The 57,671-nt window shown below is 56.1% G+C and carries 51 protein-coding genes (1 of these 51 running past the window's edge); 13 read left to right on the forward strand and 38 right to left on the reverse strand.

Annotation, left to right across the window (positions count from 1 at the left end):
• Positions 1–139 precede the first annotated feature (139 nt).
• The 28 genes from LDK53_RS16560 to LDK53_RS16695 form a co-directional block, all read right to left on the reverse strand.
• Positions 140–613, reverse strand: coding sequence for a hypothetical protein (locus LDK53_RS16560; RefSeq protein WP_225287609.1), 474 nt, complete (start codon positions 611–613; stop codon positions 140–142).
• Positions 614–642: 29 nt separating this feature from the next.
• The gene (locus LDK53_RS16565; protein WP_263643491.1) at positions 643–1,368 is read right to left on the reverse strand and encodes an ankyrin repeat domain-containing protein; all 726 of its coding nucleotides are present in this window, start codon (positions 1,366–1,368) and stop codon (positions 643–645) included.
• Between the two features lie 35 nt (positions 1,369–1,403).
• On the reverse strand, positions 1,404–2,822 hold the full coding sequence (locus LDK53_RS16570) for a phospholipase (RefSeq protein ID WP_225287611.1): 1,419 nt from the start codon (positions 2,820–2,822) through the stop codon (positions 1,404–1,406).
• A gap of 25 nt (positions 2,823–2,847) precedes the next feature.
• Positions 2,848–4,281, reverse strand: coding sequence for a serine/threonine protein kinase (locus LDK53_RS16575; protein WP_225287612.1), 1,434 nt, complete (start codon positions 4,279–4,281; stop codon positions 2,848–2,850).
• Between the two features lie 24 nt (positions 4,282–4,305).
• Positions 4,306–6,921, reverse strand: a complete 2,616-nt coding sequence (tssH, locus tag LDK53_RS16580; RefSeq protein WP_225287613.1) for a type VI secretion system ATPase TssH — start codon at positions 6,919–6,921, stop codon at positions 4,306–4,308.
• A 38-nt stretch (positions 6,922–6,959) separates the two neighbouring features.
• Complete coding sequence (tssG, locus tag LDK53_RS16585; RefSeq protein WP_225287614.1) at positions 6,960–8,003, reverse strand: type VI secretion system baseplate subunit TssG; 1,044 nt, start codon at positions 8,001–8,003, stop codon at positions 6,960–6,962.
• Positions 8,000–9,871, reverse strand: coding sequence for a type VI secretion system baseplate subunit TssF (tssF, locus tag LDK53_RS16590; protein WP_225287615.1), 1,872 nt, complete (start codon positions 9,869–9,871; stop codon positions 8,000–8,002). The genes tssG and tssF overlap by 4 nt, the downstream gene beginning before the upstream one ends.
• 2 nt (positions 9,872–9,873) lie before the next feature.
• On the reverse strand, positions 9,874–10,437 hold the full coding sequence (gene tssE, locus LDK53_RS16595; RefSeq protein WP_025760034.1) for a type VI secretion system baseplate subunit TssE: 564 nt from the start codon (positions 10,435–10,437) through the stop codon (positions 9,874–9,876).
• Positions 10,430–11,242: a type VI secretion system accessory protein TagJ gene (locus tag LDK53_RS16600; protein ID WP_225287616.1), complete on the reverse strand. Its 813-nt coding sequence runs from the start codon at positions 11,240–11,242 to the stop codon at positions 10,430–10,432. The genes tssE and LDK53_RS16600 overlap by 8 nt, the downstream gene beginning before the upstream one ends.
• Positions 11,243–11,251: 9 nt before the next feature.
• Complete coding sequence (locus tag LDK53_RS16605; protein WP_045285512.1) at positions 11,252–12,244, reverse strand: hypothetical protein; 993 nt, start codon at positions 12,242–12,244, stop codon at positions 11,252–11,254.
• A 16-nt stretch (positions 12,245–12,260) separates the two neighbouring features.
• Positions 12,261–13,058: a PP2C family protein-serine/threonine phosphatase gene (locus LDK53_RS16610; protein ID WP_025760036.1), complete on the reverse strand. Its 798-nt coding sequence runs from the start codon at positions 13,056–13,058 to the stop codon at positions 12,261–12,263.
• Positions 13,055–14,815, reverse strand: a complete 1,761-nt coding sequence (gene tagH / locus LDK53_RS16615; protein ID WP_225287617.1) for a type VI secretion system-associated FHA domain protein TagH — start codon at positions 14,813–14,815, stop codon at positions 13,055–13,057. Before tagH ends, LDK53_RS16610 begins: the two co-directional genes overlap by 4 nt.
• Before the next feature lie 592 nt (positions 14,816–15,407).
• Positions 15,408–15,806 (reverse strand): hypothetical protein, encoded by a 399-nt coding sequence (locus tag LDK53_RS16620; protein WP_225287618.1) that lies wholly within the window; start codon positions 15,804–15,806, stop codon positions 15,408–15,410.
• Between the two features lie 170 nt (positions 15,807–15,976).
• Positions 15,977–16,393, reverse strand: a complete 417-nt coding sequence (locus tag LDK53_RS16625; RefSeq protein ID WP_225287619.1) for a hypothetical protein — start codon at positions 16,391–16,393, stop codon at positions 15,977–15,979.
• 212 nt (positions 16,394–16,605) lie between these two features.
• Entirely contained in the window at positions 16,606–17,013 is a 408-nt protein-coding gene (locus LDK53_RS16630) for a putative T6SS immunity periplasmic lipoprotein (protein ID WP_412174829.1), read from the reverse strand.
• A 67-nt stretch (positions 17,014–17,080) separates the two neighbouring features.
• Complete coding sequence (locus LDK53_RS16635) at positions 17,081–17,563, reverse strand: Hcp family type VI secretion system effector (protein ID WP_008502640.1); 483 nt, start codon at positions 17,561–17,563, stop codon at positions 17,081–17,083.
• A 180-nt stretch (positions 17,564–17,743) separates the two neighbouring features.
• Complete coding sequence (locus tag LDK53_RS16640; protein ID WP_412174830.1) at positions 17,744–18,166, reverse strand: T6SS amidase immunity protein Tai4 family protein; 423 nt, start codon at positions 18,164–18,166, stop codon at positions 17,744–17,746.
• A 30-nt stretch (positions 18,167–18,196) separates the two neighbouring features.
• Positions 18,197–18,691, reverse strand: a complete 495-nt coding sequence (locus LDK53_RS16645) for a T6SS effector amidase Tae4 family protein (protein WP_025756842.1) — start codon at positions 18,689–18,691, stop codon at positions 18,197–18,199.
• A complete protein-coding gene (locus LDK53_RS16650) occupies positions 18,688–19,092 on the reverse strand; it encodes a Rap1a/Tai family immunity protein (RefSeq protein WP_225287622.1) in 405 nt (134 codons plus the stop codon). Before LDK53_RS16650 ends, LDK53_RS16645 begins: the two co-directional genes overlap by 4 nt.
• Positions 19,093–19,441: 349 nt before the next feature.
• On the reverse strand, positions 19,442–20,941 hold the full coding sequence (gene tssC, locus LDK53_RS16655; protein ID WP_013096181.1) for a type VI secretion system contractile sheath large subunit: 1,500 nt from the start codon (positions 20,939–20,941) through the stop codon (positions 19,442–19,444).
• 3 nt (positions 20,942–20,944) lie between these two features.
• Positions 20,945–21,469, reverse strand: a complete 525-nt coding sequence (tssB, locus tag LDK53_RS16660) for a type VI secretion system contractile sheath small subunit (RefSeq protein ID WP_008502644.1) — start codon at positions 21,467–21,469, stop codon at positions 20,945–20,947.
• A gap of 75 nt (positions 21,470–21,544) precedes the next feature.
• On the reverse strand, positions 21,545–22,561 hold the full coding sequence (gene tssA / locus LDK53_RS16665) for a type VI secretion system protein TssA (protein WP_094919229.1): 1,017 nt from the start codon (positions 22,559–22,561) through the stop codon (positions 21,545–21,547).
• Between the two features lie 11 nt (positions 22,562–22,572).
• Positions 22,573–23,289 (reverse strand): type VI secretion system-associated protein TagF, encoded by a 717-nt coding sequence (gene tagF, locus LDK53_RS16670; RefSeq protein WP_025756847.1) that lies wholly within the window; start codon positions 23,287–23,289, stop codon positions 22,573–22,575.
• Positions 23,290–23,305: 16 nt separating this feature from the next.
• Positions 23,306–26,926, reverse strand: coding sequence for a type VI secretion system membrane subunit TssM (gene tssM / locus LDK53_RS16675; protein ID WP_225287623.1), 3,621 nt, complete (start codon positions 26,924–26,926; stop codon positions 23,306–23,308).
• A gap of 2 nt (positions 26,927–26,928) precedes the next feature.
• Positions 26,929–28,167: a DotU family type VI secretion system protein gene (locus tag LDK53_RS16680; RefSeq protein WP_025756849.1), complete on the reverse strand. Its 1,239-nt coding sequence runs from the start codon at positions 28,165–28,167 to the stop codon at positions 26,929–26,931.
• Positions 28,168–28,184: 17 nt separating this feature from the next.
• A complete protein-coding gene (tssK, locus tag LDK53_RS16685) occupies positions 28,185–29,528 on the reverse strand; it encodes a type VI secretion system baseplate subunit TssK (protein ID WP_047958914.1) in 1,344 nt (447 codons plus the stop codon).
• Between the two features lie 28 nt (positions 29,529–29,556).
• A complete protein-coding gene (tssJ, locus tag LDK53_RS16690; protein ID WP_047958915.1) occupies positions 29,557–30,060 on the reverse strand; it encodes a type VI secretion system lipoprotein TssJ in 504 nt (167 codons plus the stop codon).
• A 21-nt stretch (positions 30,061–30,081) separates the two neighbouring features.
• Positions 30,082–30,576: a hypothetical protein gene (locus LDK53_RS16695; RefSeq protein ID WP_025756852.1), complete on the reverse strand. Its 495-nt coding sequence runs from the start codon at positions 30,574–30,576 to the stop codon at positions 30,082–30,084.
• Between the two features lie 1,000 nt (positions 30,577–31,576).
• On the opposite strand from LDK53_RS16695, the gene LDK53_RS16700 reads away from it, so the two are divergent.
• Complete coding sequence (locus LDK53_RS16700) at positions 31,577–33,865, forward strand: FdhF/YdeP family oxidoreductase (RefSeq protein WP_225287624.1); 2,289 nt, start codon at positions 31,577–31,579, stop codon at positions 33,863–33,865.
• A gap of 22 nt (positions 33,866–33,887) precedes the next feature.
• Positions 33,888–34,784 (forward strand): LysR family transcriptional regulator, encoded by an 897-nt coding sequence (locus LDK53_RS16705; protein WP_225287625.1) that lies wholly within the window; start codon positions 33,888–33,890, stop codon positions 34,782–34,784.
• On the opposite strand, the gene LDK53_RS16710 is transcribed toward LDK53_RS16705, so the two are convergent.
• The gene (locus LDK53_RS16710; RefSeq protein ID WP_225287626.1) at positions 34,763–35,521 is read right to left on the reverse strand and encodes a phosphate/phosphite/phosphonate ABC transporter substrate-binding protein; all 759 of its coding nucleotides are present in this window, start codon (positions 35,519–35,521) and stop codon (positions 34,763–34,765) included. The two genes, LDK53_RS16705 and LDK53_RS16710, sit on opposite strands and share 22 nt — an antisense overlap.
• Entirely contained in the window at positions 35,514–36,485 is a 972-nt protein-coding gene (locus LDK53_RS16715; RefSeq protein ID WP_225287644.1) for a fatty acid desaturase, read from the reverse strand. Before LDK53_RS16715 ends, LDK53_RS16710 begins: the two co-directional genes overlap by 8 nt.
• 148 nt (positions 36,486–36,633) lie before the next feature.
• Here LDK53_RS16715 and LDK53_RS16720 point away from each other — a divergent pair, with 148 nt between their 5' ends.
• The 5 genes from LDK53_RS16720 (at position 36,634) to LDK53_RS16740 (ending at position 40,389) form a co-directional block, all read left to right on the forward strand.
• Entirely contained in the window at positions 36,634–37,614 is a 981-nt protein-coding gene (locus tag LDK53_RS16720) for a GlxA family transcriptional regulator (protein WP_225287627.1), read from the forward strand.
• Between the two features lie 78 nt (positions 37,615–37,692).
• Positions 37,693–38,703, forward strand: a complete 1,011-nt coding sequence (gene gap, locus LDK53_RS16725) for a type I glyceraldehyde-3-phosphate dehydrogenase (RefSeq protein ID WP_225287628.1) — start codon at positions 37,693–37,695, stop codon at positions 38,701–38,703.
• A 280-nt stretch (positions 38,704–38,983) separates the two neighbouring features.
• Positions 38,984–39,688: a hypothetical protein gene (locus LDK53_RS16730; protein ID WP_059386823.1), complete on the forward strand. Its 705-nt coding sequence runs from the start codon at positions 38,984–38,986 to the stop codon at positions 39,686–39,688.
• Complete coding sequence (locus LDK53_RS16735; protein ID WP_225287629.1) at positions 39,688–39,909, forward strand: hypothetical protein; 222 nt, start codon at positions 39,688–39,690, stop codon at positions 39,907–39,909. Before LDK53_RS16730 ends, LDK53_RS16735 begins: the two co-directional genes overlap by 1 nt.
• Positions 39,910–40,389 carry an Hcp family type VI secretion system effector gene (locus tag LDK53_RS16740; protein ID WP_225287630.1) on the forward strand — a complete coding sequence of 160 codons (480 nt, stop codon included), beginning with the start codon at positions 39,910–39,912 and terminating at the stop codon, positions 40,387–40,389. It begins immediately after the preceding gene.
• Positions 40,390–40,436: 47 nt separating this feature from the next.
• On the opposite strand, the gene LDK53_RS16745 is transcribed toward LDK53_RS16740, so the two are convergent.
• Positions 40,437–41,624, reverse strand: a complete 1,188-nt coding sequence (locus LDK53_RS16745; RefSeq protein WP_025756859.1) for an MFS transporter — start codon at positions 41,622–41,624, stop codon at positions 40,437–40,439.
• 115 nt (positions 41,625–41,739) lie between these two features.
• On the opposite strand from LDK53_RS16745, the gene LDK53_RS16750 reads away from it, so the two are divergent.
• Positions 41,740–42,696 (forward strand): AraC family transcriptional regulator, encoded by a 957-nt coding sequence (locus LDK53_RS16750; RefSeq protein WP_025756860.1) that lies wholly within the window; start codon positions 41,740–41,742, stop codon positions 42,694–42,696.
• A gap of 13 nt (positions 42,697–42,709) precedes the next feature.
• On the opposite strand, the gene LDK53_RS16755 is transcribed toward LDK53_RS16750, so the two are convergent.
• Complete coding sequence (locus LDK53_RS16755; protein WP_225287631.1) at positions 42,710–44,089, reverse strand: carbohydrate porin; 1,380 nt, start codon at positions 44,087–44,089, stop codon at positions 42,710–42,712.
• 94 nt (positions 44,090–44,183) lie between these two features.
• Positions 44,184–45,542, reverse strand: a complete 1,359-nt coding sequence (locus LDK53_RS16760; RefSeq protein WP_047958925.1) for a glycoside-pentoside-hexuronide (GPH):cation symporter — start codon at positions 45,540–45,542, stop codon at positions 44,184–44,186.
• 366 nt (positions 45,543–45,908) lie between these two features.
• Here LDK53_RS16760 and LDK53_RS16765 point away from each other — a divergent pair, with 366 nt between their 5' ends.
• Entirely contained in the window at positions 45,909–47,594 is a 1,686-nt protein-coding gene (locus tag LDK53_RS16765) for an alpha,alpha-trehalase (RefSeq protein ID WP_225287632.1), read from the forward strand.
• A 61-nt stretch (positions 47,595–47,655) separates the two neighbouring features.
• On the opposite strand, the gene LDK53_RS16770 is transcribed toward LDK53_RS16765, so the two are convergent.
• Both LDK53_RS16770 and LDK53_RS16775 read right to left on the reverse strand, forming a co-directional pair.
• Complete coding sequence (locus LDK53_RS16770) at positions 47,656–49,758, reverse strand: TonB-dependent siderophore receptor (RefSeq protein ID WP_225287633.1); 2,103 nt, start codon at positions 49,756–49,758, stop codon at positions 47,656–47,658.
• Positions 49,759–49,871: 113 nt separating this feature from the next.
• Complete coding sequence (locus LDK53_RS16775; RefSeq protein ID WP_008502662.1) at positions 49,872–50,126, reverse strand: GlsB/YeaQ/YmgE family stress response membrane protein; 255 nt, start codon at positions 50,124–50,126, stop codon at positions 49,872–49,874.
• A gap of 206 nt (positions 50,127–50,332) precedes the next feature.
• Here LDK53_RS16775 and ycgR point away from each other — a divergent pair, with 206 nt between their 5' ends.
• Positions 50,333–51,064 carry a flagellar brake protein YcgR gene (gene ycgR / locus LDK53_RS16780; protein ID WP_025756866.1) on the forward strand — a complete coding sequence of 244 codons (732 nt, stop codon included), beginning with the start codon at positions 50,333–50,335 and terminating at the stop codon, positions 51,062–51,064.
• A gap of 38 nt (positions 51,065–51,102) precedes the next feature.
• Here ycgR and emtA read toward each other — a convergent pair whose 3' ends face one another.
• Complete coding sequence (emtA, locus tag LDK53_RS16785; RefSeq protein ID WP_225287634.1) at positions 51,103–51,714, reverse strand: membrane-bound lytic murein transglycosylase EmtA; 612 nt, start codon at positions 51,712–51,714, stop codon at positions 51,103–51,105.
• Between the two features lie 106 nt (positions 51,715–51,820).
• On the opposite strand from emtA, the gene ldcA reads away from it, so the two are divergent.
• Both ldcA and LDK53_RS16795 read left to right on the forward strand, forming a co-directional pair.
• Positions 51,821–52,735: a muramoyltetrapeptide carboxypeptidase gene (gene ldcA, locus LDK53_RS16790; protein WP_225287635.1), complete on the forward strand. Its 915-nt coding sequence runs from the start codon at positions 51,821–51,823 to the stop codon at positions 52,733–52,735.
• A 97-nt stretch (positions 52,736–52,832) separates the two neighbouring features.
• Positions 52,833–54,566 carry a potassium/proton antiporter gene (locus LDK53_RS16795; RefSeq protein ID WP_225287636.1) on the forward strand — a complete coding sequence of 578 codons (1,734 nt, stop codon included), beginning with the start codon at positions 52,833–52,835 and terminating at the stop codon, positions 54,564–54,566.
• 96 nt (positions 54,567–54,662) lie between these two features.
• Here LDK53_RS16795 and dadX read toward each other — a convergent pair whose 3' ends face one another.
• Both dadX and LDK53_RS16805 read right to left on the reverse strand, forming a co-directional pair.
• The gene (dadX, locus tag LDK53_RS16800) at positions 54,663–55,733 is read right to left on the reverse strand and encodes a catabolic alanine racemase DadX (protein WP_025756870.1); all 1,071 of its coding nucleotides are present in this window, start codon (positions 55,731–55,733) and stop codon (positions 54,663–54,665) included.
• 9 nt (positions 55,734–55,742) lie between these two features.
• The gene (locus LDK53_RS16805) at positions 55,743–57,041 is read right to left on the reverse strand and encodes a D-amino acid dehydrogenase (protein ID WP_025756871.1); all 1,299 of its coding nucleotides are present in this window, start codon (positions 57,039–57,041) and stop codon (positions 55,743–55,745) included.
• Between the two features lie 321 nt (positions 57,042–57,362).
• On the opposite strand from LDK53_RS16805, the gene LDK53_RS16810 reads away from it, so the two are divergent.
• Positions 57,363–57,671, forward strand: partial view of a SpoVR family protein gene (locus tag LDK53_RS16810; protein WP_225287637.1) — the 5' portion only. The gene runs 1,224 nt beyond the window's last position; only the first 309 of its 1,533 coding nucleotides appear in the window; the start codon lies at positions 57,363–57,365; its stop codon lies beyond the right edge, outside the window.

The following is a 57,671-nucleotide window of genomic DNA, read 5'->3' on the forward strand; positions in this document are numbered from 1 at the left end:
GCAGCCCCTCGACCGGGAGCTGGACGGTAATTCGGTTGAGCATAATCGATATTCCGTAATGTTTTATGCTAAATAAATGTATCAACAAAGACGAGATTTCTGACAAGACGTTTTGGGATATGCACAAGTCACCGTCTGCTTAATTTCGATACCGCTTTTGCCTTTTCAAAGATTCATTGTCTTGTTCATATTGATATATCCACAGGGAGTAGATCTTTAGAAACTCTGAGAATATAAACAAAACACTATTCAGCCAGACGTTCTGGGCCCCCATGAGGTTCAACAACAGCGGAAAAAGGGGCACCGAACACCGGAAAGAGATCAGGCGGAAAACTTCCTGGCAGAGCGCCAGTCTGCTCGCAAAAGGCTTCCCTGTCAGAAAGCACCATGCTGAGGCAAAAAGCGACAACAGCAACAGGAAATCGAGAATAAAGAACAGCAGCAGAACGCTATACCCACCACCAGAAGGCCCGTTTCCTGTCGCAATGAAGGAGAAGATATCGGATACAAAGGGGACTCTGTCATGGCGTACAGACTGCGCACAGTAGATCGCAACAGCCAGCGCATCCATCGTTCCCCAGAAAATGAAAACCTGCTTTTTAACAGTCATCATTGCTTAAGGAAGCTCACGGTTTAACGACATCACTGACTCACCGGCGCGGGAGGCCATTTACCACCATGCTGAATAAGCGCGTCCTTAATTTCAGTCAGTTTTTGATATTCGTCACTGCCCTCTTTCGCCCGGTTCAGATAACGCTGCAGCTGGTTGGCCATTGTCCAGCCATTATCCGCCTTGATCTCAGCGTTTGCGCCACGCTCCAGCAAAAGCAGGACATGGTCGTAAGAGTGAAAATCCAGCGCGGCGATCAGCAACGTATTACCCAGTGAGTTGGTGATATTGATATCCGCTCCGCCATCAAGCATCGCCTGGAGCGTATCGGTGTTTTTTGCTTCGAGGGTTTCGAAGATAATCGGTTCCCCAAACGTTTTGTCCTTCGCATCCGGCGGCAATCCGCCCTCCAGCATCGCCTTTATCCAGACGCCGCTGTCCGCTTTCAGGACAAATTCTGCAGGACTGCTCTCCCCCCGAGGTCGTGGCTGCAGTGGATCTGCCCCCGATTTGACCAGCGCGGTAATAATCTTTAATTGATCCGGTGTTTTCTTATCGTTAATTGAATTCATCACCGCCCAAAACAGCAGCGTCATGTCCTCTTTACCGGGCGTATTAAGGTCGGTTTGCGAAGCGAGCTTAACAACTTCATTCTCCTCACCGGCCTCAATGGCACGCGCTAAGGTGAGCTGCTGTCCGCTGAAGTAATTGTCTGGTTTCAAATCCATATTTTGCTTGCACCCCTGCACCATTAACATTAGACAAAGCGCTATCCAGCCAGTAATCAATGATTTCACGCGCGACTCCCGATAATTGCGATGTCTTCATCTTTCTGTTGCTCAATACAGTTAATCGCCTGATCGATGCCATGGCGATTGAGAGCGCCTCCCGTTCCTCCCGGAAGGTCGTGTGCAATTCCGGCAGCGTCAGGCATGACGGCAGAAAGCTCTTCTTTGGCTATCAATGCCGGCACGTGTCCTTTAACCGTTTTGAAATCTTCCCAAAGGTTAACTTCCTGAATTTTTGTCAGCAGTTCACCTTCAACCCGGTAAGCCTGAATATTTTCCGTACTGCCCAACAAACTTCCGCCGTATTTCTCTACGGTCCCAGGATGCAGTCCGGCCGCGTTGAAGGTCCATCCCGGCATACCGCTGGCCATCGAGGTCGCAGAGGCTAATCCGCCCCCCAGCGAGTGACCCGCGATGTCCACTTGTTGTCCGGATTTAGAGAGTTGTTCGCCTAGCCCCACCGCTCTTTTGTAATAATCTGACGCCATGCCAAGCCCTTGGGCACCGTTATTTTTCCAGTCAGCCATGTTTTTCATGGGGAAGAATTCAGGTTGCCGTGATCCTCTGAACACTAACGTTGGATTCATATCGCGACCAAACACCTCAGGATCGGGTTGATATACGCGGGCAAGAAAATCAGGCGAGGCTGTATTGTCAAAAAGGGCTTTGCGGTTTAGCCCAAGCTTCTTCAGCGCGGCGGCATCATTACTGATATCCTTCCACCCTTCCGGTACCCCCGGCGTGGTTTCCAGCGGGTTTACGGTTTTATAAACATTTTCCGCAAGCTTCGCCTTCTCCACCGCAATGTTATTCGCCGCTAACCGCTTAGCCGCGATCTGCGCATCCGGATAGAGACTGTTGCTGCCCTTCGCAATCAGGTCCTTACGGGCCTGCCAGCGTTCGGCTTTGGTCATATTCTGCAACTGAGAGGCATAGGTTTTACCGTCTTTGCCCGGCGTTGGCTGGTCAGGCACCTGCGCCGCTTTGGATTTCACCACCTGCGTCGGCAGCTCCGTTGGCGCAGGGCGGGAACCATAGGTGCGCACCATCGTTTCGTAACGATCGACAATATTGCTTACCGGGTACCAGCCCAGCCCGGTGAGCGAGGCGGCCTGAAGCCGCCCCTTTGCATTGATGTAAAAGATTTCCGTTACCGACGACCAACTGCGAAAACTCTCGTCAATCGCAACGATCCTGCCCATATCGAGATCCTGCGCAATCAGCTTGCGCGTATCGCGCCCGGACTGATAGGGATTTGCGCCAGTGATGGATCGCAGTAAATCGTAGCGCGTGAAGAGCGAGCGCAGCGAATGGTCTGGCACCGACATAATCCACTGCCCGGCGACGGACGGGCGGATAATTTTCGCAAAAAGCGCTGGCGCAACGTTCTCGCTGAACAGATAGACAAACTTAATGTTATACATTCGCTCCGTCCTGTACCGGCCTGACTTACGGATTCACCAGCCAGGTGCCCGGCTTAACGATATCCAGCGTCTGGCTACGCGTTCTTCCGTTGCCCTGCAGTTCAATCTTCGTCTCACCGGCCGGCAGTTTGAGCGACGCATAGCCGTTATTTGCCGGACGCAGCGCTTTAGGCTCGCCGTTCACCTTCAGCGTTTCGCCATCGAGAATACGGATATAGACCAACGCAACCGGGCTCGCAACAGGCGGTGGCGTTTGTTGCGCTGTCGCTGGCGCAGTGGCCTGCTCGCTCACCGTCGCCGTTTCTGGCTTCACCTCTGGCGCGTTTGCGGCGGTTTCAGCCGGACGCGTTTCTGTCGGTGCCTGCGCAGCCTGCTCGGGCACGTCATGGCCACTGCCGCTGAACAGCATCGCGCCGGCGACAACGCCCACCAGCACGCCCGCGGCAACCATGCCCGGGAGCTTGTAACGACGCCAGTCGAGTGCCGATGCCTGTTTTTCCTCTTCCACCGGGACCAGCATCGTGCCGGGCTTTTTCGCCGTCAGTACGTCGTTAATACCGGCAACCGGCATCTCAATCAGCGCGGCGAATTCGTCAATAGACTGAGGACGGTCCTCCATGTGCAGCGCCAGCGCGCGGTCAATGGCCTGCAGCAGCGGAATGGAGTAGCCCTGCGGCATGATTTCCACCAGCGGCTTACAGGTGTCCTGAATGGAGCGCACCACGCTGACCGGCGGCGGCGATCCCACGATCAGGGTACGCAGCACGGCGCCGAGGGCGTAAATGTCGGTCCACGGGCCCTGCTCGCTTTCGTTGTCGTCGGTGTACTGCTCAATTGGCGCAAAGCCCGGGCGCAGCATGGTTTCGGTTTCATCGGAGAGGTTACCGATGGTGCGACGCGCGGAGCCGAAATCGAGCAGCACCGGCAGGCCGTTATCCTGGATCTGGATATTATCCAGAGAGATGTCGCGATGCAGGTAACCTTCGTCGTGGATGGTCTTGATTGCGCCAAACAGCATCGGCAGCGTACGGCGGATCCAGGCTTCGTTAATCAGCTCCGGCTTTTCTTCACGCAGGCGCGACAGCGTGGTGCCGCTGTAAAACAGCGTCCCCATGTAGGCCGTGTCGTTTTGCACCCAGAAGCGCAGAACGTGCAGCAGGTTCGGGTGGTTAAAACGCGCCAGCAGACGCGCCTCCTGAATAAAGCTGTTCAGCCCGGCGGAAAAGGCTTTGCCAAAGCGCTCGCTGCGCAGCACCAGGGTCATGTCGTCGCCGCGCACGGCGAGCGAGGAAGGCATAAATTCTTTGATAGCGATAGTGCGTTCGAGCTGGTGATCCCACGCGCGATAAACGATGCCGAAACCGCCGCCGCCGATCACCTCTTTGATTTCAAACTCATTGAAGCGGTACCCGACCGGGAGCGCGTTTGGGACAGTCCGATTGTTATCATTATCCGTCATCTTTTACAGTTCTCTTGATGATTATTACGCGGCAAACTGACAGTGAAACTCGCCCTGCTCACAGGTGACATGCAGACGTCGGAACTGCTCGTCGCTGCGGCTGGCGGTAAGTAAAATCTGGCTCATCTGAGGCAACAAGGTATTGGTCAGGATCGCATCCACCATGCGGCCGCCGGACTCCACCTCGGTACAGCGCTGAACAATCTGTTCCACCACGCTGTCGTCAAACTCAGAAATGATGTTGTGATTCTCTTCCAGACGACGCTGGATGCGCCTGAGCTGCAGGCGAACAATCTGCCCCAGCATCTCGTCGCTGAGCGGGTAATACGGCACCACCAGCAGACGGCCCAGCAGCGCCGGCGGGAACACCTCCAGCAGCGGCTGGCGCAGCGCGCCGCTTAACGCCTCCGGCTCCGGCATCAGCTCCGGGTCGGCACACATGGCGCTGATCAGCTCGGTGCCCACGTTAGACGTCAGAATAATAATGGTGTTGCGGAAATCAATATGGCGCCCTTCGCCATCTTCCATCCAGCCTTTATCGAAAACCTGGAAGAAGATCTCATGCACGTCCGGGTGCGCTTTTTCAATTTCGTCCAGCAGCACCACGCTATACGGGCGGCGACGCACGGCCTCGGTTAACACACCGCCCTCACCATACCCTACGTATCCCGGCGGTGCACCTTTTAAGGTAGAGACGGTGTGTGCTTCCTGGAATTCACTCATATTGATGGTAATGACGTTCTGCTCGCCGCCGTACAGCGACTCCGCAAGCGCCAGCGCGGTTTCCGTTTTGCCGACGCCAGACGGGCCGCACAGCATAAAGACGCCCACCGGTTTGTTCGGGTCGTCCAGCTTCGCACGGGAGGTTTTCACCCGGCGGGCAATCAGATCCAGCCCGTGACGCTGGCCGATGACCCGCTGGTTCAGCGTGTCGGCAAGGTTCAGCACCGCATCGATCTCGTTTTTCACCATCCGGCCCAGCGGGATCCCGGTCCAGTCAGAAACCACTGCCGCAACCACGTTTTCATCCACCGCGGCGAACAACAGCGGTTCGTCACCCTGTAAGGTTTTCAGCGCCTGCTGCTGCTCCGCCAGCTGGTCGTGCAGCCCGGCGCTCTCTTCATCACCGGCCGCAAACAGCGCAGCACGCAGGCGGATAATCTCCTGCACCAGGCTGCGCTCTTCCTCCCAGCGCTGGGCCAGGGCGTCGCGTTTTGTCTCATACGCGTCACGCTCTGCGCGTAAGGCCGTTACGCGCAGAGCGTCACCAGCCCCCACCCGCGCTTCGCGTTCGGCAATCCCGATTTCTACGTCCAGCGCGGCGAGATGGCGCAGGCAGTCTTCAAGCTGCGCCGGCGGCGCGCTCTGGCTGACCGCGACGCGGGCACAGGCGGTATCGAGCAGCGCAACGGCTTTATCCGGTAGCTGACGCGCAGGAATATAGCGATGAGAGAGCTTCACCGCAGCGCTCACCGCTTCGTCGAGCAGCAGAACCTGGTGGTGCGTCTCCAGCGGCGATACGGTACTGCGCAGCATCAGAACGGCTTTCGCTTCGTCCGGCTCATGAACCTGCACCGTCTGGAAACGGCGGGTCAGCGCCGGATCTTTCTCGATGTATTTTTTGTATTCCGCCCAGGTGGTCGCCCCGATGGTGCGCAGTTGACCGCGCGCCAGGGCAGGCTTCAGCAGGTTGGCGGCGTCGCCGGTGCCCTGCTGGCCGCCTGCGCCAATCAGGGTGTGGATCTCATCGATAAACAGAATGATCGGCGTAGCGCTGGACTGCACTTCATTGATTAATGCCTGCAGACGGGCCTCAAATTCGCCCTTCATGCCCGCGCCTGCCTGCAGCATGCCGATATCCAGCAGCCACAGCTGTATATTTTGCAGCGGCTCCGGTACGTCGCCGTCAGCGATACGCAGCGCCAGCCCTTCCACCACCGCCGTTTTACCAACCCCGGCCTCCCCGGTCAGCAGCGGGTTGTTCTGGCGGCGACGCATCAGAATATCGACCATCTGGCGGATCTCTTCATCACGCCCGACAACCGGGTCAATCTTCCCTTCACGGGCGCGGGCGGTCAGATCCTGACCGTACTGGGCCAGCGTCCCCTGAGCGGCCGGAACCGCCCCCGCCGGTGCGTCAACCGCGGCAGCGGCCTGCTGCGTCTCTTTGCTGTTGGCGCAAATGGCGTCGAACTGCTCAATCAGCACCTCGACGTTAAGACGGGTAAACTGCGCCGAGATGCTTTTCAGCACGTTGGCCAGATTCCAGGTTTTCAGCAGGCCGATCAGCAAATGGCCGCCGCGAATACGGCTGACGCCAAACTTCAGCGACCCGTAGACCCAGGCGCGCTCCACGGCGCTGTCGATATGTTCGGAGAGATCGGAAACAGAGCTCGCTCCGCGCGGCAGGGCGTCCAGCGCGGCAACGATATCGCGCGTCAGCTGCTGTTCGTCGAGGGCAAAGTGGCGGATGACCTGCTGCAGATCGCCATCCTGCTGCTGCGTCAGCTGATGCAGCCAGTGCACCAGCTCCACATACGGGTTGCCGCGCAGCTTGCAGAAGGCGGTGGCGCTTTCCAGAGAGGTAAATAACAGCGTATCCAGTTTGCCGAAAAGCACGGCACGGCTAATTTCTGACATGTTAGTTTCCATTAACAATGATTCGGTATACGGAAGGATTACCGCTCTGCGCGATACACCAGATCGCCACGCGGGACAGGCTGAGGTTGATGACCCAGCCAGGTGTTATAGCCTAATCGCCCGGTACCACCGAGCGAGGTGCCCTGCACCGCGTCTTCGCGCAGGATCACCCGTGTATCCCATTCAAATTCCACCCCGGCATACTGGCGCACCCAGTCGCGCAGTTCGGTGACCCAGGCTTCGCCCGGCAGGAAGCGGTTGTACTCCTCCGCGCTCAGCGGGCCAATCTCGATGCGAAACTTATGCTGCACGTCGCGTACCGCAATGCCCAGAAAGGCGGATTCCCCCAGGCGCGGCATGCGCCGACCGGCTCCCAGTTGCGCCTGCTCGCGCGCAGAGAGCGGCATCCACTGCGGGACGTTGCTCACCAGTTTGACCGGTGCCTTAAAGTAATGACGCAGGATCTTTTCCAGACCCTCCGGATCCCGCCCGTGACGGGTCAGGTGCCCGGCGTGGGTAAAGCGGGCATGCGCGCTGAGGCTGCCTTTGTTCATCTGACCCGGCTGTCCCATCCCAATCAGCGACGCCAGATACCTCTCAAAGCGCCTGTTGTCGGCGCGATCAAGGGAGACGGCGGGCTGCGCATCCGCCCAGGCGCGATAAAACAGCAGCGTCAGGCGATGATGGAACAGATCGGCAAAGGCGCTCAGGCTGCTGTCCTGATGATGATGAATACGCTCGCGGGCGTACTCCGTCATGTGGACCGGCAGCGGGCCGTTCGGACCAAACAGGCCGAAGCTGAGGATAGACACCTCATGCAACCCGCTCCCTTCGCGCTGACGCACCTGCGCCACCGTGGAAGGCGCAAAGCTCATCGACGGCTGCTGGCCGATGCGTAATGGCTCAAATTTCGGCAGCGGCGCGCGACCCAGCGGATAGCGCTCGCCGCCCTGGGCATCAATGCGTCTTAACAGCTGGAACAGATCGTAGCGCCACGGCGTTTCGCGAACGCCGCGCCAGAAACTGTCCGGCAGCGGCGTGAGGCGGTGTACGCGCAGCGGTGTAGCCGCAACGTCACTCATAGCAGCGCCCTTTTACCCATCCGCGGTGCCCAGTAGCCGATCTCGCCGCGCTGCTGGCTCTTGAGGGTAAATTCCGTGAAGCTGTTAATGGACACCAGCCGGGCAAAGAGACGCTCCAGCACGCTGCCGAAAAGCCAGGGGCTGGCACCGGAGAACGCCCGCTCATCTACCGTCAGGGTAATGCCAATCCCGCGGGCGAAAACGACCGGGCCAGGCTCCGGCACGCGGCGGTGAACCGGCTCCAGCACGCAGTGTCGAACCCCTTCCACCTGACGCGCAACTGGCGTCTCAGCCAGGTTGGCATACAGCCCTAACAGCTGACGCAGCGCGGCTGCGCCGTCTTCGTTATCGCTGTCCATCAGGCTGAGGTAGTTCATCTGCAGCTGGCTGATGAGGCGCCAGGTGCTGAACCCTTCGGCCAGCGCCGGACGCGGCGGCGTCGGGCCTTTACGCAGGGTCAGGGATTTCACCGGCATGGAGTCAGCCATAATGAACTGCCCGAGCTCCTGCTGCAGCATCAGCGGCAGGTCACGGCTGGTGCAGAGCACCTCGGCAGAGATATAGCGCAGGTTCTCCTGCCACGGCGCGTGCTGTTCATCCACCAGCGACACAAACACCTCTGAACCGATATAGCCGGTACGGGTGCCGTAACGCAGGGCATGTTCAGAGAGCACGCGCTGTTCCCGGCGCAGTGAAAAATAGGCCCCGTAGTTGCCCGCGTCCCCGCTCCAGGTGCTCCAGAAAGGACGAAACGTCTGGTCGTCGCGCTGCCCGTCGGCGCTGCCGTAGATTTTATTCACCGCGTAAATTTCATAATCCAGCGGGCGAATGTTATCGACCACCAGATGATATTCATGCTGGCCTTCATTCAGCTTCTGCCGGGCCGCGACCTTCGGGAACAGGTTGATCACCGGCGTGCAGTGCAGGGCCAGATGGCTGGTGTCGACCACGCGCTCCAGCTGTTCATCCGACTTATCCAGCAGAATGAAGATATCGAACGCTTTTTCGCTGTCACAACGCTGAACAAGCGTGCTCAGCCCGCTGAGGCTGATAAAGCGGAAACAGGCCGGGTAGGCGAAATACTCCTGCAGCAGACGGTAACCGTCAAAGTTGCGCAGATCGTCCGGGAGCAGCGCCTGATCCGGCTCAAAACCCTCCTGGCGCATCGCATCCGACGGGAGCAACTGCCGCTGCGGATGCGGGCTAACCGTCTGGCAGACGATCCCGGCATGGTGCTCCATCACCAGCTCCAGCAGCTTCAGCGCTTCAATGTCCGGGCCGCTGAGAAAAAGCTCCAGCCGGTCGAAATCCAGATGACCAAGGTTTTGCGGGCCGTCGCAGGCAATACGGATGCGTAACGCGCTGTTGATACCGCGCTGGCTCAGACCCAGCTGCGCCAGCGGCAGATCCGCCGGAACGCCGCCCAGCTCAACCTTGTCGATTTTCAACGGCAGCAGATTGACCTCGTGCGCCGTGGTGTAGCTGCAGGTCACGCCGGTTTTCTTCAGCGCCAGGCTGTCCATCATGGTGCCGCGCGGCACAATGAAGCCGTTGCTCAGATCGCCACGGCTGCTGTCAGGTTCAATTTGTGCAATCGCTATCGAGGGGGTCGGCGCAAGGTAGTTCGGCGCAATCATCTCCAGCAGACGCTGGGAGAAACGCGGAAACTCCGCATCCATTTTCATCTGCACGCGGGAGGTCAGAAACGCGAACCCTTCCATCAGGCGTTCAGTATACGGATCCGCCACTTCGATGCCGCGCATGCCCAGCCTTCCGGCGACTTTCGGGTAGCGTTCGGCAAACTCGGCCCCCATTTCGCGCAGGTAAGCCAGCTCACGGTTGTAATAGTCGAGCAGTTTACTTTCCATGATTACCCCGCATCTTTCAGTTCAAAGTGGCCGTTTTCCAGATCGACATCGGTGCGAAACAGGAACTCCAGCGGGTACGGCACACACCACAAACGCCCTTTTATCTCGATGGAGAGCACGTTGTGCAGATCCAGTGAGGAGGTATCCGACACGCAGCGGACCTGCAGCCCCTGCGGCAAAATACGCGGTTCAAAATTGATGATGGCCTCGGTGAGTTTGCGCTGAATGTCATGCCATTCGATATCCGACATGCGCTTCCCGGCCAGCGGTGCAACGCCGAAGTTCACCACCGAGCGGCTCACGTGCGGCAAGGCGCTCAAATCGCCGGAGGCGTCATGGTTGATGGTGTTAAACAGCCACTGCAGATCCCGCAACACGTTGCGGCGCAGTGCGGCGTGGGTAATCAGGTTGCTGTTAGCCGGCTCGCGTTTTTTCTCCGGGTCGTTATCGGTGAGACGATCGAGCAGCGAGGGCTGCATTTTGTCGCGCGCCCCCACCTTCTCCTGCTTGCTGCGGGCTTGCCAGCCGCTGCGCAGCAGATCGCCTTCGCCAGCGGGATTACTCATCGGCTCCATCCGTTGCAAACGTCACGAGGCTTAACGACAGCAGCGGGCTTTCGCTTTGCTCGCTCAGCCAGGCCTTCTGCCCCATTCCTTCGTACAGGGTGCCGTCATCGTCGAGCGGGCGCCAGTCGGTGGTGCGCCCCAGCTTGACCGCATCGGAGGCATCGGCCGCAAACGGATAGCGCGCCGGGATCTGACACACCTGTTCCGTACCGTCGGTCAAACGCACCAGCGCATGACGCCAGACCAGGTCAGTTACGCTGGCCGGCGCCTGGAAACGGATCTCCGCGATAGCGTTAAACGGCAGCCAGAAATAGCGGCCGTTTACCAGGGTTTCGCAGACGGTGCCCAGACGGGCATCGCCATCCATCAGCCATTCGAACGCCTGCGTCTCTTCGTTTTCGAAGGTCAACTGACCGGCGTTCGCCTGTGCCTGTTCAAGGGCTTCCAGGCGCAGCGCGTGGGCGCGTTCGTCGCTTTCGTTAAGCGCTGCGGCAAGCGTCGCGAGCCACGGCCACTGGGTTTCAGGCATGGCAGGACGCAGCGCACCCGCCATCACCTGCGCGCGCTGCAGTTCGCCCTGAATGGCCTGCTCCAGCAGCGTGACGGTGGGCTTCGCCTGAGGCTTCAGCGCCAGCCAGCTCTTCAGCTGGGTCAGGGCCCGCGTCCAGTTGCCGCTGAGGGTTAAGAACTGCACGAACGCGGCGCGGAGATCGGCGTCTGCCGGACGGGCTTTGATTTCGGCTTCCAGACGCGCCAGCGCCTCGTTGAGGGACTCACCCGCCAGGTGTTGATAGAGCGTATTCATAGCCATTCCTTAATTCGCCGCGCGCCATGCGCCAACTGCCGGATCGCGCAGCTGCGGACGCAGGGTGTCAATCAGCACGATATTCAGCGGGGTGCCGGGCGCAACCCAGGCGCTCCACGTTTTTTTCACCGCGGCGATACGCGCCTGCAGTTTTGCATCGTCGCTGGCGACTTCGCGCGAAATTTCTACCGCCACCGTGCCGTTGCTCTTCCAGCTGTTCAGTGCGTCATCGTAAGGCAGGATCATCCAGCTCTGGTCGCTGTCAGAGGTGCTGAAGACCATGCGCTCTTTGTTGACGGAAGTGATCAGGGCGTTTTCCGGGTCGGCGTTTTGGTTCAACCCGGTCACCGGGAAGCCGTGAATGTAGGTCACGGCCATCTCTTTCTGCCCGCCGTTGCGGGACTGGGAGATCACGGTGTGTCCGCTCAGCCAGCTGCCGTTACCGCAGCGGGTGGTCTCAGAATCCGGAATAAAGAGCGCCGGTGCGGATGCACCACCTTCCCAGAAGGTGCGCAGATGGCAGCCGTCCTGAAGGGTAAACTCCTGCCACGGCGTGCGGTCGGCGGGCGCAGTCTGGGTAGCCACATTCTGGTCTGGCGGGAGTAATGCGCCGCTGGCAGCGGTTTCGGTCGCGGCAGTCGCAGCCTGCGCCTGTTTCACCACCAGCGCCCAATCCTGCGCTTTGCCTGCCGTGCCCTGTGCCAGCGTCGTGCCTGCCGGATCGTTGAGCGTCCAGCTGAGTTTATTGAGTTTGCTGCACTGGTGCTCCAGCAGCGAGCCAAGACGCGGGACAAAGTTTTCCAGCACAGAGACGTCTTTCTTGCCGTTCGCCACGATGCGCAGCGCCACCTCTGGTTTACACCAGCTTTGCGGGGTGTTGTCTTTGATGTTGTCGATCCAGATATCCAGCTTCTGCGCAGGAGACTGCACGATGCGGAAATTCTCAGCCTGAGCGGTGGAGGTCACCACCAGAAGTGCCAAACCCGATAGCCAAAGTTTCATAGCGTTCCTTGTGTGTCTAATCAGTTCCGCAGGGAAGAAATTGTGCTGCATCAGAGAGGGTGTGCAGCAATGTTGTATCCTGAGGGTTGCCCATCCATACCGCCAGGGCGGTATAGTTATCCTGAGCATTCCCCTCCTGTTCGCCATTCTTTTGAATGATTTGGTTCATTAAGGTCAGCCACTCCTGCGGTGTATTGACCATATGCAGCGACTGCTTCATTTGCTCTTCGCTGACGCCGTGCCAGAAGCCGTCGGTGCACAGTAAAAACGCATCGCCGTCTTCAACCTGCACTACGTCGCTGTAGCTCGCTTCTGGCCCACCGTTTTCAATCCCCAGCGCCAGATACAGCAGGTTGCTGTTCAGGTTATCGGTCTGGTGCCCGGCATCTTTCATCTGCTGCACCAGGCTGTGGTCAGTGGTGACGTGCCACAGCCAGCCGCGACGAAACAGGTACAGGCGGCTGTCCCCGGCGTGCGCCCAGTAGGCCAGCCCATAATCCCGGTCAATGAACAGGCTGACCAGCGTCGTGCCCATCCGGCGGTAGTCCTGCACGGCCTGCTGTTCGCTGAGAATGGTGCGATTCGCGGTCTGCACGTAGTCGCGGATATGCTGCGCATTAAGGTGTTTGTTGCCATCGAAGCGGGAGATAATGCTGTTGCGGGCCAGTTCAGCGGCCACCTCCCCGCCCGGCAGGCCAGCGATGCCGTCGCAGACGACAAAGCAGGCTGAGCGTTCCCCAATGGTTTCTCCCGTCTGATCCTGGTTACTGGCGCGCGTCCCCTGGCGGGAGAGAGAAGCCGTTGCGATATTCATTTGTCTTCCGATCCGCTCTGTGAGTCTTTGTACTGATTCACCTCCATGTCATAGGCATGAAGGAAAGCTTCGCCAAACAGGGTGTGGAAGTCATCCTCGATCTCACCTGCCGTCTCGCCGTAGCTGCGAACAAAATAGTCCCACAGGGCGGCTTTGCGGCTTCCCGGCAGCGCCAGGCGAGAGGTCATGCCGTTCTGTTTCGCCTGCTCTTCCAGCTGTTCCGGGTTAAAGGACTGGAGCATCGCGGCAATAATGGCGCGAATACCGGAGATCATCCCCAGCTGGTGCGCCTGCAGATCGATCAGCGCGTCGCGCACGGATTTCGTCGGCGGCATAAAGCCCGGCATGGGGGTACCGAACATCTGGATGAGGACGGTTTTCCCGGTCGGCAACAGCTTGAACGGGTTGTTAGCGTCGTCCAGCACCATGGTCATGTCGGCTTTGACGCCACGCTTGAGGATAGAGCGCGAGGAGAGCAGCGCCACGGTTCCCTGGGAGAACATACCGAGGATCTGCCCCAGCTGACGCATGTTTTCCCGGTCAAACTGCGGCACCGGCTGCATTTCGCTCAGGCCCATACCTTCCAGCAGCGCCTCCAGCAGCTCGCCCTGCAGCACTTCGCCCTTCTCACCGTTGTTCGCCGTGGCGCCGGGTGAGGCGGCGTTATTGACCGGATCGATACGCAGCCGTCCCTTAGGCGCCTGACTGCTACTGCGCGCAACGGCCTGCGGTGTAGGCATAGTGAAGCCTGCGTAATCCTGTCGCGGGGGTGCTTCTTCAGCTCGCGGGGCTTCCTGCGGTTCAGGGGCGAACAGCGGAGACCCGGCCAGCACGTCCTCCTCCGGCTCAGGTTCCGGCTTTGGCTCCGGTTTCTGGTCGGCAATCTCGTCCGGATGAGTTAACGGCGCCCCACCCATCAGCCCGAGCGGGTCATCATTACGTGCGGCTGGCGCGCTGGCCGCCCCCCCAAACAGGGCCAGCGGGTCGAGTTCATCCGTCGTCTCTTCTGCTGGCGCGGGTTTGCTCTCAACCGGTGGCACCAGGGTGGAAGGGGTGACGTCATCAAAGATGCTCTCTTTTTTGAACAACGCTTCATCGCTGAACAAGGTGTCTGGATCAACGTTCTTACGCTCAAGCTTCGGATCGCTGTCATTGAACATCGCCAGCGGATCTTCGGCGTTATGCTCCGGTGCGGCGGGCTGGGAGAAGGGATCGTGAGACGCCGCAGGCTGCGGTTTCGTCCGGTTGCGGGAGATGCTGTCGGAGATGGAAAACTCCTGCATCAGGCTGTCCCAGATTTCAGACGGCACGGCAGTTGGCTCAGCCTTACCGCGCGGTGCGGCGCTTGCCGGTTTCGGCTGCGCAACCGGTGCTGGCGCAACGGTCGGACGAGCCTGCTGCTGCATGCTGGCGGCCATGCGGCTCACCGGCTGGGTGTCGTGGATAAGCTCGGTCACTTCGATGCGGTAGTCATCAATGCCGAGAATGTCGCCATCCTGCAGCTCAACCTGACGGCCCCGCTCCAGCGGAATGTCATTTAATACCACGCGGGTGACGCTGCCACGGTTGGTGACGCGGCATTCGCCCTGGGCGTCAACGTGAACAATGGCCTGCAGACGCGAGATGGTGCGGTCATTGTCCGGCAAGACCAGATTGTTATCCGTACCGCGCCCAATGGTGCCGCCCGGGGCGTAAAAATCACAGCTGCTCTGCGGCGGCTGATGACCGGGTTTCGTAGAAATAATCGTGAATCGCATGGCGTATTCCTGCTGGTATGATTAGCGCTCAAACGCTGCCGCTCTCGGGGGTGAGAACGGCGGCGTTTGGGGGTTAAGGCAAAGGACAGTTTAAATATCGGGCATCATTTGAAACGGTTCTTTTATCGCCCGGTAGCAACTAGCACAATTAACAATAACATTAAAAACACGACAAAAACCGTTAATTTATGGAACGTTGTAATCCAGGGAAAACGGTATATTGAAAGTATAAATCTTCCTGCTTCAGGAGAGATTTGCCTTCTGCTACCTGAGTTTATCGGCTTGCACGCCATTATTTTTCTCATTAAGAATACGCGATGCGCAAACCCAGGTAATCCAAGCTGCTCATAGAAAAGATAATCATTTATATCTAAGTATTGTTTACTATTCAGAAGATGAAATGCTTTTGAAAGTTCCTGAGAGTGTTTCCGATAAAAATAGACGTATAAAACCAAAGAAACAAACAAACCTAAAAATACAAAAGAAAGCAGTATCAGGCGCATTGATTCGTACACCCACCCCGAAAAAATAAATTACACGACTTAATTGCGCCGGCATGATTAACACAAAAAATTCACATAGCAATAAACGTTTATACACCACCAACACTTGCCATGACTAAAAGCAGTATAAAAACAGCAGTCGTGAATTTTATTTTCTTGTCATATGAATAAACCCAGAAGAGTTCAAAACTGGACAAAACATCATGACATGCATGAGATTGAAGCCTTCGAGAGTCGGTTAGCTTAACGCTTTTTCCCCGTAATAACCTTGATAAAATTGTGATACGGAAACCGAAACCCCAGAACCCCAAGCCTTCCCAAACTTGATAATCTTCCTTCCTTAATAATCTGGCTTGCGTTAATGCATTATATATTTCCGAAACTTCACCCGAGTGCTTTCGATAATCAATATAAAAAGTAACCATCAGGATTAAGAACAGAGCAAAAAGAGAAATTACAAAAATGGAGAAAATATCACTAGCAATCATATCTTTCTCCACTGAATATTAAGATACCGATCTTCTCGCCAACAAACCCATCTACTTTCGTACCTCCAGCAGCGCCAGCAGCACCTATGATTAATCCGTAAACAAGCGCTCCAGCCCCGGCAGTCGGGACACCTAATGATTGTTATCCGTTGAGAAAGTGAATACAAAAACTATTTAATGAAGGTTATAAAATATAATCCAACAATCAGCCACAGAGTGAAAATTAACGCCTGTAATTTATAACGACGATGTAACTTTAGTATCCAGCCAATTCTTTCATCCGGTAACGACTGCACGTATTGATATGCTTCTTCCTGCACAAACCTTTCATGGGTAAACTTCATTCTGACGCCTTTATAAAGGCGTACAAACCAGATTATTTTTTGGTAATTAGCCAGTGAACCAAAAAAAGAAGCGTAGTTTGTCACAAGATCCAGATCATATCCTTTGCGCCGGTAGTCTGAAAGTAGCTGGTTATAGTCAGCTTCGTGTTTTTTGAAGTAACGAGAACTGAACAATTCCATAACTACAACAATCAAAAACAAAACAACAATAAGAAACAATAGTAAATAGTCCATTTTCACCATAAATTAATTTCACGGTTGCTGGCTCTGCATTCGTCCTGAGCATCATCGCGAACAGTGATCTGCAAATGCAAGATGGTGCGGTCATTGTTCTATAACATCAGATGTGGTGCCCGGGGAATATAATTAACATCTGCTTCGCAGCGACCGATATAATTACACTCAAACGCTGCCTCGCTCGGGGCGAGAACGGCGGCGTTTGGGGTTAACACATTCTATTCAGTCTGCGTAAGCTTAAACTGATCTGAGGGACCTTCTTCTAAGATGAAACGAGCCGCATAACGAATAGAATCGTTTTTCCCTGCCCCTTTCAGAGCAACATCATATTCTCCCGCTTGCCACGTAATCCCCGTCCACTGATGACATTGTTGAACCGTTAACGTCACCTCAGGGCTAAACGTTGACGGCGGCGATATCGCCTTCCACTCATTTCCCGCGCGTTTCATTATGGTGGGTGAATGACTGGTGACAGGCGCGTCTAACCCAGAGTTAGCAGGAATAGCAAAACAGGGCTCGTTGTTCTTTAGCGTAACCGAAAGTGACTGATAATGTGCAGGATGAGACACACAGGCGCTCGCCATTAACGTGACAGCAAACACACCGAATAACTTTTTTATAACCATGCCCGCCGATCCTGAGGGCTTTTGACGTTGATAAAGACCGGGGAAAATTCCCCGGCCACATGCGCAATTACGCTTCTTTGTTCTCTTTGATGTTCCAGCCAGCGCTGCTTTCAGCACCTTTACCACCAGACGTGGTCTGCTCCCAGTACTGCTGTTTCACTTTCGCAGCCTGGAATGCATAGGTCACACCAACGGTATCGCCGTTGTCTGCACCGGTGTACTGAACAGACGTGACCAGCACATCTTCCAGGGTGATGCGGGAGTATTCCACCTGCTGGCCACCGGCTTTACAGACGGACAGCTCAACTTTGGTCAGGTGTTTACCGCTGGCGCAGTGTTTCAGGATTGCTGTGGTGGATTTGTCGATCAGGGCGTTAACGTGCAGATCGTTAAAGTTAACTTTACCGGCACCGCCGCCACCGCCAACGCTCATATTACCAGGCTGGGAAGCGCCCCAGGAGAAGGAGGTAATATCAGTCCAGCCGGTGTGGTTAGAATCTTTAGATTCGCCAGTAACACCCTCGACCTTCAGAAACATATCAATAGCCATAATATCTACTCTTCGTGGATGAACAATATTGCTTTCGAAAAAGCACTTATATGGCAAACAGGAAAGCATGGGGCTGAATAAAACCGTCCATATTTTACCTCTGCCTCATATCAAATGACCCGTGTCATTTGACAGTCTTACATTCCCCCTGAATGAACGGAAAGAATGTGAAGTCTTTTACTACTGCGGGTTATCCTGAATCCAGGTACGATCAGGATCGCCAATGATGACTTGCGGAACCAGTTTGTTCAGTTCGTCGCTATGATAAAGACGTAAACAGTTTAAGGTTACGCCTTTTATTTTTTGAGAACGCTCGGAGTGAAAGCTGTTCTTTTCGTCTTTATATTTTTTTATAACTGCCTCAATTTTCTCCATGCCATTTTCAACATCGAAAGGCATCCACTCCAACAGTGCGCTTGCACTGAGTCCTGCATCAGCAGAAAACTGAGCATCTTCATCTGCCACCTCAGCAAGACAGCGTGCCAGAACGTAATCTTTCATTACCTGTCTGTAAGTTTGCTGATGAAAGAATTGAGGGTAGGTATTAGCAGAATAAGATGTGCAACTAGTCAGAAAAAGAAACAGGCAAAGCGTTTTTTTTATCATGGCGATATCTTTATTTACGCTATAGCGTTATCTCAGTTCCCAGAACCAAATCTCTTTGCAGTCGGTATAACAATCGGAATTGCACTGCATCATGTTATCCCCTACCGGCTCCAATAGGTCGATGTGTCCACCGTTGTAATTAGTTATACGGTTAAAGAAAATCACACCTTTACGGTTACGAAGTTTTTGACCTGCCTCACGAATATCAGTATAGATTTCTGCCTTGCCAAACACACTCGCTTTATAGAGTTGGTCAGCTAAAAGCTTCGCACCAGGTTCAATTTTTTTACCCTTATATGGTCCATTCTTTATAGCCAAACGTCCTTCAAATTTAACATCACACTTTAAGAGGGCGAGACTCATTCGCACTGCGCAAGTATTCATATACCCAGGATTGGACTTGATGAGCACGTTTGCGTCGTAACCTATTTCGTTAAAGAGATCATCCCGAGGGACATAACCAGGACGCGCTTCGTTAGAGGAGTAATGTTGTGCTTTTAACTGTGCATACAATGGTTTCATGGTTGAACTCCTTTTTTGCACGGTAAATCCTGCGCCAGAGCCTCGGTGATTAACGACGCTGCAGCTTCTTTCTTACGGTTTTCAGGCAATTTTCTGAAATAGCTATAAATGCTCTCTCGTAATGAACCGGGTAAGGCGACCGTATATCCACACCAGGACTTGCCCTCCGTCGCATCCATTACCCCAAGCAGGTACATATTCGCCTTAAGCTGCTCCTGCTCGTTATCTTTTGCGAGCCACGCTGCAAGAAACTTTTCTCCGCTCATTCGTACATCATTACGGGACAGCGTATTAGGGTCGCGTAGAAGATTTGATGAGTCATTCTGACCATTAGCAGCCCATAGTGGCGCAGCTCCCAACAGACCGGCAAACAGCAACGTATGTAGGGTAAGTAACTTCATTGTTTCTCCTGCTCCAGATTAGATTTCTCTTTCAGCTTAACTAAACGTGGTCAGTGAAGGATTAACAACACTTTTTGATTTTCTCACCGGCAGCGTATATGCACATCGCGAGTGCAATACACCCGACAAGCCAAAGTACATGCAATATTGCTCTCAAAACACCCTGTTGCCAGTCAAAGAACAATAGGTAGTAAATACATGTACTAAAAAAGACCATTGCCGACATCAAAAGCAATAAATAAGCGATGAAATAGATAATGAATTTTTTCATCAATAATTCCCTTCAAATTCATTATCTGTTTCATATACAGCGTCATAGCTGCCGGCCCTGACGGACCGGCAGCTATTATCACGCGTCTTTCGTCTTCAGCGACGGCAGTTTAGACACCAGACGCAGGGACACAGTCAGCCCCTCCAGCTGGTAGTGTGGACGCAGGAAGAACTTCGCGGCGTAGTAGCCCGGGTTGTCTTCAATTTCCTGCACCTGCACTTCCGCAGCCGCCAGCGGTTTGCGGGACTTGGTCTCCTGGGAGGAGTTCGCCGGGTCGCCGTCCACGTAGTTCATTACCCAGTCGTTCAGCCAGCGTTCCATCTCCTCGCGCTCGCGGAAGGAGCCGATTTTGTCACGCACGATGCACTTCAGGTAGTGAGCAAAACGGCAGCAGGCAAACAGGTACGGCAGACGAGACGCCAGGCGCGCGTTAGCGGTCGCATCCGGGTCATGGTACTCCGCCGGTTTTTGCAGTGACTGCGCGCCGATGAAGGCTGCGAAGTCGGAGTTTTTGCGGTGAACCAGCGGCATAAAGCCGTTTTTCGCCAGCTCGGCTTCTCGACGGTCGCTGATGGCGATCTCGGTTGGACATTTCATGTCCACGCCGCCGTCATCGCTCGGGAAGGTGTGGCACGGCAGGTTTTCCACCGCCCCGCCGGACTCCACGCCGCGAATCGAGGTGCACCAGCCGTACTCTTTGAAGGAGCGGTTGATGTTGGCTGCCATCGCATACGCGGCGTTCGCCCACGCGTAGCTGTTGTGGTTCGCGCCGTCGGTCTGCTCTTCAAAGTCAAAGCTGTCGACCGGGTTAGTGCGAATCCCGTATGGCAGGCGCGACAGGAAGCGCGGCATCACCAGGCCCAGATAGCGGGCATCTTCAGATTCACGCAGTGAACGCCAGGCGGCGTACTCGGTGTTCTGGAAGATTTTGGTCAGATCGCGCGGGTTGGCCAGCTCCTGCCAGGACTCCATCTGCATCACGCCCGGTGCGGTACCGGTGATGAACGGACAGTGGGCTGCCGAACCGATGCGCGCCATTTCACCCAGCAGCTCAACGTCCTGCGGGCTGTGGTCGAAGTAGTAGTCGCCGACGATGCAGCCAAACGGCTCACCACCAAACTGACCGTACTCCTGCTCGTAGATTTTCTTGAAAATTGGGCTCTGGTCCCAGCCCACGCCTTTGTAGCGTTTCAGGGTACGGCCCAGCTCCTGCTTGGAGATGCTCATAAAGCGGATCTTCAGCATCTCGTCGGTTTCAGTGTTGTTCACCAGGTAGCTCAGACCGCGCCAGGCGCTCTCCAGCTTCTGAAACTCTTCGTGGTGAATAATCTGGTTTACCTGCTGTGACAGCTGCTCATCGATACCCGCAATCAGGTTCTGAATGGTGCGGTAAGTATCGTTTGAGAAGGTGACGGTATTTTCCAGCGCCTGCTGCGCCAGGGTTTTGACCGCGCTTTCTACGGCGGAACGCGCCTGGTCGGTTTTCGGGCGGAACTCTTTGTTCAGCAGCGCGCTGAATTCATCCTGGCTGAACGCCTGACCCGCCTGCTGCTCATGTTGTTGAGTCTGGTTGCTCATCGATTATTCCTCGCTACCTTTCGCGCTTTCGTCATTTTTCGGCAACTGGCTCAGGGATTTGAGCAGTGTCGGATCCTGCAGAATTTTAGCGATCAGCTCTTCCGCACCGTTTTTGCCGTCCATATAGGTCAGCAGGTTGGAGAGCTGAGTACGTGCTTCCAGCAGCTTGTTCAGCGGCTCGACCTTGCGGGCCACCGCATCCGGCAGGAAGTCGTCCATGCTGTCGAAGGTCAGATCGACGTTGAGCTTACCTTCGCCGGTCAGGGTGTTGTCCACCTGGAACGCCACGCGCGGCTTCAGCGCCTTCATGCGTTCGTCAAAGTTATCGATGTCAATTTCGAGGAATTTGCGCTCATCCACGGCCGGCAGGTTTTCCACCGGTTTGCCGACCAGATCGGCCATAACGCCCATCACGAACGGCAGCTGAATTTTACGTTCTGCACCGTAGATCTCTACGTCGTACTCGATCTGCACGCGGGGGGCACGGTTACGTGCGATGAATTTCTGCCCACTGTTACTCATTGCCATGATGTTCTCCATCAAAGATGCGCGGTGAAGGTGAAACGGCAGGCTCCATGCCTGTCGTCATAATGCCTGGACGCGTTATTCGCGGCGTCCAAAGATGTTTTCCAGTTGGTTAACGCCGTCTGGCGCCAGGTCGCGAATAATGTCCATAAAGTTAAGTTCTGACAGCCGCTGCACCCGTTCAATCATCAGCGGTGCGGGGTGGCTCGGTTCGTACTGTGCAAAATACTGCTTCGCTTTTTCCAGCATCAGCTGAGCATCGGCGCGGCTGGTGACCTGCACGCTGCGCCAGTCGGTGACCTGCTGGACAGGCTGCGCGGCCATCGGCTGCGAGGCGGCGGGCTGTTCAGCCTGCGCCTCACGGTTTGGCAGCAGCTTGCTGATGTCGGTCACCTGACAGGCGCTGGCCACCAGCCCCACGGTTTTCAGCAACTGCTCCATCTCCGGCACTCCGCTCTCGCCGAGATAGCCGGTGAGCAGCTCGCGGATCGCCAGCAGCCGTTCGTTAATGACGATAACCGCTGCGGTTCCTGGCTGGTCGCCGCGGGAGAGCTCGTCAATCAGCCTTGGACGGCCACCGGGATAGTCCGGACACTCCGTCTTACTGCCGTCCAGCAGCGCCTGGGCATCACGCAGCGAAATTTCATCGCCGTTTGAACGCAGCAGCGAGGCGTTTCGCACCGCGACGGTGAGCTCAGACTTGTCGCTCAGCCCCGCCAGGGCGTTAATGCGGTAAAACGGATCGGTTTCGCCATACTCTTCCAGCAGCGGATAAAGTGGCTCCCAGTAACGGGTGATCGCCTCCTGCACCAGCAGTAATCCGTCAGCGTAACCGGCCAGCCCGCGACGGCGTGTCCAGGCATGGGTTAACGCCAGCAGCACGCGAAGATCTTTGGTGCGGGTCAGCAGGCTGGTGGCGAATTTTTCCACCGTGTTCCAGTCCGCTGGCTCTGCCGGGATAATGGTGTCGCCAAACTGCTGTTCCGCTTTCCCGAGGCTTGCCTGGTTCATGCTCTGAAAATCAGCGTCGTACTCCAGGTTTTCGCCGCAGGGCTTGTCGGGGCTTATTGGCGCGAGAAATTCTTCGATATTCATAAGATCCCTGCTTATTCAAACATGGGCGGATAGAGACCGTGACGGCCCGGGCGGGCACCCCCTGCCGGATCGAACAGCAGGGTGAAAAGCTGCCCGGTAAAGTTACCGCTGTGAACGTGGGTGTAAAGCGGGTAACCGTCGCAGCGGTTGGTCCACCAGTAGCTGGTCTGCCGAAGGGGATCAAAACATTCTGCCGCCTGTGGCCAGCCCAGGGTGTTCTGACCGTCCTCGTCATAACCGATCACGTCAAGGATGTCGGAACGCTTTTGCGGCTCGACGGGCTGCGGCGCCGGAATGGTCATCAGCATTTCATCCAGCTGCGAGGCGGAAAAACTGTTGCGCACCGCGTGCAGACCCAGGCGCCCAATCTGCTGGTACCAGCTCTCAGCCTGGCTGAGCAGGCTGGTCGACCATTCAGACGGGGCGAAGCTCAGCTGCAGGCACACCGGGTACTGGCGGCCAACGCTGTCGCGGCCGGGCAGCAGACAGCCCATCTGGATCATCTGGCTGCCCAGCATCGGCGGTACAACAAAATTCCAGACCGGGGCTTTGTGAAACTGGCGCTCGCCGCTGCGCTGCTCTTCCTGTTGCCAGGCCAGCAGACCGACCTGAAACCAGTGCGACCACTGGCGCTGTAAGGTGTCAGGAAAGCGGCGCTGCAAAAAATCTCCGGCGCTGGGTAATTTGCCATACCAGCTGTAGCGGTTCATCGCAGGGGTATTCGTCATACGGCTGTCCTTGCGGTTATGGGCATGAGAAACGAGGAAGCTGGAACGGGTTGCGAATGCTGTTAGGCGCAAATTCCAGCGTGACCTGATGTCCGTCAACGTTGAAGGTGGCCTGACGGCTCAGGCTCCCCGCCCCCGGGCTGGTGCTCGCTTTATCGAAGAAGCGGTTCAGTGCCCAGGCGCCGTTGGTCACCAGCGTCGCCGTGCTGCCGTTCGCCAGGCCCAGCTGCATACGCACCTGGTTGGTACCGCCCGGCCCCGGCCAGTTCATGATCTGCACGGCCTGCGGGCCGTGGCTGTAGCGCAGCAGCTGGCCGTCAACGTCCAGGGTCAGGTTCAGAATGGTGTTATCCATTCGCACGGTGCGTACCGTCACCTTGAAGGACGGCGTGGTTGCCCCGTTAGCAAAGAAGGCATCGCGAATAGACTGAGCCTGCTGGAACGGTCTCAGCAGCCCTTCGCTGCCCGGCAGCGTTTTACCGTCGATGCCCGGCATAAAGCGCCAGTTCGCCTGGGTGGTGTCTACCTTGTTGGTCAGGTTGTCGCGGAAGAAGGCGTCCATCAGTCCGGTGCCCGGCGCAAACATGCGCGCCAGATCGTCAGGGGTCACCTCGGTGCTGGCGCTGCGCACCAGCGGGTAGCGACCGGCAATGGCCTGACGGCAGAAACCACCCACCTCAACGCTGATTCGCTTACGCACGTTTTCCAGGTCACGGCGCTGGGTGTCGCTGCTGGCGCCTACCGCCATATTGCTGAACATGGTTTGCAGCCCGCCCGGCAGACGGCCGGCGCTGGCCTGCAGGCGGCTTATCGCCTCGCCACCCGGGGCCGGCATGCCGCTGTTGGCGGCGTCCTGTACGGCGGTCAGGTAACGATACAGCTCATCCACCTGCTTGAGAAAATCATCAAAGACGATGGTTTTCCCGCCCTTCTCCAGCGGCTGGGCCAGCTCAATCATCGGCGCATAGTGGTCGGTCACCAGCTGCTCCGGCGCCTGGGTAACCACCGCAGCCTGCGTCGGGGCATTGTCATTATTGCTGAACAGCGCTTCCAGGGTGCGGGTCGCCCGGTTGCTCTGCTCCTGTGCTTTACCCGCCTCTTCTGGCGCCGGTGCATTACGCGACAGCGTCAGTACCTGGCTCAGGTTCTGCACCAGACGGCGCAGCGGCGAGTTTGCACCCGAGAGCAGGCGCGCGGTGTTGATGCGCAGGGAAAGATCGGCGCTGTTATTCAGCTGAATGTCGGCAAGAAAGCTATCCCAGTTAGCGATAAAGTCGCGCATGTAGAGCTGGCGCACGGCGTTATCGATCTGCTGTTTATCCTCCTGCGCGGTGCTGGCCCCCAGCACCCAGGCGTCGTCCTCGTGCAGTGCCGTGGTGACGCTGTCAATCTGGCTGTTAAAGCTTTTCCAGTAGCCGTCCGGCGTATAGAGGCCCGGCACACCTTCACTCACCGGCTTACCGCTTTTGCGGGAAAAGACCAGCTCGCTCTGCGGTCCGCCCAGGTCGGAAAGGGAGACCGGTTTAAGGTTTTCATCATGCTCCAGCAGGCGCTTGAGACGACCGTACACGCGCGTGGAAAGCGGCTGCTGGTTGATCATCGCTCTTTCGCGCGCCACCAGGGACTCGTCCTGCGCGTACGGGGAGGCCTGAATTTTCGGCTCCAGCAGCTGCGTCAGGTGCCATTCAAGCTGCTGCAGCTGCGCCTTCGTCACATTCTGCGGCAGGTTACGCTGCAGGTTGAGCATCACCCACGAGTGCAGGAATTTACCGTCATAGTGATTCGGCTGGTAGAGCATCTGGTAAGCCTTCAGCGCTTCATAGCTGTATTCCACATCGCTGCCGTTGTCGTTACGAAGCCAGGTGGTAATGTGCATGGCGACGGCAGGCAGCAGCATCTGATCCAGCGCTTTCTGGTACAGCGACTGGGCGGCGTCGCTGACGTCATCCCCACGGTAGAGCCCCATACGGCGGGAGACCGGTGGGTCATTGACGTCAAAGGCGTCGCTTTTCGGCAGGTCAACCAGCCCGTTCAGCAGCGGCAGCAAATCGAACAGATCGCGCTGAGGCTGGTTCTGCAACGCTTTGCTCTGCTGGTCCAGCAGGGGCACCTTCGCATCCACCTCGTCCAGATAAGCCTTGTTTTTGGCATAGCTGGTCAGCCACAGGCCACCCAGGATCACCAGCAGGGCCAGCAGCGCCGCGTAGCCAGACCAGATCACCGCCCGGTTGCGCAGTTCCCACCAGCGGTTTTCACCGGCGATGCCGGCTTCCTGGAAAATGACGTTTTGCAGCAGGTTTTTAATGAAGAAACTCTGGCCTTTTGCGCCCGGAATAGGCGCTTCTTTGCTGACCGAATCCCAGTGTGCTGACTCATCCCCTTCCGGCAGCGACAGCGCGCGGTTCAGTTCGCCCATCACCCGGTCGAACGGCATCCCTTCCTGAGTACCGCTGGCGAAGTAAATCCCGCGTGGGGAGAACTCGGTTTCAAAGTTGGAGCGGGCGAAGACCGTGCTCAGGTAATCCGCCAGCAGCGGACGCAGGGCAGCGAACTCCTGCGGGAAGAGATACGCTTCGGCACGGGTTTTCGCGTCATGCTCTTTGAGCATGGTTTCCGGCAGCCCGGCATCCAGGCGCTGCTGTAAAAGCGAAAACTCCTGGTGGAAGTTGCCCATCAGGTCGAAATCGGCGTGTTTGGTCTGCTCCCATGGCAGGGTAAAGCCCCAGATCTGGTCGCGCTGCGCTTTGTCGTAGTCGGCAAACCAGGCGCGGAAGCCTTTAAGGAGGTCGGCCTTGGTTACCATCACGTAGACCGGGAAGCGAATGCCCAGCTGTTCATGCAGTTCAGACAGACGCTGACGCAGGTTCACCGCCTGCTGGCGGGACGCCTCGGCAGACTGGGTGAGCAGGTCAGAAATGCTGATGGTAATGATGACGCCGTTGATCGGCTGGCGGCGGCGATACTTGCGCAGTAGCCCCATGAACTGCAGCCATTCGCCGGCGTCCTGCACCTGCTCGCTCTCCTGCGTGGTGTAGCGACCCGCCGTGTCCAGCAGCACCGCCTCGTTGGTGAACCACCAGTCGCAGTTACGCGTACCGCCAATGCCCCGCAGCGCGGTCTTACCGAACCGGTCGGCCAGCGGGAACTGCAGGCCGGAATTCACCAGCGCCGTGGTTTTCCCCGAACCTGGCGCGCCAATAATGACGTACCACGGCAGCTGATAGAGATATTGCGTGCTAAAACGCTGCGTCCACTGGGCACCTTGTCCCGCTTTGCTGAAGTGCGCTTTTTTCAGCATCTGCGCGGCTTCATCAAAGCGGCTGGCGAGGATCTGCTCCTCGTTGTTCAGCCGTTTCTGCGGATCCGCCGCTTCCGGGCTGGTGGTGTTCTCATTGAGCTTGTCCATCAGCTTGCGGTTCAGCCAGGCATTGTACAGCCGCGGCAGAATGTGGCCCTGCGCCCAGAGCAGATAGACCACGGCGATGCTGATAATACGGTTCTGCTCAGATTCGAGCGGTCGGGTGTCCACGATGGACAACAGGGGACCAATCATCCAGATCACCGCCGCAAGCGCCGTTACGCCGAGGAAGCTCCACAGAATGCGATTGGTCAAAATGGAAAGAAGTGTAGTCAGCATCCTTAGTTTCCTTGCGGCAATCCGTTCAGCTCAGCCTGCGTATTTTCAGGCGACACCAGCAGAGTAATTTCCACACGGCGGTTACGGGCACGGTTTTCTGGCGTCGTGTTCGGCGCTACCGGGTTAATCTCGCCCCGCCCTTCCGCTTTCACGCGGCCAGGCTGAGAGAGGCTTCCCTGCAGCATTTTCTGTACCGAGCGGGCACGTTCCAGAGAGAGTTCATAGTTAGAGGCAAAGCGCGCGCTGCGAATCGGCACGTTGTCGCTGTAGCCCACCACCAGAATTTTGCCGCTGACGTTATTCATCGCCTGTGCAATGCGGTTGATAACCGGTTCATAGCGGTCGCGCACGACGGTCGAGGCGGAGGCAAACAGACCATCACCCTTCAGGATAACGACGCTGCGGTCCGCTTCGTCCTTCACCGCCACCAGACCCGCCTCGATTTCCGGCTTCAGGAATCCACGCAGATTGAGCACCGCGGGCATCTGGCGTGCCGGTTGCTGGATGGTGGTTTCCGGCAGCTGGGACTGGTAAATCTTCGCCAGCACCGGGTTGGTGTTGTCGCCAAGACGCCAGTTCAGAATGATGTAGAACAGGCAGGCGATAAACCCGGCCAGCGCCACGCAGGCCCACAGGGGCACCATCGGTCGCCACAGTTTACGCAGCACCGGGCGATCTTCCGGATGGGGCGAGAGCGGCGGCGGGTAGCTGCCGCGCACGCCGCGGATCATCTGCCACAGACGCTGCTTGATGGTGTCAAGCTGGGTGCGGCCATTGTCCAGCACCCGGTAGCGTCCTTCGAAGCCAAGCAGCAGACAGTAGTTGATCATCTCCAGCAGCAGGATATGCTCGCGCGGGTTTTGCGACAGGCGCGCCAGCAGCTGGAAGAACTTCTCGCCGCCCCACGTTTCGTTATGGAACGTCACCAGCAGCCCATTGCTTGACCAGACGCCGCTGCTGCCCCAGGGGGTGAGCGCGGCGGCCTCATCGAGCGCTGTGCACAGGCAGTAACGCGCCCCGACGATCACTTCGTAGGGCAGCCCCGCCTGCTGACAGCGGACTTCGAAACGGCGAATCTCATCGATCAGACGCTGGCGCAACGCCACCTGATCGTCATGCGACACCGAATGACGGATCTGCGGGATCGCATTAAGCAGCGGGTTGGCGGCCGCCACCAGCTGATTGTTGCTACTGGCTCCGGTAAACGCGGCATCACTGCCGGTGTCCTGTCGTTCCTGCATATTAAGCGCTCGCTTTATTATTCTGTCGGGCTACGGATGGCCCAAAACTCCATATCCAGCCCCGGGAACTCCCCTGCAAGATGCAGGGCGAATGCGCCGGACTTATCCATCTCGTGCCACAGCTCGCTGCCCTTCTCGAGCTCGAAGTAGCTGTAGCCGGCATGCCACGGGATCTGCGGCGGCGCGACCGGCATGGCGCGCAGCATTATGCCCGGCAGCTGCAGCTGGACCAGATCGCGGATTTTTGAGACCGGTGCGATCTTCATCTGGGCCGGGAAATGGGTTTGCAGGTGTTCGCCTGGCACGTTGGCTTTTACCGCCAGCACGAAGCCAAACTCACGCACCATGCTGGTTTCAGGCACCGTGGCGATGTTCAGGCCATGAGAGCGCTCGTTAAGCGGCAGCTGGATCGCGTGGTCTTCCATCACCAGCGACAGGCCCTGACGCAGCATCAGCATCAGCTTGCTGAAGCAGTTTGCCAGATCGTCATGATCGTAAATCGGCAGCACGCTTTCCGCGGTACGTTGCGACGTCCAGGTGGTGAGCTCGGTGGCAAACGGCAGCCAGCTGCGCCACAGCGTTTCCGGGTGCACCAGCGGGAGGGTTTTTAAATGAGACACCTCACCCAGATGACGGTTAACCAGCGACAGCAGCGTAAACTCGATCATTTCAGAGGTATTGAAGCGGCCGGGCTGGCGCAGACGACCGCCAATCTGCTGGCTGCGCTGCACCAGCAAGCCGTGCAAATCGTTAATCATGCTGTAGATCTGCGGGCTGTTGTTGGCGTTCAGCATCGGCGGGATGTAGCTGTTATCGAGCCGCACGTGGTTGTCGTTACGTTTCTCAGCCACAAACGCCACGCCGATGGCGGTCCATTCGGCAGTGAGATCTTTTTCCAGCATCAGGGTCAGACGCAGGCGGCCAAACTGGACGGTGGCATCTCCCACCGACATGGCGTTATCGTCTTCCACCTCTTGCTCGAACGCGATAAAGCGCGCCAGTGAGGCTGGCTCTTCGCTAAAAATCACCTCTTCTTTCTCGCCACGACGAACCGGCAGCGCGAGCACCACCTTTTCATTGGTGAGGTTGTCAGGAATTTTCAGCGGTACAGGACCGTTGCGCCCGTTACGGACCTGGAAAAAGGTGCCGTCCGGCAGCAACCCGCTGCAGTAGCTCAGGGCAATGCATCCCTGGCGAAGCATCGCTTCATCCAGTTCAACGTCGAGAAAGCCCCACAGATAAGAACGCTGCAGCGCACCCCATTCACGAACATGGTTGAGCAGATAACTTTCAGTCCGCTGAAAATGGTGTGGACGCAGGAACATGCCTTCGGTCCAGACGACCTTTTCTGCTTTGGTCATGATGATGTGTTTCCTGTTATGAAGCGCGTTACTGGCTGATGACCCGAATGCCGTTCACGTCGAGAAAGACGTTGGCCTGAAGCTCATCTGCGGACCATTTCCAGAACTGGTAGATATGATTTTCGCCAGGCACAGGCAGAGGGAGTGAAACGCGCCATTTTTTGCCATCCAGCATCTGATATTCCGCCATCACACCGATGTAGCGGGCCTCCGGAGAGCTTTGCCCGCTGAGGGTTTTAGACAGTTGTCCCGGCATCAGGAAGAAAACATCGCTGTTCAGCAAATTCGCGCCAAGCGTGGCTGACGCGTTGTTTTGCAGGGAGTAGAAGTCGCTGGACATAAAATCCGCATCGGATTTCAGCAACAACACCCGAACCTTAAGCGGCGCAGATTCATTGATTTGTGGATGGGCCTGAAACTGCAGATTGTAGCGGGAAGGGTCGCTGTGTGAAGACGACGTACAACCACTGACAAGGGCGAAAACCACCGCGTAAAAGAGTAACCACAGCGTATGAAAATTTTTATTATTCATAAAAATGCGCTCATGACGCCGTTAGTTCAGGATCCAGGTACCGTTAGCGCTGTCTTTGCAGGCTTTGCTGTTACCATCGACATCAACACAGGTCGCTTTTTTACGCACCTTAGGACGAATGGCCTGTTTACGCACGGCAGCTTCATACTGATCGGCTTTAATCACGGCACGCATCGGGACGTAACCAATCAGCTGATCGTTACCTTCATCGGCAAGCGCCATCCAGTAGTGTTCAACCTGCCCCAACACCACGTACGTTTTACCGGTATCGAGCGTGCGGATAACCTTGCCGCCAAAGTCAGGACGGCTCATCAGGGAGGCCGGATACATGGCACGATACGGTGCGTTGACCGGCGTGAACTCCGTCGGCGGCGTCACCGCATGACGGTGGGTTAAGGTCACGCCGTTGACCTGGCTGGTCTCGATCGTATCGTCATTGATCACAGGTTTCTGCGGCGCTTTACAGCCCGCCACCGCCATTACAAACAGAAGTGAAAACAGTACGCGCATTTTCATATGCTTTTCCGTAGCGATATTTCGATGATGGAGAAAAGGGGATGGAGTTTGACTTAAGTGCTATTGTTAAAATAGCCAGGATAATTTCGGGGCGTTACTGGTTTACGGGCATAGCTACCGCACGAGCCCTTCAGAATAAGGCCCTGTGTCTTCCTGACATATTTTGACAAACGGTAAACAAGTTTACATGAGCTTCGCATCAATTCAATATTTACCGCCACGGAAGTGGTGGTTAATGAAGCAGTCGGAAAATTATAGGATTAATCTGATCAAATGGCGTGAAATGTCTTACATGCGCTTATTTCCCCACCAACGCTCATTCTAATGCACTGTTTTAAAAAGGAAAAACACCAAAAGAGAACCAGTTTCATTAACCCAATACGGCTATTATCGCCACTACCATAATTAGTAGAATTCCCGTATTCGTGATGTCAGAAAAATATATCGACGATGAATTATTTGTTGCACTAACAGGGCATCTTTAATATTTAACGCCATTCGCGATCGCCATTCAGACATTTCCCTTATGCTGAGCGGCGTTAATTTCACAGCTCAAAATAAGTTATATTTCATGTTGTGATAATTCACCACTTATACATAAATTATATCCATTAATCATTAAGCCCGAGTAAACCTTTCCGGCTTTATCTCCAGTGAAAAATGCGCTTCACCCCAGGCCGGGCGTGATGAATGGCTTTTCCCTCCCCTCATCTGTTTCATTCGAAATTTTAATGATGCTACATCCGCCCTGCTCGTTGCCATTTATCGCACCTACCGCTTGATAGATAAGATTTATTATTAAAATGATAAAATTTCGTTATAATTTCTTTAAATCTTTAAGCAACACGTCAGATAATCCACTGAATTAAATAACATTTTAGATAAGTCATTTTGCAGTGCCGCCTCACCTGCGGAGCCGGGCGTCATTGCTGTTACTTATTGCCATTTCAGTGGTTTTCGTGATGCCGCCGTTGTAAGACTGAACAGATCAGGAGTTGGTATGAACAAGAAAAGACGCGCAGTACCCGGTATCAGACATTATGCGGGTCCTGCCGGAGGCTGGGGCGCGTTGAAGGCCACGGCCATCGCGGTACGTACCCAAATGGATACCTTTGATGCCCCGGCGACGCTGCTGCGCACCAATCAACCTGACGGTTTTGACTGCCCGGGCTGCGCGTGGCCTGATAAAGAACACAAATCAACGTTCCAGTTTTGTGAGAACGGTGCCAAAGCAGTGACCTGGGAAGCGACCACCAAACGCGTGACCCCGGCGTTTCTGGCCGAAAACAGCGTCACCTCGCTGCTGGCAAAATCGGACTTTGAACTAGAAGGATACGGTCGGCTGACGCATCCCCTGCGCTATGACCGGGAAAGCGACACCTTCAGGCCTGTGGAATGGGACGAGGCGTTTCACCGCATTGGCGAGGTGATGCGCGGGCTCGACCCGGACCAGGTTGAGTTCTATACCTCCGGGCGGGCGTCGAACGAAGCGGCGTATCTGTTCCAGCTGTTTGCCCGGGAATACGGCACCAATAACTTCCCCGACTGCTCGAATATGTGTCATGAAGCCACCAGCGTCGGTTTGCCTCGTTCGATTGGCATCGGCAAAGGCACCGTCTCGCTGGACGATTTCGACAAGACTGAACTGGTGATCTCCATCGGCCATAACCCCGGCACCAACCATCCGCGCATGATGGGCACCCTTCATGAGCTGGCCCGGCGCAATGTGCCAATTATCGTTTTTAACCCGTTGCGCGAGCGCGCGCTGGAACGTTTTGCGGATCCCCAGAGCGTGATTGAAATGGCGACCTACGGCTCCACGGATATCGCTTCAACCTATTTCCAGGTGAAGGCCGGGGGCGATGCCGCCGCGCTGAAAGGTCTTGCCAAACACCTGCTGGAAATGGAGGCCGAACGCGGCGGCGTGCTCGACCATGCCTTTATTGCCGAACACACCCAGGGCTTTGAGGCGTTTGCCGCAGATATCGCACAAACCCGCTGGGAGGATATTGAGCGCGAGTCGGGTCTGAGCCAGGCGGCGCTCAAAAAGGTCGCCGGGGCCTATGCGAAATCGAATGCCACCATCATTACCTACGGGATGGGGATTACCCAGCACAATAAAGGGACGGCCAATGTCCGCCTGATCGCTGACGTGCTGCTGCTGCGCGGCAATATTGGCAAGCCCGGCTCGGGAATATGCCCGCTGCGCGGCCATTCAAACGTGCAGGGAAACCGTACCGTCGGGATTAGTGAGAAACCCACACCGGCCTTCCTGAACCGTCTGAAGGAGGTGTTCGGTTTTGAGCCGCCATCTCACCATGGGCATGACGCGGTGCAAGCGACGCAGGCGATGATTGACGGCCGGGCAAAAGCGCTTATCTGCCTCGGCGGTAATTTTGCGGTGGCGATGCCCGACCATGAACGCGGTTTCCCGGCAATGGGCACTCTGGATCTGAGCGTCCACGTCGGCACCAAGCTGAACCGTACGCATCTGCTGGTGGGTAAAGAGACGTTTATCCTGCCTTGTCTGGGTCGTACCGAACTGGATATGCAGGCAACCGGCCGTCAGTCCATCACCGTTGAAGACTCGATGTCGATGGTGCATGCCTCTTCCGGCAAGCTGAAACCCGCCTCACCGTTACTCCGGTCTGAACCGGCTATCGTCGCCGGTATGGCGAAAGCGACCCTGCCGGCCACGCGCGTGGACTGGATGACGCTGGTTGAGGATTACGACCGCATCCGCGATCTGATCGAGCAGACCATTCCAGGCTTTGAGCACTACAACGCGCGGATCCGCGTTCCCGGCGGTTTTCGGATGCCACTGCCGCCAACGCAACGTATCTGGCCAACGGCGACGGGAAAAGCGATGTTCTCGGTATTCGACGGTGTTCACGAGAACGCCAGCGGTGAGGGTGAGCACGTTCTGCGCCTGATCACCCTGCGCAGTCACGACCAGTACAACACCACCATTTACGCCCTCGACGACCGCTATCGTGGCGTGTTTGGTCGCCGCGACGTGCTGTTTATGAACGAGGAGGATATGGCGCAATCAGGGCTGGAACACGGCGACCGGGTGGATATCGAAACCGCCCTGCCCGGCAGCGTACAGCGTCTGGAAGACATCACCGTGGTGGCGTACAGCATCGCCCCGGGCTCTGTCGGCGCCTACTACCCGGAGGCCAACGTACTGGTCCCGCTCGATTATCTGGACAAGGACAGCGGTACGCCGTCTTATAAATCGGTTCCGGTTCGCATCACCCTGCGCTCAAAAGAGATCCGCATGCTGTAACGCCGTTTGCGCAGAGAAAAAGATGGATATTAAACAGTTAAAATATTTAATCGCCCTCGACGAGACCCGGCACTTTGGTAAAGCGGCCTCCCAGTGCAACATCACCCAGCCGACCCTCTCCATGCGTATCCGCAGCCTGGAGGAGGAGCTGGGGCTGGTGCTGATTGTGCGCGGACAGCGCTTTGAAGGGTTTACGCCGGAGGGGGAACGCATTCTCGCGTGGGCTCGCGCGCTGCTGGCCGCGCACGACGGGTTACAGGCGGAAGCGTCGCTGTGCAAAGGCCAGGTGGTGGGTGAATTACGCCTGGGGATGGTGCCGCTGGCGAGCGTGGATCCGATGTTCTTCATTCGCCTGCTGACGCAAAAATACCCGGAGCTGACCTACAGCCTCTATTCCATGTCCTCGGCGCAGATTGCCGATGGCGTCAGCCGCAACCAGCTCGAACTTGGGATTTGCTACCTGAACAGCATCGACACCAGCCTGTTCGACATTATCCAGTTGCCCAAAACGAAGATGGGTCTGCTGCACGACACCCGCCATTTCCGGTTAAGCCAGGAGAGACTGACCTGGCCCGATTTGACGGCGTTTCCGCTGGGGTTTCTGACGAAGGGGATGCACTACCGGGCGCATATGGAGGCCAGCTTCCAGTCTGCCGGCATCGAACCGACGTCGGTGTTTGAAAGCGACTCCACGTACCAGATCATTCAGGCGGTTCAGAGCGGCGTGTGCTGTGCCGTGATGCCGCTGAACAACGGGCTGGAAGAGTTGAACAGCCATTTCAGGATAGTCCCGATTGCCGACGCGGATATCGAGGCCCCTGTCGGCCTGATTATGCGCCGACAGAGACCCGTCTCCTCGCTGGCGCTGCGCTGCTTTAACGACGCGCAGGGGATTTTTCAGTCGGACAGTACGGCGTAAGCCTGACGCGTCACCACGCTAAAACCGCCGATCAACACCGCGTCGCACACCTCCCGGTGTGCTGGTGAACTCACCAGCGCGTGGAGCGCATCGCGAATGGCGTTCAGGGTTTCAGGCGAGGTGTGATGCGAGGTGATGAGCGGCAATCCTGGCGTCAGGGGAGTGCGGTCAATGACCGCCAGCCCCGCAAGCCGTTCCGGCTCGTGACGCTGGAGCAATGCCCAGGTAACGCAGTCGATGGCCGCAATATCCCCTGCCCCGCGTTTGACCTCAATCAGCGACTGGCGATGGCTGCCGCTAAAGGACGTTTGCGCGAAAAACGGGCCGTCCTTCACCAGGGGAGCCACTTTTTTTCGCAGCGCATGATAGCCGGACTGCGAGTCGGCCGAATTACAGACCGCCCGGCGTCCGCGAAAATCAGCCAGCGAGAGATGCCGATCCTCCGCACGCACCGCCAGCACGCTGCGGTACTGATACCCTTCACAACCGGGTGCCGTGTAGTGAAAACAGCCAACCACCTGCACGTCCGGGAGCCGCGTGACCAGCGGATAACCACAGGTCTGGCTGAGAATAAGCCCGGGCTGTTGCCAGTGCGTCAGCAGTTCAGACTCCGGCCAGTCCGGGTCACCCTCGACGGGCACACCGCGCGCGGCCAGCAAACCTTTTACCGTCCGCCTGAGCGTGCGGGTGTCAGCGCGATCTACCGCGTACATGGGAAACGCCAGCAGGTTACTCATACTTCTCCCCTTGTTGAGCTCCGGGATGAACGGTGACATCGACGGGCGCGGCCCAGAACTGACGTAACCATTCGCCATAGCCCCTGACGAGAAAACCGTGGTTTCGCTCCCGGTACGCCTCCCGGTTCTGCTGGTAGATACGCTTCAGCGCGTACCAGGGAACGCCGGGTAAATCATGGTGTACTGAATGGTAGTTGAGATTTAAAAACAGCATCCGCCAGAACAGCCCGGCCTCGTTGATGACGGAGCGCGCGAACGGGTCATCGGCCGCACGGTGTTCGTAAAACGATCGGACCTTGGTCAGCGCCAGCGCCGGATAACTGACCGCCAGCACAAACCAGACGGGGGAAAAACCGACGTGCGTCATCCAGGCGAAGAGTGCCGCCAGCAGCGTGATGTGAACCAGCCACATCGTCATCGCCTGCAGCTGTAGATAACGAAACGCCGCGACGGCGCTGCCCAGCGTCTGCAGAATATCCAGCAGCGGCGCCAGCAGCAGCCGTCCGGCAAAGGTATTTCGGGCGCGGATCGCACGCTTCTGCCACGGGGAAAAGCGCGCCCAGCTCTCCTCGGTAAAATAGTACGACTCCGGATCATCCACCGGATGGGTCAGGCTATCGTACCGGTGGTGGGCCAGATGAGAATCCCGGTACAGGCCATACGGGTACCACACCGCCAGCGGGAGCGTGCCAAACAGCTGGTTAAGCCAGGCAAAACGCGTGGGGTGTCCGTGGATCAGCTCATGCTGCAGGGACATGTACCAGGCGGTAAACCCTGTCAGCAGCAGCGTGGCGGGCAGCAGGCCGAGCGTTTGCCAGAACGCCAGTGTGGCAAACCAGCCCGCATAAATCGTCACGATCAACAGCCAGGTGGGCAGTTCGCTTCGCCACAGAAATCCCGATGCGAGATGGTGGATTTGATTGCGTTGTTGCGGATGTAAATAGAGGGAGCTTCGTTTACCCATTCCTTCAGACGCCGTTTCGCCAGAGACAGTGCCCTGACGATCGGGGATAACATCTGAAATCACAAACAACTTAAATCGCTTTGCTTTGCCAGAAACGTGAAGTGCGGGCGCACTTGACTTATTTTGTAATAAAGGTACTTTTCAGGACATGAAGAAGATCCTGATTATTGTTCCTGACGGCGGCATGCTGTTTGAAGCCGCCGGTATCGCCGACATTCTGATGCAGGCCAACCGGCTGCATCCGGAAGGACTGGCGAAGCCCTGCTATCGCATCATCATTGCGACCACCCAACCGCACCAGGTGATCCACGGCCAGTCCGGCCTCAATCTGCTGGCGGACTATCGCCTGCCGGATCTGGATCCCCGTGAGCCGCTGGATACCATCATCATTACCGGTCGCGGGGTGAACGAGCAGGAGAGCCTCGCCGTGATGGACTGGCTGCATCTCGCCGCCCCCCATGCGCGGCGGATCGCCTCCATTTGCGGCGGTGCGATGCTGCTGGCCCAGAGCGGTTTGCTGGACGGTCGTCGCGCCACCACCCACTGGCGGCTGCTGGAGACCATGCAGGCTCAGTACCCGTCAATCCGGGTCGAAGGCGGCCCGCTGTATATTCAGGACGGTCCCATCTGGACCTCCGGCGGCGTGAGTTCCGGGTTTGATCTGACCCTGGCGCTGGTGGAAGACGACTACGGATTTACCCTTGCCCGCGACGTGGCGCAGGATATGGTGATGTATCTGCGCCGCCCCGGAGGGCAGCTGCAGTTCAGTCGCTACAACCTGCAGCAGCCCGGCACATCGGGTCCGATAAGCGAGCTGCAGGCCTGGATGCTGCAGAACCTCACCGCCGACCTGTGTGTGGAAACTCTGGCTGAAAAAGCGGCGATGAGCCCGCGCAATTTCACCCGCGTGTTTACCCGTGAGACGGGCGTCTCGCCTGCCCGCTACGTGACCGAAGCGCGTCTGGCCGCGGCCCGCCAGCTGCTTGAGCAGACCAGCGCTCCCCTTGAGCGCATTGCTGAGCAAAGCGGGTTTGGCACCAGTATTAATTTGCGGCGCGTGTTCGAGAAACAGCTCCACCTCACCCCGGGCGAGTATCGCCAGCGATTTCACTGCCGGAAAATGGCGTAATCTGATCCTTTTTTGTCGTTTACGCCATCCCGCCTGACGCCTACAGTGACTCCAGACAACAGAGATAAGGAGTGCACCATGGTTAAGGTCGGTATTAACGGTTTCGGCCGTATCGGACGTAATTTCCTGCGCGCGGCGCTGGGCAACCCGGATCTGCAGATTGTGGCCATTAACGATCTGACGGACAGCAAGACCCTCGCCCATCTGCTGAAACATGACTCCCTGCTGGGGAAACTGCCCGCTCCCGTTGAAGCGGCCGACGGCGCGCTGCAGGTCGACGGGCAGAGGATCACCGTATTCAGCGAACGCGATCCGGCGAATATCCCGTGGCGTGATGTCGGCGTGGACGTGGTGATTGAGGCCACCGGCTTCTTTACGGAACGGGAAAAAGCGGCGGTACATATCACCCACGGTGGAGCAAAACGCGTCATTATCTCCGCCCCCGGAAAAAACGACGACCTGACGATTGTTATGGGCGTCAATCATAACCAGTACGATCCCGCCCGGCACGTTGTGGTGAGTAACGGGAGTTGCACCACCAACGGTCTGGCGCCGGCGGCTCAGGTGCTGCATCAGCAGTTCGGGATTGAGCATGGCCTGATGAACACGACGCATGCCTACACCAACAGCCAGGCGCTGCACGACCAGCCAGAGAAGGATCTGCGCGGCGCGCGCGCGGCGGCGCTGTCGATTGTGCCTTACTCCAGCGGCGCGGCGAAAGCGCTGGGGAAAGTGATCCCCTCCCTGGACGGTAAGCTGACCGGGTATTCCCTGCGCGTGCCGGTTCCGGTGGTGTCGATTGTCGACTTAACGGTGACGCTGAGCCGTAACGTGACCGTCGAAGAGGTAAATGAGGCCTTCCGCCACGCGGCCGCCAGTGGCCCGCTGAAAGGTATTCTGGGGTACAGCGATGAGCCGCTGGTCTCCAGCGATTACCAGGGCGACCCGCGCTCCTCAATTATTGACGGGCTTTCCACGCTGGTGATTGGCGGGAATATGGTGAAAATCCTCGCGTGGTATGACAACGAATGGGGATTCTCAAACCGTCTGGTGGATCTGGCGGTGTGGATGGATAAGAAAGGGTTGTAATACCTGCATTAATGCCGGGTGGCGCTTGCGCTTACCCGGCCTACAAATTATGTAACTATTAAACATCTCTCTTCACTCCTCTCAGAATTAATAAATGAAGATAATTCTAAGTCTATTCAACGGCTGCTAATTCATCACATCAATTATTAAAAAGCACCCATTAGCTTAGAAAATAGGTCAGTGGATATTCTTCATTTTACTTTTAAAAATGCGAGTGCGATCGCTGTGCCCAGGCGACAACATAGCCCATGATAAACTCTGTACACAACAGGGGCAGGTTATGTATTACAGTAAATCGATTATCGAAAAAATTGGGTCCGATAAAGAACTTGCTTTAAGGCTTGATCGCGCCATAGCTGGAGTGAGAGACGGAGCTATTGAATATTTAAATAATCTTGGCGATGCTACAACACGCTTACTCTATTATACGTCTTGCTTCACGGATAATTACCAGGATGTATGTAAGCGATTAGGTTATGAAGATTTAAGGTTTTTAGCAGGAGTAGCACAACTCGTTAAGCATAGAGATATAATTTTTAGAATGGTTAGGATTTATATTGAAACGATGCTTCATAACAAATCCAACAGCCAAAGAAAAAGCATTCTTGAAAGTATAATACCATTTACAACAAACTACTCAGTAAAGCAGGTCTCTAAGAATGGGTTGATTTATGCCGTCACGTCATACATCTGTTATGGTAATAACATGAACGCGGCCGTACAAAGTGCATTTGTGAAAAAGATTGGTTGGGGCACAGGAGGTGTAATTAGCGTATTAAACCTTTACGCTATAGTCCAGCATGCGGCAGACAGCGCAAATACACTGAAAAAATTCCAACCGTTGTTTTACCATGCGCTGTATGTTGAAAAGCTGGAAATGATGTATTTTCTTATTGAACCCGTGATAATGAAGACCGGATATCTTAACTTAAACACTGCATCCGATGGTGAAATTGCTGATGCGCTAAATAAAATGATGCAATAATGTGGGAATCTATAAAAGAATTTTTGATGCAATTTTTAAAAAGTTTTTTAAAAGATATTATGGATGATTTTTTTTGGTATGGCACTGGAATATTCGCTGTCATTCTAGGTGCTGTCGCAGTGAGTTTTATAGAAGATGAAGAAATTGCACTAAGGGTTTTTGGGATTATTTTATTAGTTGTTTACTTCATTGCATTTCGCTACAAAACAAAGGGTAAATAAATGTCTACACCAGCACATATATGGCTCACAGATGAAAATAACGCCACGATTACAGGGGAGTGTTTAATGCCTACGAGATTGGGCTCTACCGAACTAAAATCGTTTAACCACTCTGTGTGGATCCCCACCGATTCCAACACGGGAAAACTGACAGGAACACGACTTCATGTGCCAGTTACCTTTGAAAAAGAAATAGATCGCATCACACCCTATCTATTTCGTGCCGTCTGTACAGGTAAAATCTTCAAAACAGCATTAATCAAAATGTATAAGATTAATGACGCCGGGATCGAGCGTGAATATTTCAATATCACTCTGGAAAATGTCAAGATAACAAGGATCTCCCCTTTACTGCACCCGTTAGGTATCGCAAGTGCTCATATGGAAGAAGTCGAACTGCGATATGAATCAATCGAATGGAAATATTGTGACGGAAATATAGTGTTTAAAGACACCTGGAATGAAAGAGCGACTGCCTAGAATAATGGATATCTATAAATACCCTCTCCCGAAGGAGAGGGTAAAAATCACTCCGCCTTAACCTTCACGCCCATAAACACAATCACCATCGCCGTCACCAGCAGGAAACCGCTGCCGGCGAAGACGCCTGTGGCACCGTTGAGATCAAACACCGCCCCGCCGCCGGCAGCGCCAGCGCTTATCGCCAGCTGGATTGAGGCCACCAGCAGCCCACCCGCACTTTCGGCTTCATCCGGTACGGTGGTGGCGAGCCAGGTTGACCAGCCCACCGGAACCAGACCAAAGGCAAAGCCCCACAGCGCAACCAGTAAGCCGTCCAGCATGGCCAGATGACCAAACGCCACCATGGTCAGCGCCAGTACGCCCATGGCGAACGGCACCAGCGCGAGCGTCAGATGCAGATTGCGTGACAGCAGATGCCCGGCAACCGACGTTCCCACAAAGTTGGCGATACCAAAGCCCAGCAGGATAAGCGAGATACTCTCCACGCCCACCTGACCAACCGTTTCCAGGAACGGACGCAGGTAGGTAAAGAAGGCAAAGTGGCCGCTGAAGATCAGGATGGTCGCCAGCATGCCGCCAATCATCCCCGGACGACGCAGCACGCGGAACAGCGTTCCAAGACTGCCGCTGCTCTCAGGTTTCATGGAGGGCAGCACCCACAGTTGCCACAGCAGCGCCAGCATGCTCGGCAGAATGCAGAGAATAAACACGTTGCGCCAGCCAATCAGGCTGCCAAGATAGCTGCCCAGCGGCGCCGCGACCACCGTGGCAATCGATACGCTGGAGAAGATCACCGCCAGCGCCTTCGGCACTTTATCGGCAGGAACCAGACGCATCGTCGTGGCCGTCGACATTGCCCAGAATCCCCCGATGGCAATCCCTAACAGCAGGCGTCCCATCAGCAGCACGTGCAGCGTGGGCGCAAAGGCCACCAGCAGACTGGAGATGATTTGCAGCACCGAGAAAAACATCAGCACCCAGCGGCGGTCGATACTCTTGGTCGCCGGGGTAATCAGCAACCCGGTGACCAGCGCCACCAGCGCGGTGGCGGTTACCGCCTGCCCGGCCATCCCCTCGGTGACGCCCAGGCTTGCGGCCATTGGCGTTAACAAACTGGCGGGCAGAAATTCTGCCGTGATCAAACCAAACACCCCCAGCCCCAGTGAATAGACGGCCCGCCAGGCGGGTTTTGCTGGCGCAACAGCCTCTCTCGCCGCGACACATGAACTCATCTGTTGATCTCCCGTTATGAAAATGTGACAACTGTCGCAAAAGCATAGAGGGTTCACCGTGGACGATCTATGACATATAATCTCCACTTATTGATTATTCGTCCGGAGTTTTGCCATGACCGCTCAGTCCCCCGATCTGATCAGCGAACTTTTGCACGGCATGCGCTTGTCGGGCGTGAAATATCGTCGCATTGAAGCCAGCGCGCCGTTCGGAGTGGCGTTCCACCAGGCCCCCGGCCGAGCGCAGTTTCATTTCGTCAGCCGTGGTAGCGCCCTGCTGCGTATGGAGAGTGGCGCAACCTTCACCTTAAGCAGCGGCGATGCCCTCTTTATTCCGAATGGCGACGCACACGCCCTGCTGTCGGACGAACAGGCCACCCTCACCCCGGTCACCGCATTTCCCAGCGAGCCCATCTGCAGCTCAGTTTGCGCGATCACCTGCGAGCCGTGTCCGGACAGCGAGAACACCATCATCTTTAGCGGCTGTATGGATTTTGAACTGGGCGGGATGCAGCCGCTGATCAAAGCGATGCCGGAGGTGATGATGGTCAGCCGGCTGATGTCCACGTGGCCGGAGATCCATCCGCTGCTGGCGGCGATGGAGCGTGAATCCCTGACGCGTCAGGCCGGTTTCGCCGGGATCCTCGCGCGCCTGGCCGACGTGGTGGCGGCATTAATCGTGCGCGGCTGGGTGGAAGGCGGCTGTGGAAAAGCCACCGGCTGGGTGCAGGTTCTGCGCGACCCGCGTCTGAGCCGGGCGATCTACGCCATGCACCAGCAGCCGGGGCTGAACTGGAGCGTGGCGGATCTGGCGAAAGAAGCCGGCACCTCCCGCTCCGTGTTTGCAGAACGCTTTCTGGCGGCGACGGGAACCACGCCGGCCAGATATCTCAGCGAGCTGAGAATGCGGCTGGCCATTCAGTATATTCGCCATGAGAATCAGCCCATTGAAACGGTGGCGCTGCGGCTGGGGTATGGATCGCTCGCGGCGTTCAGCCGGGCGTTTAAGCGGATTATCGGCCATGCGCCGGGGATACTGCGGGAAGCCAGCCAGACCCCGGAAGAGGCCTGACCGGCGTACGGCATCAGAAATAGTATTTAAAGCGCACGCGTCCGCCGTAGCGATCGTCGCTTCGGTCATCGCCATCGTTCGGATGCGCTTCCACCCAGGAAGCATACGCGCCAAGATAGATGTTGAAATTCTTCATCTGCATCACGTTCGGGATCAGGTATGACGCATGAATGGTGTGAATATCATAATCCCCGGGATCGGTCACCCAGCAGTCGCCGTCGCAGTCCGCGTCGAAGTTTGCGGTGTTGAAATTGTCGATCTGGTTATGCGCGTAGATATAGCCCAGTTCGAAATTGCGCCATAAGCCATTCACGCCCGCGGTGAAATCCGTCTCATCCGTGGCATCCATGTAGGCGGTATTCAGATTCGCCACGATCCCGTCATCCGGATCGGTTTTTTGCCCGTTCCAGGTCAGGGTGAAACCGTAGCCGGTGCGCTCAGACTGGTCTATCCATTTTCCTGACGCATCACGGTAGCCATAGGCGTTGTTGACGAGGTTGCTCTCCATCGCGATGGCCGTCGAGAAGTTCCCTTCCTGCCAGGCAATGACCGGCCGGACGTAAGCGACGTTTTTATCGTTATCCAGGTCCACACCATGATACAGCTGGTCCACAAACAGCGAACTGCCATCTTCCAGCAGGGTGTTAACCTCGAGATACCAGTTACCCAGCGTTTTGCTGAGCAGGAAGTTACCGCCGCTGTCGCTACGCCCGCGCCCCTCTTTCATCATGTAGATGTAGCCGTAGCCATCGCTGTAGAGATCGTTGGCGGTGTTGCCGGAATATTCAACGAAGGTATCCTGATTAAGCGGGAACATGTCATAGGCTTCGAAGCGCCCCACTTTCACCTTCCAGTCGTTTTCTGTGCCAAAGAAGAAAACGGCATCATCGAGGTTCATTTTGCCCGTTAAGTCAGCCAGCGGCTGCACGGAGAAGCCGGCGAAATTGCCGTTTGCCATCCGTTTATAGCCGTCAAAACCTAACAGCAGACGCCCGTTAATATCCCAGCGTTCATGGCTGCCGGGGGCCCAGTCTTTGTTGGCCGTCGTTTTCATGGAGGTTAAACTGCCGGTCTTGCTGGCTGCGTCCATATTAAACTCAACGTCGCCATAAAACTTAATATCACCGTAGCCGGATAACGTCAGCTTCGGTGCCGCTTGTGCTGTCGCAGGCTCCTTCGCTTCCACCACAACAGGATTTGCGACCGCGACCGTTTGCTGCTGTATTTCCAGCACCTGAATTTGTGCCTCCGCCTTTGCCGCCCGGCTTTCGGCTTTTTCAAGACGCGCCTCCAGTTGCGCCAGTTTATCTTCCAGACGCTGGGTATCGTTTGCTGCCATTGCTCCGGTAGTACAAAACGCACTGACAATGAGTGCAAGGGTTTTCACTTTCATCGACTCCATCCTCGTGAGTTAATCATTATTTCCTGACGGACACAGAGAACCTCACCGATAATTCGCATGAATTATCGGCTTACTACTGAAAGCATTAAGAGTTAGCGAATTCGCCTTTATTTAAATCATTCACCACGCCATTCATGACGTTTTCCGTTAATTTATAAAACTTAATGGAGAAAGCAGTGAGTAAATAAAAGAGAGAGGGAATCAAGGTAAACAGCAGAATGACGCCCTGAACGGCGGATTCCGATTGTACCGTGCTGCTGGATTCATAATTGTACCAGGCCAGTACCCAGCCCAGAATAGCACCGCCGACCGCCACCCCTAATTTAATGACGAATATGTTGGCCGCAACATTCATACCTGTAATTCGACGCTGGGTTTTCCATTCACCGTAATTATTTGCATCGGTGATCATCGACCACTGCAGCGCACCGTTACCGCCCTGAACAATCTGAATAAGAATGTGGGCAATTAAGGGAATAACCCAAAATTCCAGCGGCAGCCAGAAACAGGCCACGCCTAACACCGCATTCAGAATATTGATCCAAAACGAGAGTTTGACCTTGCAAAAACGGGTGCCAAATGGCTGTGCCAGTACGGAGCCTAACATCGAGGCCAGCATCCCGCCCAGCATAAAGTACGAGATGATGTCGGCTCCTTTGTTCAGTACGGTATTAACGTAATAGACCACCGCGCCGCCGCGGATCACCACCGCTACCAGCATCATAAAGTTGTAGATGGAGAGAATGCGCCACTGATCGTTACGAAAGAGGATCTTAACGTCACGGGCAATGTTGAGATTCTCCTCTTTAATAGGCTGCACCCGCTCTTTGGTGGTGACAAAACAGACGATAAACATCAGGCAGCCGATCGCGCCGAAGAGCGCCATCGCCACCTGAATACCTGTTGCTCTGTCGCCCGGGTAGAGGTAATCAGCCAGGGGCAGAATGAGGGCGGTGCCAAGCGCCCCGCCAATCGGGGTGATGGCAAAACGCCAGGACTGCAACGAGAGGTTTTCGCGTGGGTCGGACGTTAGCGCCGCCCCCAGGGAGCAATACGGGATATTAATGGCGGTATACATCAGGGTCATAAATATATATGCGCCGACGGCATAATAAATTTTTCCGGTTTCGGTAAAATCCGGAATGGAATAAACCAGCACGCAACTCACCGCAAAAGGAACGCATATTGCCAGCAACCAGGGGCGAAAACGGCCCCAGCGCGTGGAGGTTGCATCAGCAATTGCGCCCATAATCGGGTCGGTAATCGCATCTAATAAACGCACCAGAAGAAACATGGTTCCCATGACGGCCGGGGGTAATCCATAGATATCCGTATAGTAATACGCCAGAATGGCCACCGATGAGTCAAATACAATATGACTCGCTGCATCGCCCAGGCTATAGCCTATTTTCTCTTTGACCGGAATTTTCTCTGCAATTGACATCGCGTGACTCCTCATTTATGAAACCGGTTTCTTTCGTAGCGACAATTTCGCCTGAGAGCCATGCGGCGATCCATTATGTTTTTTCACCTCGAACTTATGTTTTTTGCTTTATGTGATCGTGATAATTAAAAGAAAGCGTTCGTCGGGCACATTCTGTGCAACGGATCGCACTTTATTTTCTGGGCGGTTAGATATTCACAAAAACAATATTCCAGCCCGTCATACCGGGCATGAAACGCAACGGTAAATAGTCTGGATTTGTGCAAAATGCGATGTTCGGCACGCGAAGCGCGGCATATTCGACTAAGGTTTTCTGGTGATTGATGACAGCGTAACTGCTGCTCAGTGAAATAAGGAGAAGCACCAATGATAATCCCACAAAAGCTGCGCCCTCGCCTCTTACCTGTGGTTCTGGGCAGTGCGCTGCTCGCGGTGGCCGCTTCTGGCTACGCGGAAGAGATGAACGCAGGCCAGACGAATTCACCGGATATTCTGCTCGGGCCCCTCTTCAGTGACGTTCAGAGCGCCAAACTCTTCCCCGATCAAAAAACCTTTGCCGACGCGGTGCCAAACAGCGATCCCCTGACAATCCTTGCCGACTACCGTATGCAACGTCGTCAGTCCGGGTTTGACTTACGCCATTTTGTCGAGGTGAACTTTACGCTGCCGGGTGAAGGAGAAACATATGTTCCGCCCGCAGGACAAAGTTTACGTGAGCACATTGACGATCTCTGGCCGGTGCTGACGCGCACCACCGACAAAGCCAGCAATAAATGGGATTCCCTTCTGCCGTTACCGAAGCCGTACGTTGTGCCTGGCGGACGTTTCCGTGAGGTCTACTACTGGGATAGCTATTTCACCATGCTGGGCCTGGCGGAGAGCGACCACTGGGACAAAATCAGCGATATGGTGGACAACTTTGCGTATGAAATTGACACCTTCGGGCATATTCCCAACGGCAACCGCAGCTATTACCTGAGCCGCTCCCAGCCGCCGTTCTTCTCGCTGATGGTTGAACTGCTGGCGACCCACGACAGCGATGCGCTGAAGAAATATCGTCCGCAGATGGAAAAAGAGTATGCCTACTGGATGGATGGCGTCGACGCCCTGCAACCCGGGCAGGCCAACAAACGCGTGGTGAAACTGGATGATGGCGCTATCCTCAATCGCTACTGGGATGACCGCGATACGCCGCGCCCGGAATCCTGGCTTGATGATGTGAATACTGCCAAAAGTAACCCAAACCGTCCTGCGACCGAGATCTACCGTGATTTGCGTTCCGCTGCGGCCTCGGGCTGGGACTTTAGCTCCCGCTGGATGGATGACCCGCAAAAGCTCGCCACTATCCGGACCACCAGCATCGTGCCCGTGGATCTGAACGCCCTGATGTTCAAAATGGAAAAACTGCTGGCCCGGGCAAGCCAGGAGAGTGGCGATGCCGCCAGCGCAAGCAAATATGAGGCGCTGGCAACGGCACGCCAGAAAGCCATCGAGAGCCACCTGTGGAATGATAAAGAGGGCTGGTACGCTGATTACGATCTGAAGAGCAAGAAGGTACGTAATCAGCTCACCGCCGCGGCCCTGTTCCCGCTTTACGTGAAGGCCGCGGCGCAGGATCGTGCCGATAAAGTCGCAGCGGCAACCTCATCGCGCCTGTTACAACCGGGCGGGATTGCGACCACTACCGTCAACAGCGGCCAGCAATGGGATGCGCCAAACGGCTGGGCTCCGCTACAGTGGGTGGCCACGGAAGGATTGCAGAATTACGGACAAGATAAGGTCGCGATGGACGTGACCTGGCGCTTCCTGAAGAACGTTCAGCATACGTACGACCGCGAAAAGAAACTGGTCGAGAAGTATGACGTGTCGACAACCGGTACTGGCGGCGGCGGTGGAGAGTATCCGCTTCAGGATGGCTTCGGCTGGAGCAACGGCGTGACGCTGAAGATGCTGGACCTGATATGCCCGAAAGAGAAACCGTGCGACAGCGTGCCGGAGAACCGGCCTGCAGCGAATGACGAAGTTGCGCCAGCAAAAGCTACGGCGCAGTAACGTGTATTGCCGGGTGGCGGCTACGCCGCCCGGCCTACATTTTGCCCTCAAAGGGCTTTGCTCAGAAACTGTAACTCGCCCCTAACTGATACGTCCGGTCACGCCCAATCCAGCAGTTTGTTGCGTCGTAACAGGTAAGCGTCTCTTTGTTGGTGATGTTCTGCGCGCTGGCTTTAAGCGTTAGCCCCGCAAGCGACGGCAGGATTTCGCCCATCCGGTAAGAGGCCGACAGATCGTACTGCGTGGTCCCGCCCAGTTTACCCGCATCGTTAGCTGGGGAAATCTCCATGGAGCCAGTGTAACGCGCCCCCGCACCCAGCATGAGCCCTTTCAGCGGCGTGTTTTCAAAGGTGTAATCTCCCCAGAGGTTAAAAGCATTCTCCGGCACCTGCGTCGGGCGTTTGCCCTGGTACTTATCATCTTCGGTATTGATTGCGTGGGTGTAAGCATAGTTGGCAATGAGCGTCAGATTATCCGTCGGACGGCTGACGACCGAGAGCTCTGCCCCTTTGGATTCCACCTCACCGGTCTGGCTGTAATTCAGGAACCCCGGATCGGAGGTGACGACATTTTTCTGACGGATGTTAAACACCGACGCCGTCAGGGTGGTGGCATAATCGGCCAGCAGGTATTTCACCCCACCTTCCACCTGTTTGCTGGTGGTCGGTTTCACCTCTTTCGCCGTGAGCGTTCCCTTTGGCGACACTGGCGCAAAACCTTCGGAATAGCTGATAAACGGTGAAATTCCGTTGTCGAAAGCGTAAAGCGCGCCCAGACGTTTAGTGACGCGATCCTGGGATACCCATGCCTTGTCGCCGTTCTGCAGGTAATTGGTGGTAACGGAGCGATAATCATCGTAGCGCATGCTGGCCAGCAGATTTAAGCCGCCAAACGCGACCTGATCCTGCAGGTAATAGCCGTTCTGCTGATAACTCAGACGGTTTTTCTGGGCGGTATAAAGCCCCAGCGCGTTTTCATGGATCTGCGAATAGTCAGGATCGCGCATATCGATACCCGGCGTGTCCGTCGCATACCGGTAGTGGAAGTGGGAGTTCAGCTTCTGATAGTCAAACCCGGCCAGCAGGTGATGTTCCCAGTCGCCCAGCGCCACGGTTTTGGTGACCTGGTTATCGATATTGAAGCTCTGCAGATCTTCATCCGTGGTATAGGCAAAGCGGTTGAGCTGATAGACCTCGCTTCCCGTGCCCGTTGCATAGACGCTGCGCTGATGCGTGTCGACGTCGAAATAGCGTGCCTTCTGGTTAAAGCCCCAGCCGCTGTCAAACGCGTGTTCAAAGCTGTAGCCCAGCATCCACTGCCGCTGCTTAAACCCGCTCCACTCATCGCCGGCGTAATCGCGCTTGCCCGCGTATTTCGAGCGCAGGTAAGAGAGCGGCAGCGGGTTCGATGGGGTCAGACCTGGGCTGTTCTGCGCCAGCGCATCCACGGTGAGGCGGGTTTTGCTGTCGGGCTGCCAGGTGACAGACGGGGCAACGAGATAATTTTCATAGCGGGTGGTGTGCGGCTGATCGTCATTTTCCGTCGCTTTGCCGAGCAGTCGGTAGTTCCAGTCGCTATCAGCAAGCTGCCCGGTTGAGTCAAGATAACCCTCTTTCAGATTGCGGTTGCCGGTGTTGAAGCCGAACTCGGTTCGGGCTTCCCGCTGCGGCTTTTTACTTTGAATATTCACCAGCCCGCCCGGCGAGGCGCCGCCGTAGAGCACCGATGAAGGGCCTTTCAAAATATCTACGCTGTCAATCAACAGCGGATCGATACGGGCCTGGGTATTGCCGGTCACGTTGTAGGGCAACTGCAGCCCGTTGTAGAACTCCTGGTCGACGGTAAAGCCACGAATTTTATATTCGCTCAAATAGGAGGTATTCCCCCGCACCTCCGTCGAGACGCCCGGCGCATAGCGCAGAATTTCATTCACCGAATTCGCGTGACGCTTTTCAATTTCCGGGGCAGAGAGGGTCGTGATGACCTGCGGCGTTTTACTTTCTGCCACGGCCGATTTCGTGGCGCTGTTTGTCCAGGTTGGCAGCGCGCTCCCCTGCTCTGAGCCCGTGACGACGATGGTTGATTCTTCGGCAAACGCCTGAACCTGTAATGCCAGCGTGATAGCGCCTGCCAGGGCGCATAGCGTAAAACGTGAGGTATGCATAATGTCGTCTTGTTGTTGAATGTAATTCGGAACGACAATTATTATCATTTAGATTAACAAATCAATATACAGGCAAAAAAAACGGCCCTCCACAGAGAGCCGTTTCCGTTAATTTATGCTCGTCGCAGTAACCTGAATATGCCCAGCACCACAATGGCGCCCACAACAGCGACCAGAAAACTGTGCAGGTCAAAACCACTTATGTTGCCGCCAAAGCCAAACATCGTCGCCAGCCAGCCGCCCACAACCGCACCAACGACCCCGAGTACGCAGGTCAAAATAAAGCCGCCGCCGTCGTTTCCCGGCATGATCAATTTCGCGATAGCGCCAGCAATAAGACCGAAGATAATCCAGGCGATGATACCCATAGCGATGCCCTCTTGCAGGTTTAACGCATGCGCAGAAAACCTTCTGCGCAGCTAACTTAAGTATAGGTCATCGCCAGAAAACCATTTTCATCTCACCGACTTATCTTTGCGTAAGCCGAAAAAAAACTCACCGGTTTGTATTAAGTTTCATTGCGGCGTGCCGATAACGCTAAGACAGTCTGTCATTTATCAAGGAGCCATCCGGCGTGAGTCATTACAGTGAGCAGTTCCTCAAGCAAAATCCGCTGGCTGTATTAGGGGTATTACGCGACCTGCAAAAAGGCGAAGTGCCGCTGCGCATCAGCTGGTCGAATAATCAGTTCATCAGCAAGATCCTGGACGCCTCGCAGGAGCGGCTGGTGATTGATTTAGGCAGTCAGGAGTATGAAAACCGTGCGGCGCTAAAAGCGGAGAATCTCGCGGTGATGGCCGAAACCCAGGGAGCTAAAGTGGAGTTTGTCCTGTCGCGACTGGAACTGCGCGAATACCAGGGACTTCCGGCCTTTGTGACCCCGCTTCCCTCCAATCTCTGGTTTGTTCAGCGTCGTGAATATTTCCGCATCAACGCCCCGCTTCATCCCGCCTATTTTTGTAAGGCCAAAATGCCGGACAAAAAAGAGATCCGCTTCCGTCTCTTCGATCTGTCGCTCGGCGGTATGGGCGCACTGATGGATACGCCGAAACCTGACGGACTGGTAGAAGGCATGCGGTTTACACAAATCGAACTGGATATGGGTGGCTGGGGTCGCTTTTATTTCGACGCGCAGTTGATTGCTATCAGCGATCGCACCGTTGTGGACAGCAAAAATGAAACCATCACCACCCCACGTCTGAGTTTCCGTTTCCTCAACGTCGGCCCCGGTGCAGAGCGTGAGCTGCAGCGCATTATCTACTCACTGGAGCGAGAGGCGCGGGAGCGCGCCAATAAAATTCTGTAAGGAAAATCGGGCAGCGTGACCGCCGCCCGTATGCGGCATTACATGGCATCCATCGCTTTCTGTACTTTCCAGATATAACGAGGCGCCTGTGGTGCCGGGTGATTTTTCACCACATGCTCAAAGAATTCGTCTTTGTCCATGCCGTTAATCTCTTCTATTGCCTCTTTGCGGTCTGATGAGAAAGTCCTGAGCAACGCGCCGGCACCGTTGACGTAAGAGACCACCAGCGCGTACTGCATCACATCCGGATCCTCAATGCCCTTCAGCACGCCATGTCCCATAATGCTCAGATAGGCTGTGCCCATTGAAATGTTGCGCTCCGGGTTCTTCAGCTCGCTGGTTGACGGCTGGCCGCTCCAGCCCATATAGCGGTACACTTCTCTCCCCGCCGTAGACGCTTTAAGCTGCATCAGCCCTACCGCGTTGGACTTGCTGACAAGCGTGGGGTTACCGCCGGACTCCACCGCAATAATCGCCGTGATCAGACGCGGGCTGACGCCCCAGGCCTTCCCGGCTTGTTCACTGATCGGCATCCACTGCATCGCCCGCTTCACCGGCACTTCCGGGTTCCACGGCGGATTTTGATAATCATGCTTTGAACTACAGCCAGCGAGCAACACAATCAAAAAAGCAAACCATCTTAATTTCACGTCATCTATCCTTATAGCCGGTCATCGCGGTGCGCCGCCCTTGAAGCAGGCAGCGTATAAGCGGCATGATATAGACAATTAGTTTCTCATTCAGCAAGGAATTGCCATGTCTCAGTTTCATCTCATCGCGCCATCCGGCTACTGCATTAACCAGGACGCGGCACAGCGGGGCGTTCAGCGTTTGCTGGCGTCCGGCCATCAGGTAGAAAATCAGACGATTATCCCCCGCCGCCAGCAGCGTTTTGCCGGCACGGAGGCGCAGAGGCTGAATGATATCAACAACCTGGTGAACCTGAAGGGTGCAAACCAGATCGTTCTGGCGGTACGCGGCGGATATGGCGCGAGCCGTCTGCTGGAGAGTATTGACTGGCAGGGCCTGGCGCAGCGTCAGCAGCAGGATCCGCTGCTGATCTGCGGCCACAGCGATTTCACCGTCATCCAGCTTGGGCTGCTGGCGCTGCATAACGTCATTACCTTCAGCGGCCCGATGCTGGCCGGTAACCTCGGCGCGCCGGAGCTGGACGCGTTTACCATGGACCATTTCTGGCGCGCGCTGCGTAATCCGACCTACAGCGTGGAGTGGCAAGGCAATGGACCGCACTGGGAGTGTGAAGGCCAGCTCTGGGGCGGCAATCTGGCGATGCTGGTCTCGCTCATTGGCACGCCGTGGCTGCCGCACATCGAGGATGGCATTCTGGTGCTGGAAGATATCAACGAACATCCGTTCCGCGTCGAGCGCATGCTGTTGCAGCTTTATCATGCTGGTATTCTTGAGCGACAGTCCGCCATTATTCTGGGCAGCTTTAGCGGCTCTGCGCCTAATGATTATGACGCGGGTTACACCCTTGAGACCATGATCGACTTTATTCGCTCGCGGCTGGATATTCCGGTCATTACCGGTCTGGATTTCGGTCATGAGCAGCAAACCGTCACCCTGCCGCTGGGGGCGCACGCCTCCCTGATTCATAATGATTCGGGCAGCCGGCTCACCCTCAGCGGCCATCCTGTCATAAAGGCATAAAAAAGCCGTCAAACCCGCTTAATAAAACGCTGTTGCCGTGGTTAATATGTTAGGGTTTTAGTAACAGCGTTAACATTGAGGTGGGAGTAAGAGAACATTGGATGCCGCAGCGATAATCAGTCTTTTCATTCTGGGTTCGGTCCTTGTAACCAGCAGTATTTTATTAAGTTCATTTTCATCGCGTCTCGGCATACCTATTCTTGTTATTTTCCTTGCCATCGGCATGCTGGCTGGCATTGATGGCATCGGCGGTATTCCTTTCGATAACTACCCTTTCGCCTATATGGTGAGTAACCTCGCACTGGCCGTTATCCTGCTTGACGGCGGGATGCGCACCCAGGCGAGCTCCTTCCGCGTGGCCTTAGGGCCTGCACTGTCGCTGGCAACCGTCGGCGTGTTGATAACCTCAGGCCTCACCGGGATGATGGCCGCCTGGCTTTTCCATCTCAATATCATGGAAGGACTGTTGATTGGCGCTATCGTCGGCTCAACCGATGCGGCAGCCGTGTTCTCCCTGCTCGGTGGTAAAGGGCTTAACGAACGCGTAGGCTCCACGCTTGAGATTGAATCCGGCAGTAACGATCCGATGGCGGTGTTTCTCACCATCACGCTTATCGAGATGATTCAGCAGCACGAAAGCGGGCTGAGCTGGATGTTTGCGTGGCATATCCTGCAGCAGTTCGGCCTGGGGATACTTATCGGCCTGGCGGGAGGGTATCTGTTACAGCAGACCATCAACCGCATATCGCTACCGCTGGGACTCTATCCGCTGCTGGCGCTGAGCGGCGGCATTCTTATTTTCGCCGTCACCACAGCGCTGGACGGTAGCGGCATTCTCGCCGTTTATCTGTGCGGGTTCCTGATGGGCAACCGCCCTATCCGCAACCGTCATGCCATTTTGCAAAACTTCGACGGACTGGCCTGGCTGGCGCAGATCGGCATGTTCCTGGTGCTGGGGCTTCTGGTGACGCCCTCGGACCTGCTTCCCATCGCCATTCCGGCGCTGCTGCTGTCGGCGTGGATGATCTTCTTCGCCCGTCCGCTGTCGGTGTTTGCGGGGCTGCTGCCGTTTCGCGGCTTCAACCTGCGCGAGCGCGTCTTTATCAGCTGGGTGGGCCTGCGCGGTGCGGTGCCGATTATCCTTGCCGTCTTCCCGATGATGGCCGGTCTGGATAACGCCCGGCTGTTCTTTAATGTGGCGTTCTTCGTGGTGCTGATTTCGCTACTCTTCCAGGGAACGTCCCTCGGGTGGGCGGCGAAAAAAGCCAAAGTGGTGGTACCGCCTGTGGGCTGGCCGGTGTCCCGCGTCGGGCTGGACATCCACCCGGAAAACCCGTGGGAACAGTTTGTCTATCAGCTCAGCGCCGACAAATGGTGCGTGGGTGCCTCACTGCGCGATTTGCACATGCCCGCCGACACGCGGATTGCCGCCCTGTTCCGCGATAATGTCCTGCTGCACCCGACCGGCAGCACCCGTCTGCGCGAAGGGGACATTCTGTGCGTGATAGGCCGCGAGCGCGACCTGCCCGCGCTGGGCAAGCTGTTCAGCCAGTCGCCGCCGGTGGCGCTGGACCAGCGTTTCTTCGGCGATTTTATTCTGGAAGCCAGCGCCAAATTTGCGGATGTGGCCCTGATTTACGGTCTGGATGAGGGGGCTGAATACGGTGATAACCAGCAAACGCTGGGCGAAATCATCCAGCAGCGGCTTGGCGCGGCCCCGGTAGTGGGTGACCAGGTGGAGTTTGCCGGGATGATCTGGACAGTTGCCGAAAAAGAAGATAACGCGGTACGGAAAGTCGGCTTGAGGCCGCGGGAAGAGGACGTGGAGTAGCGGTTTTTTGCCGGGTGGCGCTAACGCTTACCCGGCCTACGTCCAGGGATTTTGTAGGTCGGGTAAGGCGCAGCCGCCACCCGACACACATAAAAGTCACACCGTCACAACAGGCACTCTCGGTGCCAGCGCGCACATCAGTTCATACCCTACCGTCCCCGCCGCGGCGGCCACGTCATCAATTTTGATTTCGTTACCCCATAGCTCCACCGGTGAACCGATGCCCGCCTGCGGGCATGGCGTCAGGTCAACGGCCAGCATATCCATCGATACGGTGCCCACCGTTCCCGTACGAACGCCATCCACCCATACCGGCGTCCCGGTCGGGGCGATGCGCGGATAGCCGTCAGCATAGCCGCCTGCCACAATACCAATCCGCTGCTCACCCGTCGCCCGGTAGCGGCTGCCGTAGCCCACCGTGTCGCCGGCCTTAAGCGTCTGCACGCCAATGATTTCACTGCGCAACGTCATCACCGGCTTCAGGCCGCTGTTGGCAATATCCTGCCACTGGCCTGAGGGTGACGCACCGTACAGTACAATCCCCGGACGCACCCAGTTGTAATGCGCCTCAGGATGCCACAGCGTCGCCGCGGAGTTAGACAGCGAGCGCGGGCAGTCCAGCCCCTCTGCCGCCTGCTCAATACGGACCATGGCATCAGCAATGCCGTCCGGTTTTTCCGCATCGGCAAAATGGGCCATCAGCGTCATTTCACCCACGTTCTTCAGGGCGCGCAGCTGCTGCCAGACGGTATGTACCCGCTCAGGCTGGAAGCCCAGGCGGTTCATGCCGCTGTTCACCTTGAGATAAATATCCAGCGGCGCATGAAGCTTCGCATCCTGAATCGCCTTAATCTGCCAGTTGCTGTGAACGCTGGTGGTCAGCCGGTACTTATCCAGCAGCGGCAGGTCGTCGGCATGGAAGAACCCCTCCAGCAGCAGAATGGGCCCTTTCCAGCCGCGTTCGCGCAGCAGAATGGCCTCTTCCAGATTCAGTAACGCGAAGCCGTCGGTGGCGCTCAGCGCGCTCCAGATACGGTCAATGCCGTGGCCGTAGGCATTGGCTTTCACCACCGACCACACGCGGGCGCCAGGTGCTGCCCGGCGAACAATCTGCAGGTTATCCTTCAGGGCCTGCAGGTTCAGCTGAGCGAGAACAGGACGGGACATGACAGCTCCTTAGTTATGCGCGCCGTGCAGGTGCTGTGGACGCGAAGGCGTAAACCCCGACTGATAGCGTGCTGCACTTAAATCGTCAAACGGAATTGCCGGCGTGCGCCCGGAAATCAGATCGCTCAGCAGCTGGCCCGAGCCACAGGCCATCGTCCAGCCAAGCGTACCGTGTCCGGTATTGGTCCACAGGTTTTTGTACGGCGTGCGCCCGACAATCGGCGTGCCGTCTGGCGTCATTGGACGCAGACCGGTCCAGAAGGTTGCCTGTTCGACAAAACCGCCGCGCGGGAAGAGATCGCCCACCACCATCTCCAGCGTCTCACGGCGCGGCTGCAGCAGTTCGGTGTTAAAGCCGACAATCTCCGCCATGCCGCCTACGCGGATGCGGTTATCAAAGCGGGTAATGGCAATTTTGTAGGTCTCATCCAGAATGGTCGACACCGGCGCCCCGCTCTCCTCTTTCACCGGAATGGTCAGCGAGTAGCCCTTCAGCGGATAAACCGGAATATCGAGAATGCCTTTCAGCATCGCGGTGGAGTACGAGCCAAACGCCATGACGTAGGCATCGGCTTTGATCACCTCTTCACCACATTTCACGCCATAAATTTTTTCCCCTTCCGACAGCAGCTTGTCGACAGAGGTGTTGAAGCGGAATTTCACACCCGCCTGCTCGCACATTTGCGCCAGACGCTGCGTAAAGAGCTGGCAGTCACCGGTTTCGTCATTCGGCAGACGCAGACCGCCCGTCAGTTTATGCGCCACTTCCGCCAGGGCCGGTTCAACCTGTCCGAGCTGGCTGGCTTCCAGCAGCTGATACGGTACGCCGGCATCTTCCAGCACGGCGATGTCACGGGTCGCATTTTCGTACTGTTGCGCCGTGCGGAACAGCTGCAGCGTCCCGCCCTGTCGACCTTCATACTCAATCCCGGTCGAGGCGCGCAGCGCTTTCAGGCAGTCGCGGCTGTATTCCGCCAGGCGCACCATGCGCCCTTTGTTCTCCATATAGTGACGGGTGTCGCAGTTGCGCAGCATCTGCCACATCCACTTGAGCTGGAACTGCGTGCCGTCAAGGCTGATGGCCAGCGGCGCATGGCGCTGGAACATCCATTTAATCGCTTTCAGCGGAACACCCGGAGCCGCCCACGGCGCCGCATAGCCCGGGGAGATTTGCCCGGCGTTCGCCGCGCTGGTTTCCAGCGCAGGGCCTGGCTCACGATCGATAACGGTGACGTCATGTCCCGCCTGACTTAAATACCAGGCGCTGGTTACCCCAACGACACCACTTCCCAGTATGACAACACGCATAGCCACTCCATTATGTGCAAAAGAACAATCTTCTAATTACAGATTGATAACCTAGTTGAAAATATTATTCAACATACGACTTTTTTATGGTGACTTGCCTCACACATCCCCCAGCATCAGGGGATAGGGCTAATTTGGGATCTCCTGCTGCGCGTTATTTTTAGCCAGCATAATATGCTGAGAGATACCGTTTTTTTGCCGTATCAAAAACGCGAAATCGCAAAGAAAAAATTTCTGCCCCAGCACGCTTTTTAACACGTTGATCTATGCTTGAAAGGAGGCTCTCCAGACAGAGAGAGCACCCACAACGAGGGCGCGCTAATGGCTACTATTGATTCCCTGAACAAGGACAACACACGTCTGAGCGATGGACCCGACTGGACCTTCGAGCTGCTGGATGTCTACCTCGCCGAAATCGACCGGGTCGCGAAGCTGTATCGCCTGGATACCTATCCCCATCAGATTGAAGTCATTACGTCCGAACAGATGATGGACGCCTACTCCAGCGTCGGGATGCCAATTAACTATCCGCACTGGTCGTTCGGTAAAAAATTCATTGAAACGGAGCGGCTGTATAAGCATGGCCAGCAGGGGCTGGCGTATGAGATTGTTATAAACTCCAATCCGTGT

The sequence above is a fragment of the Enterobacter sp. K16B genome, assembly GCF_020216105.1.
Classification (GTDB): domain Bacteria; phylum Pseudomonadota; class Gammaproteobacteria; order Enterobacterales; family Enterobacteriaceae; genus Enterobacter; species Enterobacter sichuanensis.

Excerpts from the sequence above, each read along its gene's own strand:
- LDK53_RS16560 (WP_225287609.1), bottom strand. The coding sequence starts at position 613 with ATGATGACTGTTAAAAAGCAGGTTTTCATTTTCTGGGGAACGATGGAT.
- LDK53_RS16565 (WP_263643491.1), bottom strand. The coding sequence starts at position 1,368 with ATGTTAATGGTGCAGGGGTGCAAGCAAAATATGGATTTGAAACCAGAC.
- LDK53_RS16570 (WP_225287611.1), bottom strand. The coding sequence starts at position 2,822 with ATGTATAACATTAAGTTTGTCTATCTGTTCAGCGAGAACGTTGCGCCA.
- LDK53_RS16575 (WP_225287612.1), bottom strand. The coding sequence starts at position 4,281 with ATGACGGATAATGATAACAATCGGACTGTCCCAAACGCGCTCCCGGTC.
- tssH (WP_225287613.1), bottom strand. The coding sequence starts at position 6,921 with ATGTCAGAAATTAGCCGTGCCGTGCTTTTCGGCAAACTGGATACGCTG.
- tssG (WP_225287614.1), bottom strand. The coding sequence starts at position 8,003 with ATGAGTGACGTTGCGGCTACACCGCTGCGCGTACACCGCCTCACGCCG.
- tssF (WP_225287615.1), bottom strand. The coding sequence starts at position 9,871 with ATGGAAAGTAAACTGCTCGACTATTACAACCGTGAGCTGGCTTACCTG.
- tssE (WP_025760034.1), bottom strand. The coding sequence starts at position 10,437 with ATGAGTAATCCCGCTGGCGAAGGCGATCTGCTGCGCAGCGGCTGGCAA.
- LDK53_RS16600 (WP_225287616.1), bottom strand. The coding sequence starts at position 11,242 with ATGAATACGCTCTATCAACACCTGGCGGGTGAGTCCCTCAACGAGGCG.
- LDK53_RS16605 (WP_045285512.1), bottom strand. The coding sequence starts at position 12,244 with ATGAAACTTTGGCTATCGGGTTTGGCACTTCTGGTGGTGACCTCCACC.
- LDK53_RS16610 (WP_025760036.1), bottom strand. The coding sequence starts at position 13,058 with ATGAATATCGCAACGGCTTCTCTCTCCCGCCAGGGGACGCGCGCCAGT.
- tagH (WP_225287617.1), bottom strand. The coding sequence starts at position 14,815 with ATGCGATTCACGATTATTTCTACGAAACCCGGTCATCAGCCGCCGCAG.
- LDK53_RS16620 (WP_225287618.1), bottom strand. The coding sequence starts at position 15,806 with ATGATTGCTAGTGATATTTTCTCCATTTTTGTAATTTCTCTTTTTGCT.
- LDK53_RS16625 (WP_225287619.1), bottom strand. The coding sequence starts at position 16,393 with ATGGTGAAAATGGACTATTTACTATTGTTTCTTATTGTTGTTTTGTTT.
- LDK53_RS16630 (WP_412174829.1), bottom strand. The coding sequence starts at position 17,013 with ATGGTTATAAAAAAGTTATTCGGTGTGTTTGCTGTCACGTTAATGGCG.
- LDK53_RS16635 (WP_008502640.1), bottom strand. The coding sequence starts at position 17,563 with ATGGCTATTGATATGTTTCTGAAGGTCGAGGGTGTTACTGGCGAATCT.
- LDK53_RS16645 (WP_025756842.1), bottom strand. The coding sequence starts at position 18,691 with ATGAAACCATTGTATGCACAGTTAAAAGCACAACATTACTCCTCTAAC.
- LDK53_RS16650 (WP_225287622.1), bottom strand. The coding sequence starts at position 19,092 with ATGAAGTTACTTACCCTACATACGTTGCTGTTTGCCGGTCTGTTGGGA.
- tssC (WP_013096181.1), bottom strand. The coding sequence starts at position 20,941 with ATGAGCAACCAGACTCAACAACATGAGCAGCAGGCGGGTCAGGCGTTC.
- tssB (WP_008502644.1), bottom strand. The coding sequence starts at position 21,469 with ATGGCAATGAGTAACAGTGGGCAGAAATTCATCGCACGTAACCGTGCC.
- tssA (WP_094919229.1), bottom strand. The coding sequence starts at position 22,561 with ATGAATATCGAAGAATTTCTCGCGCCAATAAGCCCCGACAAGCCCTGC.
- tagF (WP_025756847.1), bottom strand. The coding sequence starts at position 23,289 with ATGACGAATACCCCTGCGATGAACCGCTACAGCTGGTATGGCAAATTA.
- tssM (WP_225287623.1), bottom strand. The coding sequence starts at position 26,926 with ATGCTGACTACACTTCTTTCCATTTTGACCAATCGCATTCTGTGGAGC.
- LDK53_RS16680 (WP_025756849.1), bottom strand. The coding sequence starts at position 28,167 with ATGCAGGAACGACAGGACACCGGCAGTGATGCCGCGTTTACCGGAGCC.
- tssK (WP_047958914.1), bottom strand. The coding sequence starts at position 29,528 with ATGACCAAAGCAGAAAAGGTCGTCTGGACCGAAGGCATGTTCCTGCGT.
- tssJ (WP_047958915.1), bottom strand. The coding sequence starts at position 30,060 with ATGAATAATAAAAATTTTCATACGCTGTGGTTACTCTTTTACGCGGTG.
- LDK53_RS16695 (WP_025756852.1), bottom strand. The coding sequence starts at position 30,576 with ATGAAAATGCGCGTACTGTTTTCACTTCTGTTTGTAATGGCGGTGGCG.
- LDK53_RS16700 (WP_225287624.1), top strand. The coding sequence starts at position 31,577 with ATGAACAAGAAAAGACGCGCAGTACCCGGTATCAGACATTATGCGGGT.
- LDK53_RS16705 (WP_225287625.1), top strand. The coding sequence starts at position 33,888 with ATGGATATTAAACAGTTAAAATATTTAATCGCCCTCGACGAGACCCGG.
- LDK53_RS16710 (WP_225287626.1), bottom strand. The coding sequence starts at position 35,521 with ATGAGTAACCTGCTGGCGTTTCCCATGTACGCGGTAGATCGCGCTGAC.
- LDK53_RS16715 (WP_225287644.1), bottom strand. The coding sequence starts at position 36,485 with ATGGGTAAACGAAGCTCCCTCTATTTACATCCGCAACAACGCAATCAA.
- LDK53_RS16720 (WP_225287627.1), top strand. The coding sequence starts at position 36,634 with ATGAAGAAGATCCTGATTATTGTTCCTGACGGCGGCATGCTGTTTGAA.
- gap (WP_225287628.1), top strand. The coding sequence starts at position 37,693 with ATGGTTAAGGTCGGTATTAACGGTTTCGGCCGTATCGGACGTAATTTC.
- LDK53_RS16730 (WP_059386823.1), top strand. The coding sequence starts at position 38,984 with ATGTATTACAGTAAATCGATTATCGAAAAAATTGGGTCCGATAAAGAA.
- LDK53_RS16735 (WP_225287629.1), top strand. The coding sequence starts at position 39,688 with ATGTGGGAATCTATAAAAGAATTTTTGATGCAATTTTTAAAAAGTTTT.
- LDK53_RS16740 (WP_225287630.1), top strand. The coding sequence starts at position 39,910 with ATGTCTACACCAGCACATATATGGCTCACAGATGAAAATAACGCCACG.
- LDK53_RS16745 (WP_025756859.1), bottom strand. The coding sequence starts at position 41,624 with ATGAGTTCATGTGTCGCGGCGAGAGAGGCTGTTGCGCCAGCAAAACCC.
- LDK53_RS16750 (WP_025756860.1), top strand. The coding sequence starts at position 41,740 with ATGACCGCTCAGTCCCCCGATCTGATCAGCGAACTTTTGCACGGCATG.
- LDK53_RS16755 (WP_225287631.1), bottom strand. The coding sequence starts at position 44,089 with ATGAAAGTGAAAACCCTTGCACTCATTGTCAGTGCGTTTTGTACTACC.
- LDK53_RS16760 (WP_047958925.1), bottom strand. The coding sequence starts at position 45,542 with ATGTCAATTGCAGAGAAAATTCCGGTCAAAGAGAAAATAGGCTATAGC.
- LDK53_RS16765 (WP_225287632.1), top strand. The coding sequence starts at position 45,909 with ATGATAATCCCACAAAAGCTGCGCCCTCGCCTCTTACCTGTGGTTCTG.
- LDK53_RS16770 (WP_225287633.1), bottom strand. The coding sequence starts at position 49,758 with ATGCATACCTCACGTTTTACGCTATGCGCCCTGGCAGGCGCTATCACG.
- LDK53_RS16775 (WP_008502662.1), bottom strand. The coding sequence starts at position 50,126 with ATGGGTATCATCGCCTGGATTATCTTCGGTCTTATTGCTGGCGCTATC.
- ldcA (WP_225287635.1), top strand. The coding sequence starts at position 51,821 with ATGTCTCAGTTTCATCTCATCGCGCCATCCGGCTACTGCATTAACCAG.
- dadX (WP_025756870.1), bottom strand. The coding sequence starts at position 55,733 with ATGTCCCGTCCTGTTCTCGCTCAGCTGAACCTGCAGGCCCTGAAGGAT.
- LDK53_RS16805 (WP_025756871.1), bottom strand. The coding sequence starts at position 57,041 with ATGCGTGTTGTCATACTGGGAAGTGGTGTCGTTGGGGTAACCAGCGCC.